At 65.5% G+C, this 56059-nt stretch carries 52 protein-coding genes and 3 pseudogenes (2 of these 55 running past the window's edge); 36 read left to right on the top strand and 19 right to left on the bottom strand.

What is annotated here, in order from left to right; all coding sequences use genetic code 11:
- From AB4061_RS09455 to AB4061_RS09440, 4 genes are all read right to left on the bottom strand, one after another.
- On the bottom strand, positions 1-457 hold the 5' portion of the coding sequence (locus AB4061_RS09455) for a fumarylacetoacetate hydrolase family protein (RefSeq protein ID WP_441633055.1). It extends 422 nt beyond the left edge of the window; the window shows 457 of its 879 coding nt (coding positions 1-457); its start codon is at positions 455-457; its stop codon lies beyond the left edge, outside the window.
- A complete protein-coding gene (locus AB4061_RS09450) occupies positions 454-1341 on the bottom strand; it encodes an amidohydrolase family protein (RefSeq protein WP_441633053.1) in 888 nt (295 codons plus the stop codon). The genes AB4061_RS09455 and AB4061_RS09450 overlap by 4 nt, the downstream gene beginning before the upstream one ends.
- A gap of 83 nt (positions 1342-1424) precedes the next feature.
- On the bottom strand, positions 1425-1880 hold the full coding sequence (locus AB4061_RS09445; protein WP_441633051.1) for a RidA family protein: 456 nt from the start codon (positions 1878-1880) through the stop codon (positions 1425-1427).
- Complete coding sequence (locus AB4061_RS09440; protein ID WP_441633049.1) at positions 1838-2821, bottom strand: Bug family tripartite tricarboxylate transporter substrate binding protein; 984 nt, start codon at positions 2819-2821, stop codon at positions 1838-1840. Before AB4061_RS09440 ends, AB4061_RS09445 begins: the two co-directional genes overlap by 43 nt.
- Before the next feature lie 206 nt (positions 2822-3027).
- Here AB4061_RS09440 and AB4061_RS09435 point away from each other — a divergent pair, with 206 nt between their 5' ends.
- The 6 genes from AB4061_RS09435 (at position 3028) to AB4061_RS09410 (ending at position 10430) form a co-directional block, all read left to right on the top strand.
- On the top strand, positions 3028-3657 hold the full coding sequence (locus AB4061_RS09435) for a flavin reductase family protein (RefSeq protein WP_441633047.1): 630 nt from the start codon (positions 3028-3030) through the stop codon (positions 3655-3657).
- A gap of 41 nt (positions 3658-3698) precedes the next feature.
- Positions 3699-4514: an IclR family transcriptional regulator gene (locus tag AB4061_RS09430; RefSeq protein ID WP_441633188.1), complete on the top strand. Its 816-nt coding sequence runs from the start codon at positions 3699-3701 to the stop codon at positions 4512-4514.
- 495 nt (positions 4515-5009) lie between these two features.
- Positions 5010-5360, top strand: a complete 351-nt coding sequence (locus tag AB4061_RS09425; protein WP_441633045.1) for a helix-turn-helix domain-containing protein — start codon at positions 5010-5012, stop codon at positions 5358-5360.
- A 16-nt stretch (positions 5361-5376) separates the two neighbouring features.
- Entirely contained in the window at positions 5377-8628 is a 3252-nt protein-coding gene (locus AB4061_RS09420; protein WP_441633043.1) for an ATP-binding protein, read from the top strand.
- 121 nt (positions 8629-8749) lie between these two features.
- Positions 8750-10135: an FAD-binding oxidoreductase gene (locus tag AB4061_RS09415; protein ID WP_441633041.1), complete on the top strand. Its 1386-nt coding sequence runs from the start codon at positions 8750-8752 to the stop codon at positions 10133-10135.
- A gap of 103 nt (positions 10136-10238) precedes the next feature.
- Entirely contained in the window at positions 10239-10430 is a 192-nt protein-coding gene (locus AB4061_RS09410) for a hypothetical protein (protein ID WP_441633039.1), read from the top strand.
- A gap of 82 nt (positions 10431-10512) precedes the next feature.
- On the opposite strand, the pseudogene AB4061_RS09405 reads toward AB4061_RS09410, so the two are convergent.
- Positions 10513-10680 (bottom strand): annotated as a pseudogene (locus tag AB4061_RS09405) (DNA-binding response regulator); the annotation flags it as partial.
- A 165-nt stretch (positions 10681-10845) separates the two neighbouring features.
- Positions 10846-12150, bottom strand: coding sequence for an FAD-binding oxidoreductase (locus AB4061_RS09400; RefSeq protein WP_441633037.1), 1305 nt, complete (start codon positions 12148-12150; stop codon positions 10846-10848).
- A 213-nt stretch (positions 12151-12363) separates the two neighbouring features.
- Between AB4061_RS09400 and AB4061_RS09395 the strand changes: the two genes are divergently transcribed.
- A complete protein-coding gene (locus tag AB4061_RS09395) occupies positions 12364-13272 on the top strand; it encodes a LysR substrate-binding domain-containing protein (RefSeq protein ID WP_441633035.1) in 909 nt (302 codons plus the stop codon).
- Positions 13273-13480: 208 nt separating this feature from the next.
- Here AB4061_RS09395 and AB4061_RS09390 read toward each other — a convergent pair.
- Positions 13481-13675, bottom strand: a pseudogene (locus AB4061_RS09390) (transposase); the annotation flags it as partial.
- A 976-nt stretch (positions 13676-14651) separates the two neighbouring features.
- On the opposite strand from AB4061_RS09390, the gene AB4061_RS09385 reads away from it, so the two are divergent.
- The gene (locus tag AB4061_RS09385; protein WP_441633033.1) at positions 14652-14990 is read left to right on the top strand and encodes a helix-turn-helix domain-containing protein; all 339 of its coding nucleotides are present in this window, start codon (positions 14652-14654) and stop codon (positions 14988-14990) included.
- 407 nt (positions 14991-15397) lie between these two features.
- A complete protein-coding gene (locus AB4061_RS09380; RefSeq protein WP_441633031.1) occupies positions 15398-17374 on the top strand; it encodes a phosphatase PAP2 family protein in 1977 nt (658 codons plus the stop codon).
- 356 nt (positions 17375-17730) lie between these two features.
- Here the strand turns inward: AB4061_RS09380 and AB4061_RS09375 are convergent, their stop codons facing one another.
- The gene (locus AB4061_RS09375) at positions 17731-17925 is read right to left on the bottom strand and encodes a heavy-metal-associated domain-containing protein (protein ID WP_441633029.1); all 195 of its coding nucleotides are present in this window, start codon (positions 17923-17925) and stop codon (positions 17731-17733) included.
- A 416-nt stretch (positions 17926-18341) separates the two neighbouring features.
- Between AB4061_RS09375 and AB4061_RS09370 the strand changes: the two genes are divergently transcribed.
- Both AB4061_RS09370 and AB4061_RS09365 read left to right on the top strand, forming a co-directional pair.
- Positions 18342-18440 carry an aculeacin A acylase gene (locus tag AB4061_RS09370; RefSeq protein WP_441633027.1) on the top strand — a complete coding sequence of 33 codons (99 nt, stop codon included), beginning with the start codon at positions 18342-18344 and terminating at the stop codon, positions 18438-18440.
- A 376-nt stretch (positions 18441-18816) separates the two neighbouring features.
- Positions 18817-18996, top strand: coding sequence for a hypothetical protein (locus AB4061_RS09365; protein WP_441633025.1), 180 nt, complete (start codon positions 18817-18819; stop codon positions 18994-18996).
- Here the strand turns inward: AB4061_RS09365 and AB4061_RS09360 are convergent.
- Complete coding sequence (locus AB4061_RS09360) at positions 18993-19943, bottom strand: LysR family transcriptional regulator (protein ID WP_441633023.1); 951 nt, start codon at positions 19941-19943, stop codon at positions 18993-18995. The two genes, AB4061_RS09365 and AB4061_RS09360, sit on opposite strands and share 4 nt — an antisense overlap.
- 147 nt (positions 19944-20090) lie before the next feature.
- On the opposite strand from AB4061_RS09360, the gene AB4061_RS09355 reads away from it, so the two are divergent.
- From AB4061_RS09355 to AB4061_RS09300, 12 genes and pseudogenes are all read left to right on the top strand, one after another.
- Entirely contained in the window at positions 20091-21557 is a 1467-nt protein-coding gene (locus AB4061_RS09355) for a form I ribulose bisphosphate carboxylase large subunit (protein ID WP_441633021.1), read from the top strand.
- Positions 21558-21616: 59 nt separating this feature from the next.
- Entirely contained in the window at positions 21617-22036 is a 420-nt protein-coding gene (locus AB4061_RS09350; RefSeq protein ID WP_416048518.1) for a ribulose bisphosphate carboxylase small subunit, read from the top strand.
- 37 nt (positions 22037-22073) lie between these two features.
- Positions 22074-22985, top strand: a complete 912-nt coding sequence (cbbX, locus tag AB4061_RS09345) for a CbbX protein (protein ID WP_441633019.1) — start codon at positions 22074-22076, stop codon at positions 22983-22985.
- A gap of 3 nt (positions 22986-22988) precedes the next feature.
- Positions 22989-23753, top strand: coding sequence for an HAD-IA family hydrolase (locus AB4061_RS09340; RefSeq protein ID WP_441633017.1), 765 nt, complete (start codon positions 22989-22991; stop codon positions 23751-23753).
- Between the two features lies 1 nt (position 23754).
- Positions 23755-24480 (top strand): ribulose-phosphate 3-epimerase, encoded by a 726-nt coding sequence (rpe, locus tag AB4061_RS09335; protein WP_441633015.1) that lies wholly within the window; start codon positions 23755-23757, stop codon positions 24478-24480.
- Between the two features lie 49 nt (positions 24481-24529).
- Positions 24530-25615: a class 1 fructose-bisphosphatase gene (locus AB4061_RS09330; RefSeq protein WP_441633013.1), complete on the top strand. Its 1086-nt coding sequence runs from the start codon at positions 24530-24532 to the stop codon at positions 25613-25615.
- 11 nt (positions 25616-25626) lie between these two features.
- Entirely contained in the window at positions 25627-26505 is an 879-nt protein-coding gene (locus tag AB4061_RS09325) for a phosphoribulokinase (protein WP_441633011.1), read from the top strand.
- An 11-nt stretch (positions 26506-26516) separates the two neighbouring features.
- Positions 26517-28529, top strand: a complete 2013-nt coding sequence (tkt, locus tag AB4061_RS09320; protein WP_441633009.1) for a transketolase — start codon at positions 26517-26519, stop codon at positions 28527-28529.
- Entirely contained in the window at positions 28529-29224 is a 696-nt protein-coding gene (gene gph / locus AB4061_RS09315; protein ID WP_441633007.1) for a phosphoglycolate phosphatase, read from the top strand. Before tkt ends, gph begins: the two co-directional genes overlap by 1 nt.
- A 131-nt stretch (positions 29225-29355) precedes the next feature.
- Positions 29356-29487: pseudogene (gene pgk / locus AB4061_RS09310) on the top strand (phosphoglycerate kinase); the annotation flags it as partial.
- A 65-nt stretch (positions 29488-29552) separates the two neighbouring features.
- On the top strand, positions 29553-30590 hold the full coding sequence (gene fba / locus AB4061_RS09305) for a class II fructose-bisphosphate aldolase (protein WP_441633005.1): 1038 nt from the start codon (positions 29553-29555) through the stop codon (positions 30588-30590).
- 244 nt (positions 30591-30834) lie between these two features.
- A complete protein-coding gene (locus tag AB4061_RS09300; RefSeq protein WP_441633003.1) occupies positions 30835-31425 on the top strand; it encodes an amino acid kinase family protein in 591 nt (196 codons plus the stop codon).
- 84 nt (positions 31426-31509) lie between these two features.
- Here AB4061_RS09300 and fae read toward each other — a convergent pair whose 3' ends face one another.
- The 4 genes from fae to AB4061_RS09280 all read right to left on the bottom strand — a co-directional run bounded on the left by fae (position 31510) and on the right by AB4061_RS09280 (position 36611).
- The gene (gene fae / locus AB4061_RS09295) at positions 31510-32022 is read right to left on the bottom strand and encodes a formaldehyde-activating enzyme (RefSeq protein ID WP_253932662.1); all 513 of its coding nucleotides are present in this window, start codon (positions 32020-32022) and stop codon (positions 31510-31512) included.
- A 365-nt stretch (positions 32023-32387) separates the two neighbouring features.
- Positions 32388-33608, bottom strand: coding sequence for an ATP-grasp domain-containing protein (locus AB4061_RS09290; protein ID WP_441633001.1), 1221 nt, complete (start codon positions 33606-33608; stop codon positions 32388-32390).
- A 325-nt stretch (positions 33609-33933) separates the two neighbouring features.
- Positions 33934-35985, bottom strand: a complete 2052-nt coding sequence (locus AB4061_RS09285; protein WP_441632999.1) for a sigma-54-dependent Fis family transcriptional regulator — start codon at positions 35983-35985, stop codon at positions 33934-33936.
- 227 nt (positions 35986-36212) lie between these two features.
- Positions 36213-36611 (bottom strand): hypothetical protein, encoded by a 399-nt coding sequence (locus AB4061_RS09280; RefSeq protein ID WP_441632997.1) that lies wholly within the window; start codon positions 36609-36611, stop codon positions 36213-36215.
- Positions 36612-37038: 427 nt separating this feature from the next.
- Between AB4061_RS09280 and AB4061_RS09275 the strand changes: the two genes are divergently transcribed.
- The 9 genes from AB4061_RS09275 to AB4061_RS09235 all read left to right on the top strand — a co-directional run bounded on the left by AB4061_RS09275 (position 37039) and on the right by AB4061_RS09235 (position 45848).
- Positions 37039-38847 (top strand): methanol/ethanol family PQQ-dependent dehydrogenase, encoded by a 1809-nt coding sequence (locus AB4061_RS09275; RefSeq protein WP_441632995.1) that lies wholly within the window; start codon positions 37039-37041, stop codon positions 38845-38847.
- Between the two features lie 98 nt (positions 38848-38945).
- Positions 38946-39353 carry a c-type cytochrome gene (locus tag AB4061_RS09270; RefSeq protein WP_441632993.1) on the top strand — a complete coding sequence of 136 codons (408 nt, stop codon included), beginning with the start codon at positions 38946-38948 and terminating at the stop codon, positions 39351-39353.
- Between the two features lie 44 nt (positions 39354-39397).
- Positions 39398-40279 (top strand): substrate-binding domain-containing protein, encoded by an 882-nt coding sequence (locus AB4061_RS09265; RefSeq protein WP_441632991.1) that lies wholly within the window; start codon positions 39398-39400, stop codon positions 40277-40279.
- 16 nt (positions 40280-40295) lie between these two features.
- The gene (locus AB4061_RS09260; protein ID WP_441632989.1) at positions 40296-40988 is read left to right on the top strand and encodes a hypothetical protein; all 693 of its coding nucleotides are present in this window, start codon (positions 40296-40298) and stop codon (positions 40986-40988) included.
- Positions 40989-41005: 17 nt separating this feature from the next.
- Complete coding sequence (locus tag AB4061_RS09255) at positions 41006-42034, top strand: tripartite tricarboxylate transporter substrate binding protein (protein ID WP_441632987.1); 1029 nt, start codon at positions 41006-41008, stop codon at positions 42032-42034.
- The gene (locus tag AB4061_RS09250) at positions 42031-42804 is read left to right on the top strand and encodes an ABC transporter ATP-binding protein (protein WP_441632985.1); all 774 of its coding nucleotides are present in this window, start codon (positions 42031-42033) and stop codon (positions 42802-42804) included. Before AB4061_RS09255 ends, AB4061_RS09250 begins: the two co-directional genes overlap by 4 nt.
- A 35-nt stretch (positions 42805-42839) precedes the next feature.
- Positions 42840-43796 (top strand): PQQ-dependent catabolism-associated beta-propeller protein, encoded by a 957-nt coding sequence (locus tag AB4061_RS09245; protein ID WP_441633186.1) that lies wholly within the window; start codon positions 42840-42842, stop codon positions 43794-43796.
- Between the two features lie 14 nt (positions 43797-43810).
- Positions 43811-45004 (top strand): ABC transporter substrate-binding protein, encoded by a 1194-nt coding sequence (locus AB4061_RS09240; RefSeq protein WP_441632983.1) that lies wholly within the window; start codon positions 43811-43813, stop codon positions 45002-45004.
- Positions 45005-45023: 19 nt separating this feature from the next.
- On the top strand, positions 45024-45848 hold the full coding sequence (locus tag AB4061_RS09235; protein WP_441632981.1) for an ABC transporter permease: 825 nt from the start codon (positions 45024-45026) through the stop codon (positions 45846-45848).
- Here the strand turns inward: AB4061_RS09235 and pqqE are convergent.
- The 6 genes from pqqE to AB4061_RS09205 form a co-directional block, all read right to left on the bottom strand.
- Complete coding sequence (pqqE, locus tag AB4061_RS09230) at positions 45829-47010, bottom strand: pyrroloquinoline quinone biosynthesis protein PqqE (RefSeq protein ID WP_441632979.1); 1182 nt, start codon at positions 47008-47010, stop codon at positions 45829-45831. The two genes, AB4061_RS09235 and pqqE, sit on opposite strands and share 20 nt — an antisense overlap.
- Entirely contained in the window at positions 46982-47263 is a 282-nt protein-coding gene (gene pqqD, locus AB4061_RS09225) for a pyrroloquinoline quinone biosynthesis peptide chaperone PqqD (RefSeq protein ID WP_441632977.1), read from the bottom strand. Before pqqD ends, pqqE begins: the two co-directional genes overlap by 29 nt.
- Positions 47260-47982 carry a pyrroloquinoline-quinone synthase PqqC gene (gene pqqC, locus AB4061_RS09220; protein WP_441632975.1) on the bottom strand — a complete coding sequence of 241 codons (723 nt, stop codon included), beginning with the start codon at positions 47980-47982 and terminating at the stop codon, positions 47260-47262. The genes pqqD and pqqC overlap by 4 nt, the downstream gene beginning before the upstream one ends.
- Positions 47982-48896, bottom strand: a complete 915-nt coding sequence (pqqB, locus tag AB4061_RS09215) for a pyrroloquinoline quinone biosynthesis protein PqqB (protein WP_441632973.1) — start codon at positions 48894-48896, stop codon at positions 47982-47984. Before pqqB ends, pqqC begins: the two co-directional genes overlap by 1 nt.
- 80 nt (positions 48897-48976) lie before the next feature.
- Positions 48977-49051, bottom strand: coding sequence for a pyrroloquinoline quinone precursor peptide PqqA (pqqA, locus tag AB4061_RS09210; protein ID WP_441633184.1), 75 nt, complete (start codon positions 49049-49051; stop codon positions 48977-48979).
- 305 nt (positions 49052-49356) lie between these two features.
- Positions 49357-51786: a TonB-dependent receptor gene (locus AB4061_RS09205; RefSeq protein ID WP_441632971.1), complete on the bottom strand. Its 2430-nt coding sequence runs from the start codon at positions 51784-51786 to the stop codon at positions 49357-49359.
- 301 nt (positions 51787-52087) lie between these two features.
- Here AB4061_RS09205 and AB4061_RS09200 point away from each other — a divergent pair, with 301 nt between their 5' ends.
- From AB4061_RS09200 to AB4061_RS09185, 4 genes are all read left to right on the top strand, one after another.
- Positions 52088-53509, top strand: coding sequence for a HAMP domain-containing sensor histidine kinase (locus tag AB4061_RS09200; protein ID WP_441632969.1), 1422 nt, complete (start codon positions 52088-52090; stop codon positions 53507-53509).
- A 12-nt stretch (positions 53510-53521) separates the two neighbouring features.
- Complete coding sequence (locus AB4061_RS09195) at positions 53522-54160, top strand: response regulator (RefSeq protein ID WP_441632967.1); 639 nt, start codon at positions 53522-53524, stop codon at positions 54158-54160.
- 245 nt (positions 54161-54405) lie between these two features.
- Entirely contained in the window at positions 54406-55425 is a 1020-nt protein-coding gene (locus AB4061_RS09190) for an AAA family ATPase (protein ID WP_441632965.1), read from the top strand.
- A 22-nt stretch (positions 55426-55447) separates the two neighbouring features.
- On the top strand, positions 55448-56059 hold the 5' portion of the coding sequence (locus AB4061_RS09185) for a DUF58 domain-containing protein (protein ID WP_441632963.1). The gene runs 258 nt beyond the window's last position; 612 of the gene's 870 nt are visible here — the first part of the coding sequence; the start codon lies at positions 55448-55450; the stop codon falls past the right edge of the window.

The raw sequence follows: 56059 nt of genomic DNA, 5'->3' as shown, positions 1-56059 counted from the left end.
CCTGCTCCCTCGCAATGCGGCGACCCTGGCGGCCGATAACTATGCCAATCTCGCCTTCATAGTCGAGCTGTAGCGACTCGGGCGGACGCAACAATGCCTGACCATGGCCGACAAGGGAGGCGGGCGTACGCATGAACACGCTCGGGTATTTTGGCAGTTGACTGTTGTCCTTGTATTCCGCATTGCGATGCGCATAGTTCACGCCGATACAGAAGATCTTCTCTGGCGCGGCAATCGGAGGGAGAAGCTGCGCGGTGGACAGCGAATGGTCCGCCTCTGCACCAGTCAGGGCCGCGCGGGCACGGGCCAGCGCGGATTCGCCGCCCTCCAGCAAGGCTTTTACAGAGGCGATGTCAGGCAGGCGCCGACCGAGATCGACGATGCCCGAGGGGACGTCGTTGCCGATGGCCACGCCCCAAGAGACGGTTTTGCCGGAGCGATAGGTTACGAGTTTCATGCGTTGAATCCGAAGAAGTTCGCCGGGTTGTCGACCAGGATTTTTTTCAATACGGACGGGTCGGGCGCAAATCGGTAAAGAAGCTCGAGCAATGCACCCTCGTTCGGTGGTTGCTTGACCGAGACCGGATGGGGCCAGTCGCTGCCCCAGACGCAACGGTCCGGCGCAGCGTCAATCAGGCGCTGCGCAAGCGGCACCACATCGTCCCACGGCGCACCGGCCAAAGAGATCTTTTCGCTCAGGGACAGCATGACCCAATAGTTTCCGCGCTTGAGCAGCTCAAGCATCTTTGCGAGGCTGGGATCGGCATCGCCTTTGCTTGGATCAGCGCGGCCCATGTGGTCCAGCAGGATCGGCGCGTCAAGCTTCTCGAACGCACTGAGCTGCGCGGCGATGCCACTGGGCTCAGGCTGCAACTTGACATACCAGCCCAACTCTTTGATCCGCGCAAACGCCCGGTCCTGCTCGGCCTGAGTGAGACTGATGCCAAGGCCGGCGCGCGTGAATCGCGCGCCGCGCACACCTGCCTCGTGCAGCTTGGCGAGGTAGGCATCATCGCACTCGGTAAGCACAGCGGCATTGGCACAGGCGAGATAGTTGCGCGGTCCGTCGCCAGCGTTGAGATGCGCGAGCGCATCCAGGACTACGGCGTGATCGGCGCCATAGGTGGTGGCCTGCACGATCACGCCGCGGGTGATCCCAAGTGTGCGATGCAGGCGTTGCGCCACTTCCCAGGTAGCGGTTGGCATCTCATAGGCTGCGCCGGGCCGCACCGGAAACCGGTCGCGCGGTCCAAACACGTGGAACTGACTGTCACAACTGAACGTTGGCGGCAGCGGTACCGGGGCGCGCGGATTACGGTCGAACGGCAAGTATTCTGGCATGGTGGCTGACCCGGAACGACCGGGATTCCTTGGCTAGTGGAAGTAGGAAGGCGAAAGGCCTGGCGCCGCGAACGGCTGGCGGCTCACGCGATATAGGCGGTGAAGTCGCACTCCACCAGCTTGCCCATGTCGAGGTCTGCTTGCATGGTATGGCGCGCTGGTCGCGATCCGGGATTAGGGAACATGTCGAGCCACGGCGTGTTGAGGGCGGGCCGCTGGCTACGATCCCTCATCCAGACCGTGATCTTGACGATGTCGTCCGTCGTTCCACCGGCGGCCTCAACAATGCGTTTCACATTGGCCAGCATGTAGATGCACTGTGCTTCAATCGTGGACGCTGGCTTCCCGGTTGCAGGATCGTTGCCCTGGATGCTGCCGCTCATTAGCAGAGGGCCGATGCGACAGCCCGCCGGAATGGGGTTCTTGTGGCTGAAACCTTCGACGTAGACGCTAGTGCGACAGGGCGGAGCACTCCGCTCGAGCGCTGCAGCCACGCTCACTCGGCCGTGATGTTGGCCTGCTTGATCAGCGGTGTCCATCGGTTGTCCTCCTTGGTCAGGAATTGAGTGAATTGCTCAGGCGTACTGCCCCGCGCTTCAGCGCCAAGGGTCTGAAACTTGGCCTGTACAGACTTGTCGGCAAGAACTCTCTGCAGTGCCTCGGAAAGACGCCGCACAATCTCCTTCGGCGTGCCCGCAGGCGCGAGAACGCCGGTGAAGGTTTCGGCGGTGAGGTCCGGGAAGCCGGACTCCTGCAATGTGGGCACATTGGGCAATTGCGGCAGGCGTTTGGCCGAACCGACTGCCAGGGCACGCGTGCGGCCTTGCTGAATGAAGGGCAACGCCACGGACAGTTGATCGAAGTTGAACTGAACCTGACCGCCGAGCAAGTCGGTGGTGGCAGGGGCGTTACCTTTGTAGTGAACAGTGACCCAGTGCGCGCCTGTCTTGTTCTGCAGATACTCGCTCACCAAGTGGTTCTGCGTACCGGGGCCGGGCGAAGCCATGGTGAGCGTGTTGCCAGGCTTCTTCGCCGCCTCGATGAGATCGGTCACCGTCTTGTATTGCGTGGAGGCATTGACCTGCAGCACGATCGGCGTGAATGACACCGAACTGACGGGCTCGAAGTCCTTTCTCCAGTTGTAGCTGTCCTTCTTGAAGATGATCGGCGAGAACAGGATGGGCCCATTGGCGCCCATGAATAGCGTGTACCCGTCGGACTTCGCCCTTACCACCGCTTCTGCACCGATCATCCCGCCGGCACCCGGCTTGTTATCGACCAGAAAGGGCTGTTTGAATATCGTCTGCAATTGCTCCCCGATGATGCGCGCGGCGGAGTCGACGTTGCCGCCCGGTGGGTAGGGCACCACCAGGCGCACCGGCTTGTCGGGCCACGTCTGCGCCAATGCCGGGGATGTCATAGACATTAGGGCCGCTGCAAGTACAGCGCTGCTGGCACCCAAAGCACAGTTCCATTTCATAGCGAAAGTCTCCTTGCGTCGTCTCATGCGCTGGCAGCGAAAGCATCCGGCGGGCGACACAGTCACTCTACAAACCGACGTCCATATGTTGCAACGCAATATGCGCGTTATGTTCCATAATGTGGACTCATCGGCAAAAGGCAGGCGGCCGGTAGTCTCGGACCCGTGCACAATTTTCTTCATCGCAACTCATTCCTTCGCATGCCATGCAGATCTTCGCTGACAGCCTTTCGCCTGAAGCCACATATCGCCTCCTTAGCGGAGTAGTGGTGCCTCGCCCAATCGCTTGGATCACGACGCTCTCGCCCGAAGGGGTGGTGAATCTCGCGCCGTTTTCCTGCTTTACCTTCGTGTCGAACAAGCCTGCGCTGATTGGCGTGAACATCGGGCGCAAGGCCGGCGTGCGGAAGGACACGGGCAGCAACATCCATGAACTCGGCGAGTTCGTGATCAATATTGGCGATGCCTCGCATCTGGAAGCTATCCACCTCAGCAGCATCGAGCACCCGCCGCAAGTGAGCGAAGTGGAGGAACTCGGCCTGGCGACGCTGCCATCAACCAAGATTCGCACGCCGCGGCTGGCAGATGTCCCGGTCAGCATGGAATGCAAGCTGGAACGCGTGATCGCGTTCGGAGACACCGGCGCGGAATTCATCGTTGGGGAGGTGCTGACCTACCATCTTCGCGACGGCTTGTATCGCGACGGCAAGGTGGACACACGGGAACTCAATCCCGTCTGCCGCATTGGCGGGCCCAATTACGCCAGTCTGGGCGAGATCTTCACGCTGCGCGGGGTGGCGCAGACGGCAAAATCCGTGCTGAAGCCAGGCGCGTGAAAAAGGCCGCGAACTATACCAGCGGGGAGACGCCGGCCCCGATGTCCGAGGACACTGCCGCCCTGGCGGACCAAGGCCACAAGGGTGCGGACGGCGCCCAGAGCATCCGCCGCGCGCTGGCCGTCCTGCGGATCGTCGCGACGGGGCAAGAGCGCGGGGTAAGACTGGTCGACGTGGTGAGGAGCACGGGGTTGAGCCGCCCGACCGTACATCGCATCCTCCGCGTTCTGGTCGAGGAAGGTGCGGTCGAGCAAGATGCTGGCACCCGCCGGTACCTGATCGGCAACGAAGTGACACTGCTGGGTCTCGCACGGGCGGCGCGCTTTCCGCTTCGCGCCGTTGCCGAACCTTACATGCAATACTTGAGCGAGACATTGGGCGATACGACATTCCTGACCGTTGCCAACGGAGACGACTCGGTTTGCATCGGACGCTGGCCAGGCAGCTACCCCGTCAAGGTGCTGTCTATTGACGTCGGTGCGCGCCGGCCGCTAGGCGTCGGCGTGAGTGGATTGGTGCTGCTCGCTGCTTTGCCGGACGATGAGCTCGAGCGGATAGTCCGGCGCAATGCACAGCGTCTCGCATCGCTACGGATCGATACAAGAGAACTGGTGTCGCGTGCGCACGAGGTCCGCCGGCGAGGCTATGCCTACGCACCGGTTGGCGTAGTCCCAGGGTCGCGTGCGGTGGCTGTACCCGTCTACGATGCAGCAGGCATGGTTGTAGCAGGGATGGCGCTTGCCACCATCACGGACCGTCTGCCAGATTCCCGCCTGACTTCGATAATCAAGGAGATGGAGAGGCAGGCAGATCTGATACGGAAGCGAATTGTTGAGATGCAACGCTCGAGAGAGTGAGCGGCAACCCCGCCATGCGGTTTAGTCCACTGGCCGGGTACAGTCGCTGGCCACGTTTGAACTGGGGCGCTGTCGAGCCTTAGGAACCCATCTGACTGTTGATAAAGGCTCGGATTTGTCCGGCGGGGGAATGGTGCCGCAGTACATTCATCTAGCATTTTTTTGTCACGCAGGACAAGCTCCAAGACGATCTCAAAGTGGCTCGATGCGGCGTGTTCCAAGGTGGCCAATAGATTCGACTGATGAGGTCTCAGCGCTTTATCCATCTCTTGCTGAGACCGCATATCGCGCTGGCGTGGCATCTCGACGAAAACGTCGAGGCCGATCCCATGATGCCGCGCACATGCCGCGCGGAGATTGAGGCGCTTAACGCACTTTCAAGGCCGCGAACCCATCGGGCGGTTCCGCTTTCGTCCCGATGCGACAAGCCTCGGCGGCGAGCGTAGTTCGCACTAGACTGAAGAACGCAGAACTGGCATCCGGATGATCCGAACAATGCGCAAGCTCGAAGGCGTGGCCGGCTTCGTCGCCGTAGTGGAAGCTGGCGCGATCAGCGGGGCCGCGCGCCGCGTCCATCTGTCCAAATCCGTCGTCAGCGAGCGCTTGGCCGATCTGGAAAAAATTTCTTTGGGAGCGACCCTGCTGAGACGCACGACACGACGGCTGGCGCCTAGCCGGAATGGCGCACCGCCTCCAGATCCGGAGTCCATCGACATCGTCCACGCTGAAGTCCGATGCGTGCCTGCGCGATTAGGCACGTTTGTCGAGTGCGTCCGCACCGCCATCGGCAGCCCAGCGTACCAGGACGAGTGGGCCGGCCCTCACGACCCCGCCGAAGTCGCCTAGATCGCCGGTGACCCGCATGGCGCCTGACGCTCGCTACTCTGTCCGCCTGTTCGGCGAGTTCCATCTCGACGGCGCCGACGCGCCGATGCCTGACGCGAATTCTCCCCGCTTGCAGGCGCTGCTTGCCTATCTGATTTTGCATCGGGACGTGCCGCAGTCGCGCCAGCAACTCGCCTTCCTGTTCTGGCCCGATTCCACGCAAGCGCAGGCACGCAACGCATTGCGTCAGCTCCTGTTTCATCTACGCAAGTCATGGCCGCACGCAGCCAGTTTCGTCCACGCCGACGCGCAAATGGTGCGATGGTTGCCCGATTCCGCGTTCGATCTCGATATCGCGCAGTTTCAGTCGGCCCTGGCCACCGCGGCGCGGGCCGCAAGCAACAACGACGCGGCCACCGAGGAAGGGCTCCTGACGCATGCAGTGGAACTGTATCGGGGCGACCTGCTAGCCAGTTGTTACGATGAATGGATCGCCCCGCAGCGCGATCAGTTGCGCGAAGCGTGCATCGCGGCGCTCGTGCGGCTCAGCCAGTTGAGCGAGGACAGACGCGACTATGCAAAGGCGTTGAAACACTCGCAGCAGTTGCAGCGGCTCGACCCATTGCGCGAGCCCACCTATATGGCGTTGATGCGCCTGCATGCCCTGAATCACGATCATGCATCCGCGCTGCGCACCTATCGCAACTGCGTTGAAACGTTCACGCGCGAGCTGGGCATCGTGCCGAGTGACGCCTTGCGCGAGGCCTATGCGCGCCTTGCTGCCCAGGCTGCGCCAACACAGCGTCGACGCCCACGGGACCCAATGATCGGACGCCACGAGGAATGGCGGCGGCTTCTCGAAGTGTGGCAGCGTAGTCAGCTTGGCGACAAGCAGTTCGCCCTGATCTCGGGCGAGGCGGGCATCGGCAAGTCGCGCCTGGCGGAGGAATTGCTCGTGCACCTTTCCGGGCAAGGCTTCACCACGACGCACTCGCGGGCGTACGCGGCCGAGGGGAAGGTCGCGTTTGCGCCGGTCACCGGTTGGCTGCGCAGCCCGGCCTTGCACGAAGCGATGGGCGGACTCGACAGACTGTGGCTGACCGAAGTCGCGCGCCTGTTGCCAGAGCTGCTGACGCAACAACCTGGCCTGCCTCCACCTTCGCCACTCACCGAGTACTGGCAGCGCCAGCGGTTCTTCGAAGCGCTGGCGCGCGCCGTGCTGGCGAGAGACGGGCCGCTGCTGCTGCTGCTCGACGATTTGCAATGGTGCGATGCGGAGACGCTGGAATGGCTACGCTTCCTGATGCGCTTCGACGTGAGCGCGAAGCTCCTCGTGGTCGCCACGGCGCGGCATGAAGACATCACGCCCTTGCACGCCGTGAGCCGGCTGCTTGACGCCTTGCGGCGCGACGACCAGCTCACCGAGATGTTGCTGGGCGCGCTGGATGCCGCCGAAACTGCGAAGATCGCGGCGCAGATCATCAATCGGCCGCTGGCCGATGCGGAGGCAACCCGGCTATTCGAGGAAAGCGAAGGCAATCCCCTGTTCACGGTCGAGATGATGCGCGCCCGGTCCGACACCGCGACGGGCGGCGGCACGCCGCTCGGCACGGTCCCGAAGTTGCCCCGCAAGGTGTACACGGTGATCTCGAGCCGTCTTGCGCAACTGTCGCCTGCCGCGCGCAATATCGTCGGCGTCGCGGCGATCATCGGGCGAGCATTCACCGCCGATGTGCTGGCCCAGGCGAGCGACGTGCGCGAGGACGCCCTCACGAATGCGCTGGACGAACTCTGGCAACGAGGCATCGTGCGCCAGCCAGACGGCGGGGGCGTTGCCTTTGACTTCAGCCACGACAAGATCCGGGACGTGGCGTACGCCGAGGTCAGTCCGCTGCAACGCCGCCGCCTGCATGAACGCGTGGCACGCGCACTTGAACAGGCGCCAGACAATGATCTCGACGCTGCCAGCGCGCAGATTGCCGCGCACTACGAACAGGCGGGCCTGCCAACCGATTCAGCCGCGTTCTATCGGCGCGCGGCCGGCGTTGCGCAGAGCGTGTACGCCTATGACGATGCCATCGCCCTGTTGCGGCGCGGGCTGGCGCAAGCCGATCAGATCGTCGATCCGCAAGTGCGCGCCCGGCAGTCGCTGGCATTGCAACTCGACCTTGCGCCGCCGATTCGCATTTCCCGTGGGTGGGCGGCACCGGAGCTCGACACGCCACTGCGGCGCGCCGTGGAGCTCAGCAGACAGACGGGCGACTTCGGTCAGCAGGCGCGCGCCCAGGTCAGCCTTGCCTTCTTTCTCGTCGTCAGTGCGGAGTTTGCCCAGGCGCGGAGCCTGAGCGAGGAACTCATCGCGGGATTGGGCACGTCCGGGTCGGGTACCTACGCGTCGATGGCATGGACCAACATCATGGGAAGCCTGGTCCAGCAGGGTGACTGGGCGGCGGCGGAGCCAGCGTATCAACACGCGATCGGCGCTTATGACGAAACCCAGCACGCCGAGCATGTGTCGTTGATGGGCGGAAACTTCGGCGTGCTGGCCTCGGCGTGGTCGGCCCATGCATTCTGGTTCATGGGGCTCGCCGATCAGGCCCTCCGGCGTGGACGCGAAGCGCTGGAGATGGCAAACCGGCTGGCACACCCGTTCTCCCAGGCGCTGGCGCTGTCTTATCTTGCAACGCAGCATGCCCTGCGCCGGCAGCACGGCCTGACGCTTCACTACGCCCGACAGGCACGTTCGATCGCCGATCAGTACCACGTCGGCTACTACCTTGCCTGGGCTGACGTGCTGCTCGCCTGGGCCAATGCAAGGCAGTCGCCCGGGGCCGGCGCCGTGGCGGCAATGCGAGCGGCGATCGAGGGCTTTCATGGCACCGGCGCGCGCCTGCGGCTGCCGCTGTATCTCGGCATGCTGGCGGAATGCCTGGGTGACGTGGGCGAGACCGAAGCCGCGCTTGCGGCGCTGGATCAGGCGCTCCACCATGCGGAGCACACTGGCGAGCACTGGCTGGACGCGGAGCTCTATCGCCTGCGCGGCGAGCTTCTGCTGCAACGCAGCGCCAACCTGGCCGAAGCCGAATCGTCGCTGATCAAGGCGATCGAGATCGCTGCCGCCCAACGGGCTCGCCCTCTCGAGCTGCGCGCCGCGCTGTCGCTGGCGGCGTTGCGCGAGCCACGGGAGGGCATCGGCGCGCGCCGGGTGGTCGAGCCGCCGCTCGCCCGATTCGCCGAGGGCTTCGACCAGCCCGACATCGTCCGGGCGCGCGCATTACTGGCGCGTTAGTCATGGTTTGGCCGCGCCGGGCCAGCCGCGTCGGAGATTGGCGCATATAACGGCGCGCCTAACGCCTTTCAAACGCCGAGGTTGATAAAACTCCTGCATACCAACCGGACAGGAGGCAACCATGGAAGGTGCTCTGAGTGAAAGCGTCGCCACCGCGCTGAAGCCGCATTTTCGGGGGCAATTGATTCAGCCTGGCGATGCGGCCTATGACCAGGCACGCGCGGTGTACAACGGCATGATTGACAAGCGCCCGGCATTGATCGCGCGCTGCACGGATGTCGCCGACGTCATTGCGGGGGTGAACGCCGCGCGAGACAGCGGTATGCTGCTGGCCGTACGTGGCGGTGCGCACAATGGCGCGGGGCTCGGCACATGTGACGGCGGATTGGTGGTCGACCTGTCGCCGATGAAAGGCGTGTTTGTCGATCCGAAGCGCAGCACCATCCGGGCTGGTGGTGGCTGCACCTGGGGCGATGTGGACCACGCCGCCAGCGCCTATGGACTGGCGACGCCGAGCGGTTTCATCTCGACCACGGGCGTGGGTGGGCTGACGCTTGGCGGGGGCRTTGGCTACCTTAGCCGCGCCTACGGCCTGACGATCGATAACCTGCTCAGCGCCGAGGTCGTTCTGGCCGACGGGCGACTGGTCAATGCCAGCAGCGACGAGAACGCGGAGCTGTTCTGGGCGCTGCGCGGCGGTGGCGGCAACTTCGGCGTGGTCACCTCATTCGAGTTCAAGGCCCATCCTGTCGGCACGGTCTACGGCGGCCCGATGCTGTGGCCGGTGGACCAGGCGCGCGAGTTGATGACGTGGTGGCGCGATTTCATCCTGACTGCACCGCAAGACATCAATGGCTGGTTCGGCTTTGTGACGGTGCCGCCCGGGCCGCCGTTCCCCGAGTCTGTCCACCTGCAGAAGATGTGCGCCGTGGTGTGGTGCTACACCGGCCCACTCGATCAGGCCGAGGCGCGCTTCAAGCCGATTCGCGACGCCATGCCGCCAGCGGTGGACTTTGTCGGCTCCGTTCCTTGGCCGGCCTTGCAGAGCCTGTTCGACGCGCTGTATCCGCCTGGCCTGCAGTGGTACTGGAAAGCCGACTTCGTGAGCGACCTAAGCGACAAGGCCATCGACCTGCACATCAAGTATGGGCACCAGTTACCGTCCATGCACTCGACCATGCACCTGTATCCCATCAACGGCGCGGCGCATCGCGCGGGCCCCAATGACACCGCGTTCAGCTATCGCGATGCGAGCTTCGCCAGCGTGATTGTCGGCGTCGATCCCGACCCGGCCAACAACGACCGCATCGTGCAGTGGGCCAAGGACTACTGGCTGGCGCTGCATCCGCACTCGGCTGGCGGCGGCTACATCAACATGATGATGGACGAAGGCAACGACAACGTGAAAGCTGCCTATCGCGACAACTATGCGCGACTGGCGGAGATCAAGCGCAAGTACGACCCTGCAAACCTGTTCCGCGTGAATCAGAACATCAGGCCCGCCTGAGGGGAGCCGACGGTTGCGACTGCTGAAATCATCGTGGGAGTCGCCGCCCTGATTCCCGGCGACTCCCACGCCCCTTGCCTGCCGGAATCGCGAGGAGAAGTTCATGAGCAAGCTGGTTTGCGCCGGGCTCGCAGCCCTGGTGCTTTTCACTGCCTGCACTGACGCCGGGAGGAGCGTGGACTGTGCCGGCGGCATATCGATGGGTGGGTTGGGTGCAAGGGAAGCGCTGGATGAAATGGCTGGCGCAGCTTTTCCGATGAACGGCGGGCAGTTTTCGCTCTATCTGTTCCGATAGGCCTGGCCCTGCGGGAGACCTATAAAGAAGGCGTGCCGACCACCGGTTACGCCTCGATGAATCCCGATTGTCCCGCCATCCTCAACGCCTCCTTGTTGACGGCACGGCCGTCGCGAAGGATCAGCACTTCGAGCACGGCACGCTCGCGCGGGGCCAGCGCCAACGGTGATCCGTCGAGGATGAAAGTGCGGCTGAGGCCATCATAGCCGAGGGGGCCGCAGCGCAACTGCTGGTTTACGTGGCCGTGGCTACAATACCTGATCTCCCGTGGAATGGCCGAGGTTTTGGCCGAGTTGCGGCGCGACGGCCGCAATGCTCTGGAACTGAAAGGCCATGGCCGCGCGAGCGGCAAACAGGACGGCAAGCATGGTCCAGCGGCTGTGCACCTGATTCCCCACAATGCCAATACCATGTGCTAGGCGGAGGGTCTGATGTTCTGATTCAGGCGAAAGAAGTTGGCCGGGTCGTACGTGGCTTTGAGCGCGGCGAGGCGCGCGTAGTTTTCACCATAGGCGGCGCGCACGCGGTCCTCGCCCTCGTCACCGAGGTTGTTCGCATAGACGCCTCCAGTCGAAAAGGGCTTGACGGCGCTCCACACGTCGCGCGCCCAGCGGGTGGCCTCAGCCTCCTCGGCCGGATCATCCCAGATCGAGATTGGGAAGCAGTCGTAACGCGCATCGCGATTCGCATAAGCCGTTGCCGACGCGGGAACGCGGGCAATGGCGCCGCCGACGTGCTGGAACACCAGCAGCGAAGAAACCGAGGGCGCAAGCGCATAGGTCTCGAGAAGGGTGTCGATGGCGGCGTCGGTGAGCGTGTGCAGATACTGCGCCTTCCAGTAATAGCGGCGTCCGCGCGGAAAGAGGCTGTCGCCRCCGGACTGGATCTGAAGGTAGGGAATCGGGGCCAGCTTGCTCTCGACCGGGTCGCCGTGCTCCAGGAGTGGACGGATGATACGCTCGCCGACCTCGTTCGCGCCGCAGTAGCAGGCCGAAATGTTGAAGAAGCGCTCGCCCGAGGGGGCCGTCACGAGGGCGGCGTCCACACTGAGCTCGTCCGGGGCCCGGGCGCAGAAATCATCGTAGAACCGCATCGCATCGCGCGCGCCGTCGTAGGGGTGGCGTACCGAACCCACCAGCAGTGCCGGCCCGACCGGGTGGAGTTGGTATTCGAAGGCGGTGACGATGCCGAAGTTGCCGCCGCCTCCGCGCAATCCCCAGAACAGGTCCCTATTCGCGACGGCGCTGGCTTTCACAAGCCTGCCATCCGCCAGCACGACATCGGCGGCCAGAAGGTTGTCACAGGCCAGGCCGTGTTTGCGCCCGAGCTTGCCAAACCCGCCGCCCAAGGTCAGTCCGGCAATGCCCGTGTCGCTATTGATGCCCATCGTGGTGGCCAGTCCATGGGCGTGTGTGGCAGCATCGAACTCGCCCAGGCTCAGGCCGGCTTCGGCACGAACCACGCGCCGCGCCGGGTCGACGGCGATGTGCTTCATGCGAGACAGATCGATCACAATCCCATCGTCGCAAACCGACAAGCCAGCCACATTGTGTCCGCCGCTGCGGACCGCGACGAGGTGGTTGCCCGATCGGGCGAACGTCACTGCTTCGATGACATCGGCCGTGCTGGCGCAGTACACGACCATGGCCGGCCGCTTGTCCACCGCGCCGTTCCAGACCTTGCGCGCATCCTCGTAGCCTGGATCGTCGGGGAGGACCACATCTCCGTCAAGTTTGCGCCGCAGTGCGTTGAGAGCTGATGCCGGCCGACTGGCCCCGAGGCTGTTGATTGATGGTCCAGTGCCCATGCTTATCCCCATTTATTCGGTTTGATCGGGGTCAATTCCATCCGACCGGGACCATGCTGTCACGCGCTCTTTCGCATGGCAAAATCAAAGAACTCAGCTCCAGGTGAGGAAAACTCATCTACGCCCATGAGAAAGCTGCCCCCTCTGCGATCGCTGCAGGCCTTTGAGGCTGCCGCTAGGCTTGGCAGTTTCAAGGCGGCGGCCGCGGAACTCCATGTGACGCCCACGGCCATCAGCCATCAGATCCGGCTGCTGGAAGAGACGTGTGGGCAACGCCTGTTCCAGCGCCACCCGCGGCCTCTGGTGCTGACGGGCGCGGGTGCGAGGCTGTATCCGGCGTTGCGCGATGGCTTCGATGCCCTCGTGGGCGCGGTGGCGGGGATGGCCGAATCCAGCGCGCCGATTCCGCTGCGCGTCACGAGCCCCAATGCGTTCGCGAGCCGATGGCTGGTCCCGCGTCTGCCGCAGTGGCGGGAGCGATACCCCGACATCGCGCTTGAGATCATCGGAACTGACGCGATCTTGGACCTTCGATCGGGTGACGCCGATGTGGCGATCCGCTATGCCCGGACCATGCCAACAGGATTCGTTGTGCGGGAGATCTGTCGGGACACGTTTTTCCCGATCTGCAGCCCGGCGCTATTGGTTAAGGATGGACATGCCATCGAGCGCGCGTCGGATTTGCTGCGCTTCCCCCTTATCCACTTCGACTGGATGACCCGGGATCCGCACGCCCCCACATGGCTGCAATGGCTTGCGACTGCGGGCCTGATCGATCCGAGCTTGAAGGTGGCCGACAAAATGTGGGCGCTCAGTTTCCGGGAGGAACTGCACGCCATCGACGCCGTGGTCGCGGGGCAGGGGGTCGCGATCTGCAGCGACGTTGTGGTGGGCCATGAGCTGAGATCCGGGGCACTGGTCAAGGCGCATCCCCTGTCGCTGCCAGGCTATGGCTTTTACCTGGTCGCCATGGCCCAGAACTTGCGGCAAGCGGACATTGAGGCTTTTGCAGCTTGGATGGGGGCAATGGACTGAGCGGAGCCTGCACTGCTACGAGCATTTCTGCAGCGCGTCGACGCGATGCTCGAGGAACTGGATGTGCGGGGATCCCGTGGGGGATAGTCACGAACAAGAACGGCCGGTTCGCCCAGCCCCTCGTAGTTGCTGACGGGCTGAGATGAACGAGCATGAGCATCGCGAAGACGACAAAATGCAGGCCGGACAATATGCCGGGCAAACGCGCATAGTCGCGAGCTAGTCTACGGACCCGATTGAGCCAGCCGAAGCTGCGTTCAACGACCCATCGCCGAGGCAGGAGAGCGAAGCCCTTCTTGGTTGCGGGCGGCTTGATCATCTGCAGATCCATCCCTGCGTCGCGAGCAGCTTGTGCTGGTTCGTCACAAGTGTAACCCTGGTCTGCAAAGGCGATCTTGACGGTATGGACCGCATTCGCCACGGCGCGCCTGCCCTGGCCAACCCCAGCGAAGCCCATTAAAACAATTCGCGCAAGTCATGCGAGCGCTGCGGTGCGTGCTCGCTCATCAGCGTCAAATACGGGGCCGCGAAGCTTCAACCCTCGTCAGAAACATCGCTGCGATACCGTTAACGTTTTGCCATCCACCTCCGACTGTATTCTCGGCAAAAGGTGCATAACACGCTCTAGGCGCCCCTTGCGAACCAATTTCTGCGGGGAGAAGGTGAGGCAGGTAGCCTGCGAACTTGGCTGGGGCTTGGCTCCGAGGGTTCGCGGGCATACATGTCGGCAAGGCGAGGATGGGGTTGACCGAGCAGATGGGGCGGTCTAGGCCACATAAACGGTTATGTACAGACGACGGTGCCGAAGGCGTATGAAGTGATTTCGGCAATTGCGAAAGGAGCTTCTATCGCAACAGTAGGTCCGGTTACCACGGCGCATTCTCTCAGCAGCGGTATAGGATCGGTACCGGGAACGGAGGGAGGCGAAAAGTTCGGACGCCACGCACGCGACGGATGGCCTCCTTGGCTGGCTCGGTTTGCAGAGCTTCACGCGTGGTCGTTCGCGGCTCTTCGGCCTGTCGCTAGTTTCGAGGAAGAACGCCGTGATGGCGCGGCTGTGCCGCAGTGTTTGGTTGCCCCCTCCCCGTGCCCAGCAGGCGGGCGTGGCGCCCTCAGGCTGGTAGAAGGGTTCTTGCGCTTCCTCTGGCCAATGCACCTAGCGCACCCATTTCGCGGCCGGATTGTCCTCGAATGACGGAGCAGCTTTCAGGCGCTTTCGATCAGGTTCGCGCCTTAGATGCCAGCGGTAATGCCGCTACCCGCTGATGCAGTGGTCCTTGAACTTGGTAAGAAGCAAGCCGGTCTCCGATATACTTTCATTTTCGTGAAATAACGATGTGGCCACTACTCTTAGCGGCTCTCATGACTTTGTATTGCCCATGCCACGACCTTTGCCAGATCCAACGTTGCCATCCCGCGCCACGATCAAGATTTGCTCCCATCTTGGGGATAGGGTGCGCGCGACTCGCGCTGCCCAAGGCCTGCCAATCGATCAGGCCGCGCGGACGTGCGGGGTGTCTGTGGGAATGCTGTCGAAGCTGGAGAACGGAAAGGGTGTTCATCTTGACTATGTCCTCCGCGCTCTAGCTGGTTTGGGTTTGACAATGCTGGTCGTCCCGAAGGATCACGTGCCCCTTCTTGAGCAAGCCGCATCTCATGCAGCGCGCGAGTCTAAGGCGTACGAAGTAGGGCGGCCGAGGGATTTGGAATGGGACTAATTGCCGTCCCGGCACGGCAGCTAGCAAGCGGCAATCGCGAAATGGGACTTTCGCTGCAATGTTAGGTGTGTGGAGAATGTAGGCTTAGCCATTCCCTGCCAGCAGAAGACAATTATCGCAATTAACCGCCAAAATCAGAACCCGTCAGTCAATCCTTCAAGAGGGGCCGTCCCGCTTGGAGGAACTTTTGGCGGCCAACCAGGCATGGCTGACAGTCAATGTCATCAAAGATCCAACAGAATTTGGCTCGCAGGGGCCAATGGAGATGACCTCGGTCGACGGAGCTGAGATGAAGTCGTCCCAATTGCGCGGCGCACCAAAAAAGTGCATTAAGAGTCATAAAGAATTCACAATGACTGCGTAGCATCCGCGGATCGCAACGCCCTGGGCCCTGGCGCCCGCATCTCATGTTTCCTCCAAGTTCCCTCCGTGTCCTGACCGCCGCGTTGATCGGCGCCATGTTGCTGACCGCCTGCGGTGGTGGCGACGATGCCACCACCACATCCGCGCTCGCGCAGCCGCTGTCGATCCCCGCCGCACCCAAGGACCTGGGCTTCGCCGACTCCGCACCGGTGGCCGACCAGGCCGCCGTACTGCCCTTCGTGGACTACGCCTATACGAACCAACGCGGCGACGCGCGCTACGCCACCAAGGAAACCAACGCCGGGGTGCGCGTGTTAAGCGGCTTTCTTGACCTGTGGAAGCCCACTACGCTGATCGTTGATGCCGGCGTCACCGCGGYCGCGAACGGCAGCTTCCCCGCCGTGGTGGCATCCAGCTGGACCGGCATTCCTGGAGACAGTACCGATGGCACCATCCTGAACGCAAGCGTGCTCGGCGCCAACATCCAGTACGTGGCCAATGTGACCGCGCAGCGCACTGCCGCGCAGGAACTGGCCGCGTACCTGGACGATCGGCGCAACAAGGGTTACAGCGTCAGTGACGGCCTGGGCCCGCTGACTGCCACCTGGCAGGCCGCCGCGCAACAGACCACCACCATCACCAGCATCGCTAGCGACGCCACCACCGTGTTGTACAACGACGGCGGCAACAACGTCGGCGTGGGAGGTAGCACCAACACCAGTTTTGGCACCGTGGTGGACTTTGTGAGCAACATCGGCGAGAACGGCTCCACTGAGCCGGCCAAGCGCTTCTACAAATACGCGCGGCCGTGGCGCTGGAGCAGCAGTGTCAACCTCATCCCCGCGCTGGTGCCGGCCAAAAGCGGCACGCCCGCCACCGATGGCGGTTTCACCAGCGGCCACACCGCCGAAGCCGTGCGCGACGCCATCGCCATGGCCTATGCCGTACCGGAGCGCTTCCAGGAAATGGTCACACGCGGACTGGAGCTGGGCGAGAACCGCATTGTCGCTGGCATGCATTCGCCGCTGGACGTGGTCAGTGGCCGCATGCTCGGCCAGGCCACCGCCGCCGCCAGCATCGCCACTGGCGCCAACGCCGCGCGCAAGGCCGCCGCTTATGACCAGGCCCACAGCACGCTGATGGCGGCGGCCAAGGCTGATACCAAGCTGGCCTTCAACGATATCGCGCATTCCGGCACCACGGCCACCGACCGCTTTGCGGACTACGCCACCAACAAGGCCAACTACAACCGCCGCATGACTTTTGGCTTCGCGCAGATCGCCGATACCACCAAGCCAGCGGTGGTCCCCAAGAGCGCCGAGGTGCTGCTGGAAACGCGCCTGCCTTACCTGGATGCCAACCAGCGCCGCGTGGTATTGAAGACCACTGCGATGCCGTCGGGCTATCCGGTGATGGACGACGCCGAGGGCTGGGGACGCATCAACTTGTTCGCCGCGGCAGACGGCTACGGCGCCTTCAACGGCGACGTGGTGGTCAACATGGATGCCTCTCTGGGCGGCTTCAATGCGCTCGACACCTGGCGCAACGACATCGGCGGTGCCGGCAAGCTGAACAAGCAGGGCAGCGGCACGCTGCGCCTGGGCGGCCAGAACAGCTACACCGGCGGCACGCAGGTCGCGGCCGGCACGCTGCAGGCCCTCTCGGCCACGGCCTTCGGCAAGGGCGACGTCTATCTCGGTGGCGGCACCCTGGCTTCCAGCGCCGACGCACAGTTGGTGATCGCCGGCGCCTACACGCAGCTGGCCAACACCACGTTGCAACTGGACGTGGGCAGCGGGGGCGCCGGCCGTCTCGCGGTCAGTGGCATCGCCACCGTGGCGGGCGGCGCGTTGACGGTGAACTTCCGCAGCGGCTTCCGTCCGGCGGCGGGGGACACCATCAGCCTGCTTTCCAGTGCCAGCCTGAAGGGCCAATACACCACCATCTCGGTGCCGGGCTACAAGACCACGGCCATCTACACGCCTACGGGCTTGTCGCTGCGGATCGACGGGACGGCTTGATGTTGTGACAACGAAGAAAGCCACCTTCGTGAACTGCACCCCAAAGGTTGAACGGGTGTCCAGCTCTTGGGGTGCAGTTCATTCGGGCGGCTTTCCTGATTTCCGGTGATGTCCATTGTCGGTGGGTGTCGCCCGTCTCCCAATCGACGAATGGGAGACGGGGCGATGACGAGTCAATCGCCAACCTCAGCCTGGATGACATATTGCCGTGGATACGAATGGCCGGTTGCTGATGGCGAACTTGACGCCGGCGGACATCGCCGACAGTACCGGGGCGTTGGCAGTTCTGGAGGCCCTAAAGAAGCGCGTTTCGTACACCGGCCAAGGCTGTCAACGTCAATCGTCATCGCTTCGGGTCACTGCTTGTCCGGGTACCCGGCCTCGCTAAGCACCGCGAGGAAAGCGCTCTCGTCCAAGGCGCTATCGACCCGAACTTCACGCGCGGGCGGGTCGGTTTCGACGCGGGCTTGCGGATCGACGCTCAGCAGCGCCTTGGTGACGGATTTGGCGCAGCCGCCGCAGGTCATGTTTGGAATGTAGAAACGAAGCATCTTGATCTCCTGGTTGGTTACTCTGTCCGACCAATATGGGGTTTGACAGCGTGGTAAGGTCAAACGCTTTTCAGCGAAATTTTTTTACGTCGATTTCGATGGCGGAATTCTTGCCCCGCGTTTGAGCGAACCCGAGAAGGGATGACCATTGAAGAACGCTGACCTCGGTTGGGTAAGAATGAGGCAAGAAATCTGGTGCGCGCTCATCTCAGCGCGCGAACGAGTCGCCGTGGCGGCGCGATCGCGTGACGAGGCGGGCGCGTTGACCCCAAACCGAGGCGTCCTATGTGGAGCCTGTGAACGCTGTTTGGCCGCGGCAGTCGGCACAGCCAAATCCGTAAGGATCGGGCAATCTGGGCGGTCAGATCCCCAAGGCCTACGCCATAGGTCAGCAGTCGCCGCACGCCTTTGACCAGATGGCGGAGTACTCCGCCAAGCGCTGGGTGCGGCTGCCGTTCAGCGAGCAGGCCATCGCGGCGGACCCGCAGTTGAAGGTAACGCGGCTGAGCCAGTAATCCGGCGGCGTTGGGAGCGGGCCCGCCGGCCCCGCGCTGCCATCGATAGGCGATGGCCGTCCCTCGTCTGTTGACGTAAGACGGCGATACCTGTCCTGTCCGATGGCAGGACAGGCCGCCCAGGAAATCTACATCACCGAGACTGGTTTCGCACTGAACGACCCGCGATTCGGCGCAGGGATGCTTGACGATACGCAACGTGTCGAGCATCTTGGAAGCTACCTTCGCGCCGCGCATGACGCGATAGGCGGGGTGTGCGGCTAAAGGGCCAGTTCTACGGATCTGCCAAGCCGGTGGTGACCCATTTCACACGGATTGTGGCGCAGCAGTACGCGCCGCGCAGGTTCCATGGGCCGCGCACGCACGTGGCCCACGTGTGCACCGCTCTCGCGTCGGAAGCGGCGCCTATCTCACCGGCACCGAACTGCTGGTGGACGGTGGCATCATCGGTGAGTTGGTGTTGCGCGCCAACGCCGGCACGGCTGATGTGCGCTTGCCGCGCATCGGCCAACCCTGGACGACGCGCTACGCACCCAGGCACCCCTCCAACCGCTAGGCCGTGCGCCGCCCAGGCAACAGCCCGGCGTATTCCCGCCCCAGGTACGCCGCCGTATGTTCTAGCAGGAACGCACGGCAACCTTCGCTCGCAGGCATCAGCCGCTTGCTCGCCATGTGCACGATATGCCAGACGCGTTCGATCGGCGTGCCGGACACATCCAGCAGAGCAATCTCCTTGGTGCGCAATTCCAGTGACAGAGTGTGCAGTGACAACAGACTGATGCCCATGCCGGCCATCACGGCCTGCTTGATTGTTTCATTGCTGCCCAGAGTGACCACTTTGGCCGGCGCGAACAAGTGGTGCCTGAACATTTCCTCGGCCACCGTGCGGGTGCCGGAGCCGGGCTCGCGCAGCAGGAAGGTTTCGTGGCGCAGTTCTTGCAGATCGAAGCCCTCTGCCTCGAGCAGTGGATGCCGTGGCGAGGCCACTATCACGTGCGGGTGCGTGGCGATGGGTTCCGAGACGGCAACCAGCTCGCGCGGTGGCCGGCCCATCAGCGCGAGGTCGATTTCGTTGTCCTGCAGCAGGCGCAGCAGCGTCTCGCGGTTGCCTTCGGCGAAGCGAACGTCCACGTTCGGGTAGCGCGCCGAGTAGGCAGCGAGCAGCTTTGGCGCGAAATACTTGGCGGTGCTGATCAGCCCGATCGAGATCGAGCCCTGGTCAATGCCCTTGACGGCCTGCAGCCCGTCCTCGGCGTCTTTCACCTCACCTAGGATGCGCGAGGCGTGATGCAGGAGGCGGTCGCCGGCCTCGGTCAGGGTGAGCTGGCGGCTGACGCGCTCGAACAGCGGCAGCCCGACCACGGACTCGAGCTGCTTGACCTGCATTGAGACCGCCGGCTGGGTCAGGTGCAGTTCCTCGGCCGCCCGCACGAAGCTGGCGTGCCGGGCAACGGTGACGAAGATCTGCAACTGGCGAAGGGTGAGGGAACGGAGGAAGGACATGGCTGGCGTGCAACACCTTAAGGGATCCCTTATATGCTGGCTAAGAATATCTGAATTTACCTTATGGGGATAGCTGGGTATCTTTTCCCTCACGACGCCGCAATGCAGTCAGGCAGCCAAGTCGCCAACCCACGGGAAGGAAACACCATGAACGCACCTGAGACGATCCAAGCCACCGCCAAGCCGCGCAAGCGCTACGACGCCGGCGTGATGAAGTACAAGGAGATGGGCTATTGGGATGAAGGCTACGAGCCCAAGGACACCGATCTGCTCGCACTGTTCCGCATCACGCCGCAGGCGGGCGTGGATCCGGTCGAGGCTGCCGCCGCGGTAGCTGGCGAATCGTCCACCGCTACCTGGACGGTGGTGTGGACCGACCGCCTGACCGCCTGCGATATGTACCGGGCCAAGGCCTATCGCGTGGATCCGGTGCCGAACAATCCCGAGCAGTTTTTCTGCTACGTGGCGTACGACCTGTCGCTGTTCGAGGAAGGCTCGATCGCCAACCTGACCGCCTCCATCATCGGCAACGTGTTCAGCTTCAAGCCGATCAAGGCGGCCCGCCTGGAAGACATGCGTTTCCCAGTGGCCTATGTGAAGACCTTCGCCGGCCCGCCCACCGGCATCATTGTCGAGCGCGAGCGCCTTGACAAGTTCGGCCGCCCGCTGCTGGGCGCCACCACCAAGCCCAAGCTGGGGCTGTCGGGGCGCAACTACGGCCGCGTGGTCTATGAAGGCCTGAAGGGCGGGCTGGATTTCATGAAGGACGACGAGAACATCAATTCGCAACCCTTCATGCACTGGCGTGACCGCTTCCTGTTCGTGATGGATGCGGTCAACAAGGCATCCGCAGCGACCGGCGAGGTCAAGGGCAGCTACCTCAACGTGACCGCCGGCACCATGGAGGAGATGTACCGGCGCGCCGAGTTCGCCAAATCGCTCGGCTCGGTGATCGTCATGATCGACCTGATCGTGGGCTGGACCTGCATCCAGTCGATGAGCAACTGGTGCCGCCAGAACGACATGGTGCTGCACTTGCACCGCGCTGGCCATGGCACCTACACACGCCAGAAAAATCACGGCGTGTCGTTCCGGGTGATCGCCAAATGGCTGCGCCTGGCCGGGGTCGATCATATGCATACGGGCACGGCGGTGGGCAAGCTCGAAGGCGATCCACTCACCGTGCAGGGCTATTACAACGTCTGCCGCGACGCTTATACGAAGACCGACCTGACGCGCGGGCTGTTCTTCGACCAGGACTGGGCCTCGTTGCGCAAGGTGATGCCGGTGGCCTCGGGCGGCATCCACGCAGGCCAGATGCACCAATTGCTCGACCTGTTCGGCGATGACGTCGTGCTGCAGTTCGGTGGCGGCACCATCGGCCACCCGCAAGGCATCCAGGCCGGCGCTACGGCCAATCGCGTGGCGCTGGAAGCGATGGTGCTGGCACGCAACGAAGGGCGCGATATTGCCAACGAGGGACCGGACATCCTGCGCGATGCCGCCAGGTGGTGCTCGCCGCTGCGGGCCGCGCTCGATACCTGGGGCGATATCAGCTTCAACTACACGCCGACCGACACCTCGGATTTCGTGCCCACCGCATCGGTGGCCTGAGCGCGCCGCGCGCCCTGATCGAGACCATCCGATACCAACGAACCAGAGACGAGGACATCATGCGCATTACGCAAGGCACTTTCTCCTTCCTGCCTGAGCTCACCGACGCACAGATCACCAGCCAGGTCGAGTACTGCCTGGGCAAAGGCTGGGCCGTCGGCATCGAATACACCGACGACCCGCATCCGCGCAACACGTACTGGGAGATGTTCGGCCTGCCGATGTTCGACCTGCGCGATGCCGCCGGCATCCTGCTGGAGGTCAACAACGCGCGCAAGACGTTCCCCAACCACTATATCCGCGTGATGGCCTTCGACGCGACCCATACGGTGGAGTCGGTGGTGATGTCGTTCATCGTCAACCGTCCCGCGGACGAGCCGGGCTTCCGCCTGGTGCGTCAGGAAGAGCCGGGCCGCACGGTGCGCTATTCGATCGAAAGCTACGCCGTGCAGGCTCGCCCCGAAGGCAGCCGTTATTAAGCCAGCCGACCTTTCGCCGACATTCAGGGAGGACGCCATGTCCGCGCCAGAATCCCCCTCGCACCTGCAGCCGCCCGGCACGCTGGCGGACCTGCTTGCCAGCTCGGGCATCGCCGGCTTGCTGGACCAGCTTGACCGCCAGCTGATCGGGCTGGCGCCGGTGAAATCGCGTATCCGCGATATCGCGGCGCTGCTGCTGGTTGACAAGCTGCGGGCGGCGCGCGGGTTCAGCGCCGGCGCGCCCAGCCTGCACATGTGCTTCACCGGCAATCCCGGCACCGGCAAGACCACCGTGGCCATGCGCATGGCGCAGATACTCCATCAGCTCGGCTATGTGCGCCGGGGACACCTGGTGGCAGTCACGCGCGATGACCTGGTCGGCCAGTACATTGGCCACACCGCGCCCAAGACCAAGGAAATCCTGAAGAAGGCGATGGGCGGCGTGCTGTTTATCGACGAGGCCTACTACCTCTACCGGCCCGAGAACGAGCGCGACTACGGCCAGGAAGCCATCGAGATCCTGCTGCAGGTGATGGAGAACAACCGGGACGACCTGGTGGTGATCCTGGCCGGCTACAAGGACCGCATGGACCGGTTTTTCGAATCCAATCCGGGCATGTCCTCGCGCATTGCCCATCACATCGATTTTCCCGACTACCAGGTCGACGAACTGGGCCAGATCGCGGACCTGATGCTGGATGCGATGCAGTACCGCTTCGACGCGCAGAGCCGTGCCGTCTTTGCCGACTACCTGGTGCGCCGCATGGCGCAGCCGCACTTTGCCAATGCCCGCAGCGTGCGCAACGCGCTCGACCGCGCGCGGCTGCGCCACGCTTCGCGCCTGCTGCGCGACCCCGGCGCGGTCGCCGACGACCTGGCGCTGACCACCATTACCGCCCCCGATCTGCTCGCCAGCCGCGTGTTCGCGCCGGCACCCGACAAGGAGTGAGCCATGCAAGCCCTGATCTTCGATGTCGACGGCAGCCTGGCCGATACGGAGTCCGCCCATCTCCATGCCTTCAATGCCGCGTTTGCCGAGGTCGGCCTCGACTGGTGCTGGGATGCGGCGCTCTACACGCGCCTGCTCAAGGTGGCCGGCGGCAAGGAGCGGCTGCTGCATTACTGGCGCATGGTGGATCCGGAGGAAGCCCGCGGCAGCAAGGTGGCTGAAACCATCGCGGCGGTGCACGCCATCAAGACCCGCCACTATGCCGAGCGCGTCGGCGGCGGCGCGCTGCCGCTGCGCCCCGGCATTGCGCGGTTGATCGAGGAGGCCGGCCAGTCCGGCACGCCCATCGCGATCGCCACCACCACCACGCCGGCCAACCTCGACGCGCTGCTGCGCGCGCCGCTGGGCGCGGGCTGGCGCCAGCACTTTGCCGCCATCTGCGACGCCGGCACCACCGCGGTAAAAAAGCCCGCGCCGGATGTCTACCTGGCGGTGCTGGCGCGGCTCGCCCTGGAAGCGGCCGACTGCCTGGCGCTGGAGGATTCCGAGAACGGCTTGCGCGCCGCGCAGGCGGCCGGCATTCCCACTGTGATCACGCCAACCGCCTATACCGCGCAGGAGCGCTTCGATGGCGCGCTGCTGGTGCTGCCGCATCTTGGTGATCCCGGCGAGCCGATGCCACAGCCCCTGCCGGGCGCTGACCACCGCTGGGCCGATCTGGCTGCGCTGCGCCGCTGGCATCGCGGCACCTTGTTCGAGGCTGCCTGATATGCGTACCCATGACCATGAAGGCGATGAAGGCGGAAAGAGCCGGACGATTCGCCTTGCGCCCTCCATCCTGTCCGCCGATTTCGCGCGACTGGGCGAGGAAGTGCGCGCGATCGAGGCAGCGGGTGCCGACCTGGTGCACTTCGACGTGATGGACAACCACTATGTGCCCAACCTGACCATCGGCCCCCTGGTGTGCGAGGCGATCCGCCCGCATGTCTCCATCCCCATCGACGTGCACCTGATGGTGGAGCCGGTCGATGCGCTGATCCCGATGTTCGCCAAGGCTGGCGCCTCGATCATCACCTTTCATCCGGAAGCGAGCCGTCATGTCGACCGCACGATCGGGCTGATTCGCGAGCACGGCTGCAAGGCCGGCCTGGTGTTCAATCCGGCCACGCCGCTGGACTACCTGGCCCACACGCTGGACCAGCTCGACATGGTGTTGCTGATGAGCGTGAATCCGGGCTTCGGCGGACAGCAGTTCATTCCAGGCACGCTCGCCAAGCTGCGCGAGGCGCGCGCCCGCATCGACCGGCACGTCAAGGCCGGCGGCCGGCCCGTCTGGCTGGAGGTCGACGGCGGCGTGAAGCGCGACAACATTGCCGACATCGCCCGTGCGGGCGCGGATACCTTCGTCGCCGGCAGCGCGGTATTCGGCGCGCCGGATCCGGACGGCGGCTATCGCGCCATTCTTCGGCATTTGCGCGAAGCCGCGCTGGCTTAGCGCGGCCCCGGCACGCAATGCAAAGACCGATAAAAAGAGGAGACCTGCCATGCCACAGCAAAACCAGCCACACCGAATGACCTTGACGCAGTTCCTGATTGAGGAGCGCCGCCGCTACCCGCAGGCCAGCGGCGGCTTCAATGGCCTGATACTCAACGTCGCCATGGCCTGCAAGGAGATCGCGCGCGCCGTCGCGCTTGGCGCGCTGGGCGGCCTGCATGGCAGCGCCGATGGCGCCGTCAACGTACAGGGCGAGACGCAGCAAAAGCTCGATGTGCTGAGCAATGCTGCCTTCCTGCGCGTCAACGAGTGGGGGGGCTACCTGGCCGGCATGGCGTCGGAGGAAATGGAGACGCCTTACCAGATCCCGTCGCAGTATCCGCGCGGCAAGTACCTGCTGGTGTTCGATCCGCTCGACGGCTCATCCAATATCGATGTCAACGTCTCGGTGGGCAGCATCTTCTCCGTGCTGCGCGCGCCGGAGGGCGTGGATGCGGTGGCCGAGCAGCATTTCCTGCAACCCGGCACGGCCCAGGTCGCGGCCGGCTACGCCATCTATGGTCCCACCACCATGCTGGTGCTCACCGTGGGCAATGGCGTCAACGGCTTCACGCTGGATCCCAACCTGGGCGAGTTCTTCCTCACCCACGCCAACCTGATGGTGCCGCCGGACACGCACGAGTTCGCCATCAATACCTCCAACAGCCGCTTCTGGGAGGCGCCGGTGCGGCAGTACATCGCCGAGTGCGTGGCGGGCAGGACCGGGCCGCGCGGCAAGGATTTCAACATGCGCTGGATTGCCTCGATGGTGGCCGAGGCGCACCGCATCCTGATGCGCGGCGGCGTCTTCATGTATCCACGCGACAGCAAGGACCCGGCCAAGGCCGGTCGCCTGCGCCTGCTGTACGAGGCCAACCCCATCGCGTTCCTGATGGAGCAGGCGGGCGGGCGCGCCAGCACCGGTCGGCAGCCGTTGATGTCGGTCCAGCCGGGCGCGCTGCACCAGCGCATCGGCGTGGTTTTCGGCTCGCGCAACGAGGTGGAGCGGATCGAGCGCTATCACAGCGATCCGCCCGGCGCCGAGCTTCCTAATCCCCTGTTCAACGAACGCAGCCTGTTCCGCGTCCCCGCCTGAGGTGCATGCTCATGTCCGAACGCTATCCCATCATCGCCATTACCGGTTCCTCCGGCGCCGGCACCACCTCCGTCACCCGCACCTTCGAGAACATCTTTCGCCGCGAAGGCGTGAAATCCGTGGTGATCGAGGGCGACAGCTTCCACCGCTACAACCGCGCCGAGATGAAGGTCCGGATGACCGAGGCGGAGCAGAGCGGCAATATGAACTTCAGCCACTTCGGCCCCGGCACCAACCTCTTTGGTGAGCTGGAAAACCTGTTCCGCACCTATGCGGAGTCCGGCACCGGCATGCGGCGCCGCTACCTGCACAACGCCGAGGAGGCTGCCGCCTGCCAGCAGGAACCGGGCACCTTTACCGCCTGGGAGCCGCTGCCGGATGACGCCGAGCTGCTGTTCTACGAGGGCCTGCACGGCGGCGTGGTGACCGACGAGGTCAATGTGGCCCGCTATCCCGACCTGCTGATCGGCGTGGTGCCGGTGATCAACCTGGAATGGATCCAGAAGCTGTGGCGCGACCAGAAGCAGCGTGGCTACTCGAGCGAGGCGGTGACCGACACCATCCTGCGGCGCATGCCGGACTACGTGAATTACATCTGCCCGCAATTCTCGCGTACCCACGTGAATTTCCAGCGCGTGCCGTGCGTGGATACCTCCAACCCGTTTATCGCCCGCGAGATTCCGGCGCCGGACGAAAGCATGGTGGTGATCCGCTTCGCCAACCCCAAGGGCATCGACTTCCAGTACCTGCTGAGCATGGTGCACGACTCCTTCATGTCGCGCGCCAATACCATCGTGGTTCCCGGCGGCAAGATGGAACTCGCCATGCAGCTGATCTTCACCCCCTTCGTGCTGCGCATGATGGAGCGCCGCCAGCGCGCCGACGAGTAAGGAGTCAAGCCATGAACGCACCAGAACGTATCGATCCGGCGGCGCGCTGCGCCCACGCGCTACGCTTTCTCGCGGCCGACGCGGTGGAGCAGGCCAGGTCTGGCCATCCGGGAGCGCCCATGGGCATGGCCGAGATGGCCGAAGTGCTGTGGCGGCATCACCTGCGCCATAACCCCGCCAACCCGGCATGGCCCGACCGTGACCGCTTCGTGCTCTCCAACGGCCATGCCTCCATGCTGCTGTACGGGTTGCTCCACCTGAGCGGCTACGCGCTGCCGATGGCGCAGCTGCGCCAGTTTCGCCAGTTGCATTCGGCCACGCCGGGGCATCCGGAAGTCGGCCACACGCCGGGCATCGAGACCACCACCGGCCCGCTCGGGCAGGGTCTGGCCAACGCGGTTGGCATGGCGCTGTCGGAGAGGCTGCTGGCCGCGCACTTCAATCGGCCGGGCCATGCCATCGTGGATCACCACACCTATGTGTTCCTCGGTGATGGCTGCCTGATGGAGGGCATCAGCCACGAAGCCTGTTCGTTGGCGGGGACGCTGCGGCTCGGCAAGCTGATCTGCCTGTACGACGACAACGGCATCTCCATCGACGGCGAGGTGTCGGGCTGGTTTGCCGACGACACGCCGCGGCGCTTCGAAGCCTACGGCTGGCATGTGATCCCGAACGTCGATGGCCATGATGCCCGCGCCATCGATGGGGCCATCCGCCAGGCCAAGGCGCAGGGCGAGCGTCCAACGCTGATCTGCTGCAAGACGGTGATCGGCAAGGGCGCGCCGGCCAAGGCCGGCGGGCACGACGTGCATGGCGCGCCGCTGGGCGCGCAGGAGATCGCCGCCATGCGCGAAACGCTCGCCTGGGAGGCCGAGCCCTTCACGGTGCCACCCGACGTGGCGGCCGCCTGGGACGCGCGTGCGCTGGGCGCCGAGCGCGAGGCGGACTGGAACGCACGTTTCGCCTGGTACAGCATGGCGTATCCGGAGCTGGCCACGGAGTTCCTGCGCCGCGACCGGGGCAGGTTGCCGGAAGGATTCGAGGCCGGGTTGATGGCCTTGCTGGAGACACCATCGGCCCTGCACGGCAAGATCGCCACGCGCAAGGCATCGCAACTCACGCTGGAAGCGCTGAGCGCCGCCTTGCCCGAGCTGCTGGGCGGCTCGGCCGACCTGACTGGCTCCAACCTGACCGACGTGAAGGCCTCGGTGTGGGTCAACCACGCCGGGCAGGGCAACTACGTCAGCTACGGCGTGCGCGAGTTCGGCATGGCAGCGGTCATGAACGGCATGGCCCTGCACGGCGGGTTGATTCCGTACGGTGGCACGTTCATGGTGTTCTCCGACTATTCCCGAAACGCCATCCGCATGGCCGCGCTGATGCGGCAACGCGTGATCCATGTGCTCACCCATGACTCGATCGGTCTGGGCGAGGACGGTCCCACCCACCAGCCGGTCGAGCACGCGGCCAGCTTGCGGCTGATCCCGAACAACCAGGTCTGGCGCCCTTGCGACGGCGTGGAAACCGCGCTGGCCTGGCTGGACGCGGTGCAGCGCGGCGACGGGCCGAGCTGCCTGCTGCTGTCGCGCCAGGCGCTGACGCCGTTCACGCGTGATGGCGGGCAACTTGCCGGCATCCGGCGCGGCGGCTATGTGCTGCAAGACGCGCAGGCGCCTCAGGCGGTGCTGATCGCTACCGGTTCGGAAGTGGAGATCGCGGTGCGTGCCGCTGCCCACCTGGCCGAGGAAGGGATCCACACGCGCGTGGTGTCGATGCCCTGCGTGGAGCGCTTTCAGGCGCAGGATGCGGCCTACCGGGAAGCGGTACTGCCGCCCGGTGTGCCGCGCATCAGCGTGGAGGCCGGCGTCACCTGGTTCTGGCGCGCGGTAGTGGGCGAGCAGGGCGCCACGGTGGGAATCGATACCTTCGGTGCCTCGGCACCAGCCGAAGCGCTGTACCAGCACTTCGGCCTGACGCCGGCGCGGGTCGCGGATACCGCGCGTTCTCTGCTGGGGAGGCCGTGATGCGCATCGCAGCGGACATGCCTTACACCGCGGTGCTGGTCGACCTCGACGGCACCCTGATTGATACGGCGCACGACATCGTGGAGGCTGCCAACCGCATGCTGGACGAACTGGGCCGCGCGCCATTGCCCTTTGACATCATCAGCGGCTTTATTGGCAAGGGTGTGCCCAACCTGGTGCGGCGCGTGCTGGAGACCGCGCCAAGCGGCGATCGGGATGGCGCTGATTCCGCCGAGGCGGTGTTCCACCGCCACTACGCAGAAGTCAACGGGCACCTTGGCCGCGTTTTCCCCGGCGTGCAGGCCGGGCTGGAGGCCTTGCAGCAACAGGGCTACCGGCTCGCGTGCGTGACCAACAAGCCCAGAGCGCTGGCAGCGCCACTGCTGGCCGTGACCGGGCTGGCCAGGTACCTGGAGGTTCTGGTCGGCGGCGACTCGATCGCGCGGATGAAGCCGGACCCCGAGCCGCTGCGCCATGCTTGCCGGCTGCTGCAGGCGGATGAGCGGCGCAGCGTGCTGGTCGGCGATTCGGCGGTTGACGTGGCCGCGGCGCGCGCCGCAGGCATGCCGGTCTTCCTGGTGCGGTACGGCTATGCCGGCCCCGGCGGCGTTGCCGCGTTGGGTGGCGATGCGGTGATCGATTCGCTGGAAGACCTGCCGGCACTGCTTGCGCCTGCGTGCCGGATGCTGGCCTGAGTCGGGCAGGCAGAGCGAAGCAGAGCAACGATAGATCAAGCCACGCAGAAGCCAGATAGCGACACGCCAACCCTCTCCGCCAGGACCCCGCGGTGACGATCCCCGCGGACGTGGTGTGTGCCAAGGCGTTCAGCGCCAGCGTCAAGTACGGTATCGCGGAGCAGGTCGGCTATATCTCGACAGGTGGCGGCGCCTTCCTCGAATTCCTGGAGGGCAAGACACTGCCGGCCTTCGAGGTGCTGGAGCAGCGGGCTGCCGCCTGACGGGCGCCCTTGTCATACCGAATTTGCGAATTCGCCAAATCAGCGTCAACCCACGGAGTTCCATCATGTCACTCGTATCCCTGCGCCAGTTGCTGGACCACGCGGGAGAGTTCGGCTACGGCGTGCCGGCTTTCAACGTCAATAACCTCGAACAGATCCACGCCATCATGGAAGCCGCCGAGGAGAGCGGCAGCCCGGTCATCCTGCAGGCCTCGGCCGGCGCGCGCAAATATGCCGGCGAGGCCTACCTGCGCCATATGGTGCTGGCTGCGGCGGAGACGCATCCGGATATTCCCATCGTGCTGCACCAGGATCACGGCGCCAGCCCGGCGGTGTGCCAGGCCTCGATCCGCTCGGGCTTTACCAGCGTGATGATGGACGGTTCGCTGCGCGAAGACATGAAGACGCCGTCGGACTACGCTTACAACGTCGACGTGACCCGCCGCGTCTGCGAGATGGCGCACGCGGTAGGAGTCTCGGTCGAGGGCGAACTGGGTTGCCTGGGCTCGCTCGAAACCGGGCAAGCCGGCGAGGAGGATGGCGTTGGTGCCGCTGGCATCCTGTCGCACGACATGATGCTGACCGACCCGGACCAGGCGCGCGACTTCGTCGCCCGCACCGGCGTGGATGCGCTGGCCATCGCCATTGGCACCAGCCACGGCGCCTACAAATTTTCGCGCAAGCCGACCGGCGACATCCTGGCGATGGACCGCATCCGCGAGATCCATCAGAAGATTCCCGACACCCACCTGGTCATGCATGGTTCCAGTTCGGTGCCGCAGGAGTGGCTGGAGATCATTCGCCAGTACGGTGGCGAGATCAAGGAGACCTATGGCGTGCCGGTCGAGGAAATCCTGCGCGGCATCAAGACCGGTGTGCGCAAGGTGAATATCGATACCGATATCCGCCTGGCAATGACCGGCGCCATCCGCAAGTCCCTCGCCGACGACCGCAGCGAGTTCGATCCGCGCAGGGCATTGCTGGCTGCCAAGAAGGGCGCCAAGAGCGTGGTGCGGTTGCGCTTCGAGGCGTTCGGCTGCGCCGGACAGGCATCGAAGATCAAACCGGTGCCGCTGGAAAAGCTGGTGCCGCGCTACCGCTAGGCGAGGCGAGCCGTCCCGCGTGCCCGGCAACGCGCCAGACCATCCCCGCACTATGGAGCGCGGGCGCGGGTCTGGCGCTCTGTCGTGTTGCACGGATCGATGTTCCGCGCGGGACAGCTTGTGCGCCATGCCTGTCGCAGACTGTCACCATGGCGGAGGTGCCGGCACCCCGCCTTGGGCCGCGCCGCGCTGGCACGGAACGTGAATGTGCCAAGGCGGATTCATCAGCCTTGGAGTGGCGGCTATGTGGGTAGTAAAACTCGGCGGCAGCCTTGGCCGCGACCCGTTGTTGCGCGAGTGGCTGCAGGAGCTGAGTGAGCTCGGCGGCGGCCGCATCGTGGTGGTGCCGGGAGGCGGCGGCTTCGCGGGGCAGGTGCGCGAGTACCGGGCGCAGTGGGCGTTCGACCATGTGGTGGCGCACAATATGGCGGTGCTGGCCATGGCCCAGTACGGGCTGATGATGCAGGGCATGTGCCCGGGCATGTCGCTGGCGGTGCACGAGAAAGACATCCAGGGCGTGCTGCGCAACGCCGGCGTGGCCGTGTGGGCACCGTTTTCGCTGTTGCGCGAGCAGGCCGACGAGATGACGCACCCAGGCGTCGGTTCGGACAGCATGGCCGCGTGGCTGTCGAACCGCCTCAACGCCGAGATGCTGCTGCTGGTCAAATCCACGCCGGCCGATGCCGGCCAGCCGGTGGAGCAATATGCCGCACAAGGGCTGGTGGACCGGCGCTTCGCGCATTTCACGCGTGGCGCGCCATATCCTATCGAATTTCTGCACAAGAGCGAGCTGGCGCGCATGCGCGAACTGCTGCTGCATCCGGCTGCCGGCTGACGGCTATTGGCGCCTGGCTACCGGCTACGGTGTGCGATGCTTGATGCGCAGGCCGGCCGCGGTCGGCCTGCGCATGTCCGCCGATCAGCTATGCGCAGCGAAAGGATGCGCTGAACTCTGCTTCTTGGCTACCACTTCGGCGGCGCTCGGCCAGCCCCCCACGGCGCGCTGGATCGCTTCGCGCGTGGCCTGGTAGTTGTAGTCCTGGATCTTGGTGTCGTCCTCGGCCTGCCAGTGGATGAACACGCCCACGCTGATAAACAGGTCGTCGGCTTCGGCGGCGGGAATGGTGCCGTCTTCCACGCTATCCGCCACCGCCATGGCAACGCCGCGCTGGGCCGGGCCGAACATCTGCACGGCCTGCTTGGCGCCCTTGATGGTGACCTTGTTGAACAGCACGGTATTGGGCTTGGCCTGCAGGTTCGGCGCCACCACGGCGAGCAACGAGGTGAAGCCGTCCTTGTTGTTGGTCAGCGCGTTGCAGAAGGCGGTCTCGGCAGCCGAGCCGCGCGGCCCAAGGATCAGGTCGATATGCGCGACCTCGTTGCCGTCGCCGACCAGCGATTCGCCAACACGAACACGATCGATTTTTGCCATTTGCGAGTCTCCCGGATAGAGGATGTTCAGGAAAAGAAAAGAAGGCGCAATGTGTCCCCCCGGGCTTTACCTAACACGTTCCATGCCAAGCCTGGGCACGGCGTGAAAGGCGGGTAGGAAGGACAGGGTCCGAGAGCGATAGGGGCTGCGATCATTGCGCCGGCGGCGGTGAGAGCGGCGCAGATGGATGACCGTCGCTCAGGCGTCTGTGCCAGACGCGTGCCTGAAGGGTGACACTCTGTGCGAACGGCGAGAGGCGCGCAAGCGGGTGGAGACCGAGCATGCTTGCGCACCTGGCAGGCGCGCGGGCTTGCGTGCGGCAGCACTCGGTGACCCGATCGGGTTGGGAGGCCGGCGAGGGCTGGCTAAGCGTGCTGGTGCAGGCTGTGAGGGCCGCCGTTGAGCGCTGCGGGGACGCCGCTGGTGCGATGGCGTTCATCGTGGCGCGCCTTCAGCAAGGACTGGATCTGCGCGCTGCGCCGGCGCAGTTCGATTTCGGTTGCGGCCTCCGTCAGGCCGGCGGCGGAGACCGAGCAGAAGGGGTGGCCGGCAGCCACATAGCTGCCGGGAACGGGAATGTCGTGGCACCAGCCAGTGCGCATCAGCGCGACAGTGAGCGCGGCGTTGATCTGCGCGGGGTCTTGCGCAAAGACATGCTGGAAGCCGCGCACGCCGGTCTGCCGCGCCGCCGGTGGCTCGGGCGTTTCGCCGCGGCAGGCCTGCAGGTGCGCGTGCATCAGGCCAAGCGGATAGGCGTTGGTATAGAGCGCCATGCTGGCCGGCGGCCGCGGGTTCACTTCAAGCACCATGATGTCCGGCGCGTCGAACAGGAAGTCGATGCTGTTCAGGCCCACCAGGCTGGTTTCGCGCGCGATGCATTGGATGATCTCGACGAGACGCGCGGTGGTGCTTGCCGGCAGCATCGCTGGGCCTGCAGCGCCGTGGAACAGATAGGGGCAGTCGTGGTGCGAGCCGATGCGCTGCAGGCTGATGCCGACCAGGTGGACGCCGCGGCGGTGAGCAACAAATAGCGCGGACATCGGCAGGCCGGGTCCTTGCCGCTGGAAGTACCGAGTGCCGTCGGCGGCGTCGGCAGCGTTGGCATCTGCGCTGGCCAGCTGGCGGATATGCGAGCCGCCGGTGCCGCCGACAGCTTTGCACAGCCAGCCTGCCGGCTCGCGCGGCATCTCCATGGTGGTTTCCGGATGCGGAATGCCGAGCGCGGCCAGCAACCGGAAGAAGGCGCCGGGCTGCTTGACGCCGCGCACGGTGGCGGCACTGTTGCCGAGCAGCGGCACCAGCGCGTGGCCGGCGTCGAGCAGATCGGGTCGTTGTTCGAAGCCGCTACCGGCAACCCAGCCAAACGGATGCACGGTGTCGCGCAAGCGGCGCAGCGCGGCGAGCACGTGCTCGCCGTCGAGCGCCATCGACCCGGTGGCGCCGATCGGCTCCCAGCGCTGCGCGACATGCCGCGTGTCGGCATCGCCGAACAGGTCCAGTGCGGCCACGCGCAAGCCGGCTTGCGCTGCGGACTCGGCCATCATCCGCGATGACAGGGCGGCGACGATGAGGGTCTGGGAGGGCATGGTGGGTCAGGGTGGTTCGGTGGGCATTTCGCGCGCGGGGTCCGGCATATCGGCTGCGATGCCGGCGTCGGTGCCAGCGTCGATGTGGCGCTCGCATTCGCTACAAAAAGCAATCGGCATACCAAGCGAGCCACGCGCGTGGGATCGGGGGAGAATCGGGCCTGTTGCAAGCGTCGGGGCCTTGCACTGTCACGGCCATTGTTCCGCTTTTCGCACAGGCTGTCCCGCGTCCGGCGACGCCATTGGACAAGGGCGTGATCAGCAGGATAGGTAAGGGGCGCGAGGGGCTGCCAGCCCCCTCGGTGTGGCACGCAGGGCGGCGCCGCTACGATTGCTCGGACGTCTCGGCCTGCGCCAGGTTGATATGCAGCCGATGTATCTTGCGGTACAGCGTGTTCCGGCTGATGGAGAGCGAGCGGGCTACGGTGCTGACATTCCAGCGGTGCTTGTGGAGCAGGCCAAGGATGGTGTCGCGTTCGTTCAGTTGGATGGCATTGAACTGCGCCAGCGCCTTGGCTTCATCGTCTGGCATATTGGGCTGCGCCGCCATGGCCGGCTCGCGGGGCGCGCCGGCTTCCCCCGCGCCTTGCACGATTTCCGCCGGCAGGTGCTGGCAAGCGATGGTGTCGCCGTCGCACAGTGCCAGGGCGGTGCGCAGCACATGGCGCAACTGCCGGAGATTGCCGGGCCAGGGGTAGCGCAGCAGCGCCTGCACGGCGTCCGGCGCCAGCGTCGGTGCCTGGTCCGGCTCCGCCTCCTCGGCGAGGATGTGCTGCATCAGCGTGAGCCGGTCGGTGCGCTCGCGCAGCGGCGGCAGGCGCAACTCGATGCCGTTGAGCCGGTAGAACAAGTCTTCGCGGAACTGGCCGCTCTGCACCAGTTCGGCCAGGTTGCGGTGGCTGGCGCTGACCAGCTGGAAGTCGACCTTGACCACCGCCTCCGAGCCGAGCGGCGAGACCTGACGTTCTTCCAGGACGCGCAGCAGGCGGGACTGCAACGTCATGGGCATGTCGCCGATCTCGTCCAGGAACAGCGTGCCGCCGTTGGCCTGGATGATCTTGCCGCGCCGGCCTTCGCGCTGGGCGCCGGTAAACGCGCCGGCGCGGTAGCCGAATAATTCGCTTTCGATCAGGTTCTCCGGCAGCGAGGCACAGTTGATGGCGACAAAGGCGCGCTCACGCGCCGGGCTCATCTGGTGCAGGGCATTGGCGAAGACCTCCTTGCCGCTGCCGGTCTCCCCGTGCAGCAGGATGGGGATGCGCCGGGTGATCACGCGCTGCGCCAGCCGGACCTGCGCTTCCATCTGCGGGTCGCCAAAGGCCAGTCTGGTGGACGGTGCCACCGTGGCCGGGGCACGCGGGACAGCCGTCGGGGGTTCCACGCTGGCCGCTCGCGGCGCGGCTTGGGTGTTGGCCGCTCTCGCGCCGCCAATGGTGCCGCCGCTGGTGCCGAGGTTCGGCTGCTGGGCCACCATGAAGAAGCGGTTCGACGCGCTCGCGCGATAGACCGGCACCGGATGGAAGGAGTTGCGCGCGCACCGCGCCAGGATTTCGTCGAGCGAGGTCTTGAACAATTCGTCGATCTGTTTGCCGAGCAGGGCAGACAGCGAGCGAAAATCCAGCTGGAACAGCGCGCTGCGATTGGCTGCCAGCACCCTGCCGCTGTCGTCGATCGCGAGCTTGCCTTCGTGCAGCGTGTTGACGAGTTCGGGGCGGCTGTGGAAATGGATCTGGTGCGCGTGCTTGAACCGCTCGTCCATCAAGCGGTTTTCAATCATCTGGCGGGACATGCCGACCAGCACCAGCGAATGCTGCTGCAGCAGCGGCGAGCGGCTGGTGACGTCGAGCACGGCGGTCAGTTCGCCGCGATCGTTGAAGATCGGCGAGGCCGAGCACGTCAGCGAGGTGTACTGCGCGAAATAGTGTTCATTCTGACGCACCGCAACAGGCTCGGCTTCGATCAGGCAGGTGCCCATGCCGTTAGTGCCGGCCTCGCGCTCGCTCCAGACCGCGCCGGTGCGCAAACCCAGGGGTTCCACGTCCTGCGAGAAACCGACCGACGACACCATATGCACGATGACGCCATCCATATCGGTCAGCACCACGGCCAGCTCGGGATCGGCGAGCTGCTGGTAGAGCGTGGTCATCTCCAGCTTGGCGCAGGCGATCAGGTCGCTCATGCGGTCGCGCCGCTCGTTGAACTCCGGCTGGGTCAGGATCGGAGGCATGCGCTGCTGCGCAGGGTCCAGCTGGAAGTCCCGCAGGCAGCGCGCCCAGGAGCGTGTCACCACCGAGCTGTTCTGCGTGCCGCATAACTGTCCGTTGACGACATTGAGAATCTGCGCGACGTGGTGACTGGCGGACTGAAGTGTTGTCACCGAGCTCCTCCTTTTAGCCTGCGGGCTCTTTTGTGCGGTGCAATCTGGCGTGGCGCGAACTGTTGCTATGCAATAGCCGCAGTGCAATCGCTGCGATGCAATAAAGAAACCGGCGCCTGTAGTTATGCGGATGGAAGCCGATCTTGTGTAACGAGGTGACACTATAGGCCGGACTTCCGATCGCATCAACGGGGCGGAAACCCTCAGGTTTCCCGGCGGCGCCGAATTCAGCGCGCGGCCCGCGTCGCCAGCGAAACACCGCAGGCGCGCAGCGCATCGTCCTGGATGCCGCGATAGCGCTTGGCGGCGTGCTTGCCGTATTCCGGATCGCGGAATATCGCGCCGCCTTCGCCGCCAAGCGTGGCGTACTTGGCGAAGGTAGACGATTCGACATACTCGTCATATGGCAGTTGCGCCGCGATCCGGTCGATCGCGCACGAACACTTGTGCAGGTACACGTAGGCACCGCCGTTTCTTGCCATGCACTCGCCCACATATTCGACGCGGGCGGTAGTGGGGTAGTTGTTGGCAGGCAGGTCTTGAGCGGTTTGCGCGTCGGCGGGAGCCATGGACAATGCCGCCAGCACGCAGGCAAGCTGCCGGAGGCCGAAGATGGAGGGCTGCATGCGGGGGTCTCCTCGTAGTGTGCGCTTTCTGTGGAACGTCTTGTGCAATCTTGTCCCAATAACGATGCAAGTCGCGCGCCATCCCGCCACGGTGCCGCGCGAACCCGCTACGCCGTCTTTCTGGTCCAGTTCTGACACATATTGTCCCGGCCTCGCACCCCCGCCTGGAACGAATGCGAGCGCTTCGTGCCGGCCGGGCGACGCAGCGTGATTGCCTGCCGGGCACGAAGCGCTCAAGACCCACCGCACACTCGCCATGCAAGCGGCGACTGCGCGGCTCGGGCATGGATCGTGCAGAAGCCTGCGCGGCACCTTTCCGACGGCTGCCAGGTTCGCAACCCGCGCAATCAGTTTTAGTTGAGGAGCCGGAGGCGGCGCGCAGGAAGCGGGATCCAGACTTTGTCACGTAAAGAAAGACGGAGGAGACATGAAATTCCGGACCATGATGGTGGGGATGGCGATGCTTGCCACAGCCACCGCGTCATTTACCGCACGCGCGGATGCCGAGCTGGACAAGCTGGTGGCCAATCCGGCCAATTGGGCAGCACAGGCTGGCGACTATGCCAACCATCGTTACAGCGAGCTCAAGCAGGTCAACGCCGGCAACGTGAAAAACCTGCAGGTTGCGTGGACGGTGTCCACCGGCGTGCTGCGAGGCCACGAAGGCTCGCCGCTGGTGATCGGCGACACGATGTTCATCCACTCGCCGTTTCCGAACAAGGTGATCGCGATCAACCTGAAGGACCAGTCTTTCAAGTGGAAGTACGAGCCCAAGCAGGAAAACAACGTGGTGCCGGTGATGTGCTGCGACACCGTCAACCGCGGCCTGGCCTACGGCGATGGCAAGATCCTGCTGCAGCAGGCCGACACCACCCTGGTGGCGCTCGATGCGAAGACCGGCAAGGTCATGTGGACCGTCAAGAACGGCGATCCCAAGGTCGGTGAGACCAATACCAACGCCCCGCACGTCTTCAAGGACAAAGTCATCACCGGCATCTCCGGCGGCGAATTCGGCGTGCGCGGCCGCCTGCTCGCCTATGACCTGAAGACGGGCAAGAAGATCTGGACCGCTTTTAGCACCGGCCCCGACAACGAGCTGCTGTTCGATCCTGCAACCACCATGACCTGGACCGACGGCAAGATGGCGCCGGTCGGCAAGGACTCCTCGGTCAAGACCTGGAAGGGCGACCAGTGGAAGCTGGGCGGCGGCACCACCTGGGGCTGGTATGCCTACGATCCGAAGCTGAACCTGGTCTACTACGGCAGCGGCAACCCGGGCACGTGGAATCCGGCGCAGCGCCCGGGCGACAACAAGTGGTCGATGACGCTGTTCGCGCGGGACCTGGATACCGGCAAGGCCAAGTGGGTCTACCAGATGACGCCGCACGACGAGTGGGACTACGACGGCGTCAACGAGAACGTGCTGGCCGACCTGGACATCAAGGGCAAGAAGGTACCCACGCTGGTGCACCTGGACCGCAACGGTTTCGGCTACACGCTCAACCGCGAGACCGGCGAATTGCTGGTGGCGGAGAAATACGACCCGACCATCAACTGGGCATCCAAGATCGACATGAAGAGCGGGCGCCCCATCGTCAACGCCAAGTACTCGCCCGCCACCACGGGCCCGGATGTCGACGTCAAAGGCATCTGCCCGTCGGCGCTCGGCACCAAGGACCAGCAGCCGATGAGCTACGATCGCAAGTCGGGCATTTTCCTGGTGCCGACCAACCACGTCTGCATGGACTATGAACCCTTCCAGGTCGAGTACACCGCGGGCCAGCCCTATGTAGGAGCGACCCTGTCGATGTACGCGACGCCGAAGAGCCATGGCGGCATGGGCAATTTCATTGCCTGGGATGCCGCCGCCGGCAAGATCCTGTGGTCCAAGCCGGAGCGCTTCTCGGTCTGGTCGGGCGCGCTGGCGACGGCGGGTGATATTGCCTTCTACGGCACGCTTGAGGGCTATGTGAAGGCCGTCAATATCAAGGACGGGAAGGAGCTGTGGAAGTTCAAGACCCCCTCCGGCATCATCGGCAACGTCTTCACGTATCAGTTCAAGGGCAAGCAATATGTCGGCGTCTATTCGGGCATCGGCGGATGGGCCGGCATTGGCATGGCGGCAGGGCTGGAGAAGGCGAACGAAGGTCTGGGCGCGGTAGGCGGCTACAAGGATCTGGCGAAGTACACCGATCTCGGCGGCACGCTGTTCGTCTTCGCGCTGCCTACCACCTGATGCCGGTCTTGCTCACCCCCACGATACGCAGTCTGCAATAAGCGAAGCGGCGGCCCGGCGCGGCCGCCTGCCAAGCGTCCCTACAAGGAGTTGAAGAGATGTTCCGTTCCTCAATGGTGATTTTTGCCCTGCTGGCCTGTACCGTTTGCGACGCGCAAAGCAAGAGCGACGCGACGCAATCCGCGGCGCCCTATAAGGTAAGTGAAGGCAACAAGGTCGACACCAATACCCTGCAAGGCTGGAAGACCTGGCGCGCCATGGCGTGCGAGCGCTGCCACGGCGCGCAGCAGGAGGGCATGGTCGGTCCCTCGCTGGTGGAGTCGCTGAAGAAGTTGTCGATGGACGATTTCCACAAGCTGATGATGGACGGCCGGATCGACAAGGGCATGCCGAATTTCGGGGGCTCCGAGATGATGCAGAAGAACTGGCAGAACCTATATGCCTATCTCAAGGGCCGCTCCGATGGCAAGATCAAGCCGGGCCATGTCTATCCGGCTGACAAATGATGACCGGGCCGGCGCGCCGGATAACGGCAAACAGGAGTCGACGGATGCGCAATCGGGGACTGACGCTGATGGCAACGGTGCTGGCTGGAGCGTTGGCGGCGCCACCAGGCGCGGCGCAGGCACCGCCGGCGGACAAGCTGTTGCGGGTCTGTGCCGACCCGAACAGCCTGCCGTCGTCGAACCAGCGCGGCGAAGGCTACGAGAACAAGATCGCACAGGCCATGGCCCACGATCTCGGCCGGGAGGTGGCCTACACCTTCTTCCCGCAGCGCATGGGCTTCGTGCGCAATACGCTGCGGGCGAAGGATCCCGATACCGGCAACTGGAAATGTGACTTGATCGTTGGCGTGCCCAAGGACTATGAGCTGACGGCCACCACGCGGCCGTATATGCATTCGACCTATGCGCTGGTGTTCCGCCAGCGCGATGCGCTGCGCGAGGTAGCCACGCCGGAGGACCTGTTGAAGCTGCCGCCTGAAACGCTGGGCAAGCTGCGCTTCGGCATCTTCTCGCGCGCGCCGTCGGTGGACTGGCTGCTGCGCAACAAGCTGTTCGAGCAGGCCGTGGTCTACCAGCAGCAGAGTGGTGATCCCGACGAGGTGCCGGGTGGCGTGGTCGAGCGCGATCTGCTGGCCGACAAGGTCGACATCGCTATCCTGTGGGGACCCATCGCCGGCTACCTGGCCCGCCAGCATGCCGGCGCCGGCGAATGGGTGATGGTGCCGTTCCGGCCCGATCCGCAACTCAAGTTCGATTACGAGATCGCCATGGGCGTGCGCTTTGGCGAGAAGGCGTGGAAAGATGAAGTGGATCGCTGGATTGCCGGCAACCAGGAAAAGATCAATGCGATTCTCGCCAGCTACCGGATTCCCCTGGTGGACGACAAAGGCAATCCGGTCGCGGGCCCGTCCCCCAACCGGCGTTAGGCAGCGTGTCGTCGCTGTGCTGCTGTGCGCCATCACGGGTGCCGTGGCGGCGCCCGCCGGCGCCGCCGACGATCCCATCAAGCCGGCGGAGCGGTTGCTGTTCATGGCCGACCACCTGAAGACGGTGCGGGTGCCGGCCGATCTCGTCTACCGCTTCGACAAGGGCGGCAGCCTGGCGCCGGCAGGCAGCGAGGAGGTGCACGTCAGGTTGTCGCGCGGCGGCAAGGGCGTGAGCGCGGTCGTCAGCGATGCGGCCGGCACCATGCCGTTCGCGCTCGAAGCGCCGCTGCGGGGCAATCCGGTCATCCTCTATTTCCTGGAGAAGGACATCGCCGAAATGCGCCAGTTGACCGGCGGCCAGCCGCGTTATTTCCAGAAGCGGATCCGGCTCGCGCTGGCGCAGGGCCCGGCCATCACCCCGGTGACGGCCGAGCTGGATGGCAAGCCGGTGCCGGCGCGGCAGATCGTGATCCAGCCCTACCTGGACGATCCCAACCACGCCCGCTTCGAAAACCTGGTCGGCAAGCGCTACACCTTCGTGCTGTCCGACCGCGTGCCCGGCCAGGTCCTGCTGCTCAAGAGCGAGGTGCCGGGCAAGGTGCCGGGAGTGACGCCGGACCAGGCGCAGAACCAGACGCAGAACCAGGCGCAGGACTTCGCGCGTCCGGTGCAAACCGAGACTTTGCGCTTTCGCGGCGCCAAGCCATGATGAATCGGGTGAATCGAATGCATGGGAAGCACGCAAGCGAGCGTCGCAGGTTCCTGCGCGCCGGACTGGGCGCGCTTGCCGCGCCGCTGCTTGCCGGCATGGCGGGCCGGGTCCCGGCCAGCACGGGCAGCATGGCCGACAGGTATCCGTCACGGCCGATCACGCTGATCGTCCCCTGGCCGGCAGGCGGCGCGACCGACATCACGATGCGGATCCTCGCCGAACTGGCCAGCCCGGCGCTTGGCCAGCCGATCGTGGTCGAGAACAAGCCCGGCGTGGGTGGCACCCTGGTGGGCCCCGCGCTGTCTGCGGCTAAGCCGAACGGCTACGTTATCGGCCAGTTGCCGTTGACGGTTTACCGCCTGCCGCACCAGCAGAAGACCAGTTGGCAGCCGTTGCGCGATATCCAGCCGGTGCTGATGATCTCGGGCGTCACCTTCGGCATCCTGGTCCCGGCCGACAGCCCACTGCGCAGCCTGGGCGACCTGCTTGAGTGGGGCCGCGCACATCCGGGCGAACTGACGGTGGGTTCCACGGGGATAGGTACCACGGCGCACCTCGGCATGGAAGACGTCCTCTCGCGTAACGGCATCTCCTATGTGCATGTGCCGTATCGCGGCACCGCCGACCAGATGCTGGCAGTGGCCAACCATTCGCTGATGGCCGGCGTCAATTCCACCGGCTTCGCGCCCTTCGTGGCGTCTGGGCAACTGCGCTTGCTGGCGGTGTTCAGCGAGGCGCGTTCGGCGCACTGGCCCGACGTCCCGACCGTGAAGGAGCTCGGCTATCCGGATGCCGTTTACAACTCGCCGTATGGCATCGGCGTGCCACATGGGACCGACCCGCGCATCGTCACACGCCTGCACGACGCGTTTCATCACGCGATGTTCCAGCCCCGTCATATCGCCGAGCTTGCCAAATACGACCAGGAGCTTACCTACCTGAACACGGCGCGGTACCAGGCCTACCTGGAGCGGGCCTGGGTCAAGGAGCGTGAATTTGCCGAACGCCTTGGCCTCGGGATCAAGCAGGAGGCCTCGTCATGACGCGTGCCCCGGAAGCGGCATTATTTGCCGACGCGCTGGCCTGCGAAGGCGTGCGCAAGCGGTTTGGCGCTCGGGCAGCCCTCGACGGCGTGTCGCTGCGGGTGCGGCGCGGCGAGTTTGTCGCCTTGCTGGGTCCCAACGGCGCGGGCAAGACCACGCTGTTCCAGATCCTCGCGGGGCTTTTCGTCCAGGACGCGGGCCAAGTGGAAGTGATGGGCGCCGATATGCGTGAGGCGCCGGTCCATGCACTGGCCCACATCGGCATCGTGTTCCAGCAACCGGCCATCGATCTCGATCTGTCGGTCGAGGCCAACCTGCGGTTCCATGCCGATCTGCATGGCCTGCCGCGCCGGGAATCGGCCGCCCGGATGGCGCCGCTGCTCGACCACCTGGGCCTGGCGGCGCGGCGCGGTACCCTGGTGCGTGAACTGTCGGGCGGCAACCGGCGCAAGGTGGAGTTGGTGCGCGCGCTGCTCCACCAGCCCGGCCTGCTGTTGATGGACGAAGCCACGGTGGGCCTCGACCCGGCCTCGCGCATGCAGATCGTCACCGAGGCGCGGCGTCTGGCGACGCACAGCCGGGTGGGCGTGCTATGGGCGACGCATCTGGTGCAGGAAGTCGAGGCGAGCGACCGCGTCGTGGTGCTGCATCGTGGACTAGTGCGCTTCGACGGCACACCGGCGGACCTGCTGCGCGCGGCAGGCGGCGGCAGCCTGGAAGCGGCATTCCTGTCCCTCACCGGGACACCTGAACAGGAGGCGCGGAAATGACGAACCGCCATGCGGTGCCGGCCCGCTTGCGGGCGATGTTGCTGGCCGGGCTTTGCCTGGCGCCAGGGCCGGGCTGGAGCGCGGGCACCGGCCAGCTCTTCGTCTCGAACGAGAAGGACGGCAGCCTTACCGTGATCCGGGCGGACACTCGCCAGGTGACTGGCACCCTGGCACAGTGCAAGCGGCCGCGCCACCTGCAGTTCTCGCCGGATCGTACCCGCCTGTACGTCGCCTGCAGCGACGACCACCGTATCGACGTGATCGACGTGGCCAGCCGCAAGACGGTCGGCGCGCTGCGCGTGGGCGAGGATCCGGAAATGTTCGACCTGAGCCCCGATGGCAAGTCCCTCTATGTGTCGAACGAGGAAGACGCCTTGCTGTCGGCCTTCGACGTGGCGTCCGGCAAGAAGCTGTTCGAGGTCAAGGTCGGCGAAGAGCCGGAAGGCGTCAAGGCCAGTGCGGACGGCAAGCGCGTCTATGTCGCCTCCGAAGTGGCGAACATGGTCCATGTCATCGATGTCGCGGCGCGCAAGGTGGTCAAGAACATCCAGGTCGGAAACCGGCCCCGCCGCTTCATCCTGACACCGGATGGCAAGGAATTGTGGGTAAGCAACGAACTCGGCGCCAGCGTCAGCGTGATCCGCACCGACGACCTGGCGGTGGCGCATACCATCCAGTTCGAGCCCAAGGGCTTTCGCGCCGACGACATCACCCCGGTCGGCATGACCCTGTCCAGCGACGGCAAGCGCGCCTATGTAGGGCTTGGCCGCGCCAACCACGTGGCGGTGGTGGATGCCGCCGGCAAGCGCGTGACGGACTACATCCTGGTCGGCAAGCGTGCCTGGGGACTGGGGTTGAACCGCGACAACAGCCTGCTCTATGTCACCAACGGCTTGTCTGACGATGTCAGCGTGGTCGACACGGCTCGCAACAAGGCGGTCACCGCCATCCAGGTCGGGCGGGTGCCGCATTCCGTGGTGATCGACGATTGAAGGCGGCAGACGTCATGTGGGTAAACGCACCCCTATCCTGGTGCCGGCGGGCGTTGCCGCTGGCATTCCTGTTGTTGTCGTGGGCCGCGGCCGCGCAGGAAGTGCGCATCGCCGTGGTGTCGCTTGCCGACGATCCGCGCTACGACAGCCGGCAACTGGAAAAGCGCTATCCCGGGCATCCCGAAGGGCGTCCGCTGGATGGTGCCAAGGTGGCCGTCGCCGAATCGCGCTTCGCGCTCGATGCGGTTGGCGCGACACTGGTGCTGGAACCGGTTGAAGTCCGCGGCGAAGCCGAAGTCGCCGCTGCCGTGAGCGGGCTGGTCCGCCGGAATGTGAGGTATGTCGTGCTGGACCTGCCGGCGCCTGCCGTCGTCGTGGCCGCAAAGGCGGTCAAGCGGGGGGACGCGCTGCTGTTCAACATATCCGCCGCCGACGACAGCCTGCGCGGCGCCGGCTGCGCGCCCAACCTGCTGCATACCTTGCCAAGCCTGCGCATGCGCACGGACGCACTGATGCAATACCTGGCCGCGCGCAAATGGCGCAAGGCCCTGCTGTTGTACGGGCCGCTGCCGGCCGACCGGGAGCAGCAGACCGCTTTCCTGCAATCGGCCAAGCGCTTCGGGATTGGCTGGGCTGCGCAACGTCCCTTCAAGCTGTCGAACGATCCGCGCGAGCGCGATCTGTCCAACGTGAACCTGTTGACCACCGGGGTTGACTACGACGCCGTCGTGGTTGCGGACAGCGATGGCGAGTTTGCGCGCTCGCTGCCTTATGCCACCCAGCTGCCGCGCCCGGTGGCCGGCGCCAATGGCCTGACCGCACAAGCCTGGCACTGGGCCTGGGAGCGCAACGGCGGGCCGCAGCTCAACCGGCGTTTCAGCAAGGCAGCCGGCCGGCCCATGACCAGCTTCGACTGGGCCGCATGGGCTGCCGTGAAGGCGGTGGCGGCATCGGTGGCGCGCTTGCCGAAAGCCGGCTTCGCCAGGCAGCGTGAGGCGCTGGTCTCCGGCGAGGTGGTGGTCGACGGCTTCAAGGGGCCGCGCCTGGGCTTCCGCCCTTGGGATGGCCAGTTACGCCAGCCGCTGTTTCTGTCCCACCCCGACGGCGTGATTGCCACGGCGCCGGTGGAGGGCTTCCTGCATCCTAAGAACAATCTCGACACGCTCGGCGCGGATGCCCCCGACTCAGCGTGCCGCATGACACGCTGAGCGTGCGCAGGGAGACACGATGACCCATCCCGTCATGCATGGAATGCGCGCGCTGCGGGCGGTGGCCGGCCGGGAAATTTGCAAGTTCTTCCGCCAGCCGGGCCGGCTGTTCTCGTCGCTGGTGCGGCCCTTGCTGTGGTTCCTGGTGTTTGCCGCCGGCTTCCAGAACGTCTTCGGGGTAGCCATCATCCCGCCTTACGAGACCTATATCGAATACAAGGTCTACATGGCGCCCGGGTTGATCGCCATGATCGCGCTGTTCAACGGCATGCAGTCCTCGCTGGCGATGGTGTACGACCGCGAGATGGGCGTGATGCGGCTGTTGCTTACGGCGCCGTTGCCGCGCGGCTGGCTGCTGGCCTGCAAGCTGTTGGGCGGCACGCTGCTGTCCTTGCTGCAGATGGCGGCTTTCCTGCTGGTGGCGATATGCTTCGGCGTGACGTTCGCGTGGCAGGATCTGCCGGGGGCGTTCGCGGTGATGGCGCTGGCAGCGCTGATGCTGGGCGCGATCGGCCTGCTGCTGTCGGTGCATGTGCGCCAGCTGGAGAACTTTGCCGGCACCATGAATTTCGTGATCTTCCCGATGTTCTTTATCAGCTCGGCACTATACCCGCTCTGGAAGCTGGAGGAATCCGGCGCCACTATCGTGTACCAGCTGGCGCGCTTCAATCCGTTCACGCACGCGGTCGAGGCCATCCGCTTCGCGCTGTACGGCCAGGCGCAGTGGACCAGCCTGGCGGTGGTGGCGGGCGGCGCGGCAGTGTTCTTCACGCTCGCGCTGCTGGGCTACGATCCGCAGCGCGGCGTGGCGCGGGCCGCGCGCGCTAGCGGTCCGGCCCGCTGAAGCGGCGCGATGCCGCGTCGGCGCGAAACACCAGCGGCACTTCGTGCGGCGCTGCTGGCGGCCCGCTTTGGGCGGCAAGGCGCCCATGCATGACTACGTTGCGCACGGTGGCATGATCCGGCGACTTGTCGCAAACGGGATCTGTTCGGTTGGCATCGCCGGTCAGCAGCCAGGCCTGGCAACGGCAGCCGCCGAGATCGATCTCCTTTTCATCGCATGAGCGGCACGGCTCGGGCATCCATGCCGTGCCGCGAAAGCGCTGGAAGGCATCGCTGTGGTACCAGATATCGCGCAGCGATTGCGTGCGCACGTTCGGCAGGACGAGGCCGGGCAGCATGCGCGCGGCGTGGCAGGGCAGGGCGGCGCCGTCGGGCGCAATCCCGAGAAACACCGAGCCCCAGCCATTCATGCATTTCTTGGGCCGCTGCTCGAAATAGTCCGGCACCACGAACAGGATGCGGCAGCGCTTGCCGATCCTGGCGCGGTAGGACTCCACCACCGACTCGGCCTCGCGCAGCTGCTCCTCGGTCGGCATCAGCGCCAGCCTGTTCTCCCAGGCCCAGCCGTAGAACTGCGTATTGGCCAGCTCCAGGTATTCGGCGCCCATTTCCAGCGCCATCTCGATGATGGTGCCGACATGGGCGAGGTTGTGCCGGTGCAGCACGCAGTTGAGCACCATTGGGTAGCCGTGCGCCTTGATCAGCTTCGCCACCCGTTGCTTCAGGTCGAAGGTGCGGGTGCTCGACAGGAAGTCGTTCATTTCCCGCGTGGAGTCCTGGAACGAGAGCTGGACATGGTCGAGCCCGGCCACGCGCAGCGCGCGCAGGCGCGCGTCGGTCAGGCCCACGCCGGAGGTGATCAGGTTGGTGTAGAAGCCCAATTGCCGGGCATGGCCCACCAGGTCTTCGAGGTCGTCGCGCACCAGTGGCTCGCCGCCGGAAAAACCAAGCTGGGCGGCGCCGAGCGCGCGCGCTTCCTCCAGTACCCGGCGCCACTGCGCCGTGTCCAGTTCCTGGCCATGGCGCACGTAGTCGACCGGGTTGTAGCAAAAGGCGCAGTGCAGCGGGCAGCGGTAGGTCAGCTCCGCCAGCAACCACAGAGGCGGACCCACCGTGGCGGTGGGCAGGCCCGGCTCAGACGAGCCAGCCGCGTTCGCAGGCATGTTTGACAAAGGTGTGTACCTCGGTGGCAATGCCCTGCACGCCGAAGGACGTCTGGAGTTCGTCGATCAGCATGTCGAGCGTATGGGTGCCGTCGCAGCGCTGCAGGATGGCGGCCGCGCTGTCGTTCAGCTTGACCATGCCTTCAGGATAGAGCAGCACCCAGGCTTTCTGGGCCTCTTCCCACTGCAGGCGGTAGAGCGGGTCCAGCCGCGGCGTGGCGGCTACGGTGTCGGGCTTGGCAGGGGAGTTCATACGGGATACGCCTTTTCGATGGCGTCCAGCATCGACCATAGGATGTCGAGCTTGAACTGCAGGATTTCCGTGGCGCGCTGCTGTTCGGCCGGCGTGCGGAAATAGTCCAGCGTGACGCGCAGGCCATGGTCGACATCGCGCTGCGCCAGCGGGATGCGCGAACGGAAATAGCTGAGTCCCTCTGCGTCGATCCACGGGTAATGCTCCGGCCAGCCGGCCAGCCGTTCCTTGTGGATGGCGGGGGCGAACATCTCGGTGAGCGACGAGCACACCGCTTCCTGCCACGGCGCACGCCGCGCGAAGTTGACGTAAGCGTCCACCGCGAAGCGCACCCCGGGCAGCACCAGTTGCTGGGACCACAGCGCCTCGCGCGTCAGCCCCACGGCTTGGCCGAGGCGGCTCCAGGCTTCGATGCCGCCGGGCTCGGTGGCGGTGCCGTCGTGGTCGAGAATGCGGATCACCCACTCGCGCCGCGTTTCGCGTTCGGGGCAATTCGAGAGGATGGCGGCGTCCTTGAGCGGGATATTGATCTGGTAGTAGAAGCGGTTGGCTACCCAGCCCTGGATCTGTTCGCGTGAGCATTGCCCGCTCGCCATGCGCCGGTTGAAGGGGTGATGGATGTGGTAGCGCGATTCCAGAGCGCGTAGCCGCGCTTCGAAGGCCGCGCGCTCGCCGTCGGGAATCGCTGGCGGGACGGGTTGGGGGTGTGGTACGGGCATCACAGGGCGATCTCCATGCCGTCATAGGCCACCTCGATCCCGTGCGCGGCCAGTTCGCTGCGCGGCTGCGAGTCTTCCACCAGGATCGGGTTGGTGTTGTTGATATGAATCAGGATCTTGCGTGCCGCTGGCGCTTCGTCCAGCGCGGCAATCATGCCGTGCGGGCCGGACTGCGCCAGGTGGCCCATATCGCGGGCCAGTTTGGACGACAGGCCGAGCCGCCGCATTTCATCGTCGGTCCAGAAGGTGCCATCGACCAGGATCACGTCGGCCTGGGCCAGCTCCGCGCGCACATGCGGCTCGATGCTGCCCAGCCCGGGCGCATAGAACACGCGCTTGCCGCTGGCGCAGACGATGCGCAGGCCGATATTGTCGCCATGCTGCGGCGCGGCGCGGTTGGGGGAGTAGGGCGGCGGCTTGCTGTCCAGCGCGATGGCGTGCAAGGTGAGCCCCGCGAGCGGCGGCACGGTGAAGGGGCTTGCGTCCAGGGGCAGCGGATGGGTTTCCAGGTTGCAGTAGTGGGACAGGATGCGGGACAACGGAAAACCTTCGCTCAGGTCCTTCAGCACCGGGGCCGTGGCGTAGACCGGCAGCGCGCTACTGTGCTCGCGCAGCATCAGCAGGCCAGTGACATGGTCGATCTGCGCGTCCATCAGCAAGACGGCGGCGATCCCGGTGTCGCGCGCCGCGCGGGCCGGCTGTAGCGCCGGGGTGGCGCGGATCTGCGCCAGGATGTCGGGCGAGGCGTTGACCAGCAACCATTGCACGCCGTCCTCGGATAGCGCGATCGAGGATTGCGTACGTGCGGTGGCGGCAATGGTGCCGCGACGCAGCCCGTCGCAGTTGAAGCAGTTGCAGTTCCATTGGGGAAAGCCGCCGCCGGCAGCCGATCCCAGTACCCGAAGTGTTGTCATGGCCTGGTGTTTGTCCAGTCAGGGCCAAGGAAAAAGCCCGCCGGCCGGCGGGCTTTCCCGGATTCCAGCCGTCCGCCCAGTCAGCGGTTGGCAATGTACATGGTGATCTCGAATCCGAACCGCATATCGACGTATGCGGGAGTAGTCCAGGTCATTGGCGGCTCCTTTCAGGATGGGGTAGGCAAGTACAGCATAGTCCATGCAAAGGTAACGGCGAAGCTTGCTTGCCGTCGGCATCGGTGCTGCAACAAGCATGCCCGGCCGCCGCCGCCGACCGTTGGGCGAAGCCAATTGCCGTGCAGCCTCTTGCCTGGTTCCGTCTAGCAGGCCAGGCGGGCATCATGCTGCTCCGCAGCATTGCATAACGCCCCGCCTGAGGCTCTCGGTCAGTGCTCGCGGGAGCGGGCAAAGTGTCACGCCATTGCCACAGCGCGGGCCGGATGTGCAACAGGCTGCCTGCCTACATCCGGTACACAACCCCGACCCAGGCGCTGCGCGGCGCGCCGGGTGCGACGAACAGCGCGCTGGCGTTGTCTTCCGGCGTCACGTGCGGGCGCAGCAAGTTGCCGTTGGGAAACAGGTCGTTGGAGATCTGGCCGTAGGTCTCGTAACGGCGGTCGAACAGGTTGGCCACGCGCGCGTAGATCTCGAAATGCTTGTTGACGCGGTAGGACGCCCGCAGGTTCACCGTGGCGTACCCGGGCGTGCTCCAGTCCGCGTACTTGGGCGCCTTGCCGGGCTGCGGGTCGGCGCGCAGGCCGTCTTCGTTGCCGTTTGTGGGGCTGCTGGACACGCCGACCAGGTCGGCGCCCAGGGTCAGGCCGGCCAGCGCCTGCCAGTCCACGCCCAGCTTGATCGTGTGCCGCGGCACGCCGGCCCGGCGCATGCCCGGCTTGACGTCGATGGTGCGCTCTCCCACCGCGAGCCGCCCGTTGGCCTGGTAGGTGGCCTGCAGATAGCTGTAGCCCAGGCGCAGCGTGAAGTCGCCCAGGCGCTGCCGCGCGGAGAGGTCGAAGCCCTGGTTGCGGGTCCGGTCGAAGTTGGCGAAGTAGCCCTGCTGGGTGTTGGGGGCACGCAGGAACAGGATGTCGTCGTGGTTGTCGATGCGGTAGAACGTGCCGGACACCTCGGTGTCCTTCGACGGGCGCCAGCGCGCACCCGCCTCGTAGGAATGCGACACGACCTGCTTGAGGTAGGGGTCGGCCTGCAGGCCGGCGGGCAGGCGGCAGGGCTGGGCCGGATCGGCGCAGCCCAGCTCCAGCACCGTGGGCACCCGGTTGTTCTGGGCGTAGCCGCCGAACACCGAGACCCCGCCGCCCAGCTTTTGCGTCAGGCCCAGCGCGGGGTTGAGCCGGCGGTAGGTGAAGCTCTCCTGCGGCTGCTCGCTGCCGTCGCTGTTGCGCAGCGTATTGCTCACGGTGACGTGGTTCCACCTGGCCGAGGCGGTGAGGAAGGTGCTGGGCGTAAGGGACCAGGTATCGGAGAGATACAGGCCAATCGCGCGCGAGGTGCCACTGACGCCGGAGAACAGTGCATTGGGCGCGTTCGGGTCGGCGACCACGCCGCGGTCGTCGGTGAAGGTGGCGAGCTGCTCGTACTGCGAGTAGGTCAGGCGGCTGCGGTCGAAGGTCAGCCCGGCGTTGAGCAGGTGGTGCTCGGTTTCTTTGGCGGCACCGAGCGCCACGCCGATGGATTGCTGCCACATATGCGTGGTGTTGAGCACGGCCGGGTCCAGCGCGGCGCCTTCGGCCCGGGTGAAGCCGCAGCGGGACTTGCGCGGGCTGCCGTCGGCGTTGAAGCCGTCTTCGCAGTCTTCCGTGTAAGCGTCGTAATCGGGGTTGATGTCGCCGTTGGTGGTGTCACGGCGGCTGGTGCGCACGTAAGCGAGCATGGCGGCGCTGGTCTTGTCGTCGATCCAGTGGCGGCCGTTGAGGGCTACCTGGGTGACTTGGTTGCGGGTCTTGTCCGGGTAGGTGTATGCGGCGGCGCGGTTGTTTTCGTACAGGCCGGGCAGCAGGGCATTGCCGCTCGCGCGGTAGCTCGGCACCAGGCCGTTGCCGATCAGGGTGCTGCGCCCGTGCAGCAGGGACACGTCCCAGCTGGTAGTGTCGCTGGCATGCCCGGCCTTGACGAACAGGTTGCCGAGCCGGCCTTCGGAATGATCGCGCCAGCCGTGTTCCTGGAACAGGGTGCCGGCGGCGAAGGCGTGCCAGCCGCTGTCGCTGCGGATGCCGCCCGACAGGTCGGCGCGCTTGCGGTTGCCGCTGCCATAGGAGAGATCGGCGGTCAGGCCCGGTGAAGTCAGGCCCGAGCGGGTGGTCATGGCCAGCGCGCCGCCGAGCGTGTTCAGGCCGTAGGCGGGGTTGGCGCTGGAGACCAGCGAGACGCTATCGAGCGCGGCCTCGGGGATCATGTCCCAGCTGACCACGTCGCCAAAGGGCTCGTTGACGCGGATGCCGTCGAGGTAGATTGACAGGCCTTGGGATGCGCCGGGGATGGGCGAGGCGCGAAATCCGCGGTAGGTGAGGTCGGACTGGAAGGGGCTGCCCTGGATGTCGTTGACATTGACGCCGGTGAAGTAGCGTGCCAGATATTCGGCGAGGGTGCCGGTACGTTTGCCGTTCAGGTCGTCGCCGCTAGCCGTCTGCACGGTGTACGGCACCAGGTCGCGGTCCACGCCGATGCCGGGCAGCGGCGCGGCGGCCACGATCTGGACTTCGGGCAGCATGGCGCCATCCCCGATCGTGCCGGTATTGCCTGCATTGCTGGTGGGCACCGAGGTGACAGTTTGTACCGGAAACGGCATTGCATCGCGCGGCGCGGTGTTCGCCGCCACCGCCGCCACCGCCGCCACCGCCGCCACCGCCGCCACCGCCGGCGCTGCAGGCACGAAATTCGCTGAAGCGGCATGGTCCGCCTGGGCTGATGCCGCACCGGCCGCAAGCGGGAAGCATAGCCGGACGACCGCGCGTGCCAGCGTGGTGCGGCGCAAACCCGGAATCTTTCGCGGGGGCGGGTGGCGTGGGCGGCGTGGTGGTCTTGGGGCAAGGGGCATGGTGGGTCTCCTCATATTGTTATCTGGGCATCCGCTCCTGCTCAAGCAGGTCCCATACCTCCATAGCCGGGAAAAAATCCCGATTTGATTGAGAGCGAGGCATGGGCAAGACAGGGAATGCAAGGAGACGGGAGCCATGGAGATGTCAAGCCTGCTGATGCGCCGCGCCGCGTGGGTGACCCTACTCGGCTTGTGCTGTGCCCTGCTGGCGGCACTCTGGCAAGCGCAGCGCAATGTGCGGCACGAGGGCGTCGGCGCGCTGCGCACCGCCGAGCTGATGGCCCACCTGGCGGCGCTGCAGGGTGGCGGGCAGGGCGGCGCCGGCGCACGCCTGGACGCCCTGCGGCGCATCAACGCCTCGGGGGAGCTGCGTCACCTGCAACTGCTGCTCAAGGATGGCGAAGGCCGCGTGCTGGTGGCCCCGGCGCAGGACGAGGCCGTGCCGGCGCCGTTCCAGGCCTTGCGCTGGGTCCAGGCCCGGTGGCAAGGTGCGGCCGCCGCACCGGCCCAGACCTGGCGCATCGCGCGCGGCGATGGCGGCGACTGGCAGGCCAGCCTGGTATGGAACCCGCTCAGCGAGCAGCGCGAAGCCTTCGGCGACATCGTCGGTGTGCTGGCGCTGCTATGCGTGTTCAGCGCCATGATGCTGGGCGGCATCTGCTGGGTGGTGCGGCGCGCGCTGGCGCCGCTGCGCGACATCCTCCATGCGATCTCGCGTTATGAGCGCAGCGACTACGCGCACCGCCTGCCCGCCATGCCGACGCGCGAGCTGGATGCGATAGCACGGGCGCTGAACCACCTGGCCGGCGCGCTTGCGCACACGCAGGCGACGCGCCGTGCGCTCAGCCTGCGTGTGTTGACCCTGCAGGAGCAGGAACGCGCGCGGCTGGCCCGGGAATTGCACGACGAGTTCGGGCAGGTGCTGACCGCGATGCGTGCCGACACGGCCTACATGGCGCGCAAGACGCGCGCCGACCCGGCCTTGAACGCGGTGGCGCAGGATCTGGCCAAGCACTGCGAGCGCATCCACCTGGACGTGCGCGACCTGCTGCGCGGGCTGCGCCCGCACGGCTCGCAGCCGGGCGGCGGACCGGTGCCGCTGGCGCGCATGCTGGGCGAGCTGGTGGAGGGCTGGCGCGGGCAGGCGGGCAGGCACACTGCCTTTGCGTTGCGGCTGGACCTGGGTGGCGCCGGCTTGCCGGACGAACTCGCCCTGTCGCTCTATCGGATGACGCAGGAGGCGCTGACCAACGTCGTGCGCCACGCGTGGGCGAGCCAGGCAACGGTGTCGTTGCGGGCCGACGGCGCGGGCACGGTGGATTGGTCGGTGGAAGACGACGGCGTCGGCATGGCTGCCGCCTCGCCATCGGCGCGCCAGGGCCACGGACTTGACGGCCTGCGCGAGCGCGTATGGGCGCATGGCGCGGAGATCGAGATCAGCGAGTCGGCACCCGGCGCCGATCGGCCCGGCCTGCGGCTTGCGGCGCGCTTCTGCCTGGCTGGCGCAGGCGGGCCGGCGGAACTGGCGAATCATGACGACTGGGCGCAGGAGGCCTGAAGGCATGGCGACATGGTGATGGCATCCATCCGGGTGGCGCTCGCGGACGACCACGCCGTGGTGCGCACCGGCTATCGGCGTTTGCTGGAACTGGAAGCGGGCATCGAAGTCGTGGCAGAGTTCGGCGACACCGACGTCGCCTACGGCTGGCTGACGCAGCACGAAGCCGAGGTGCTGATCCTCGACCTGTCGATGCCGGGCCGTGGCGGGCTGGAAACCCTGCAAAGGCTGGGCAGCCGCCTGCCCGGCTTGCGCGTGCTGGTGTTCAGCATGCACGACAGCCCCGCGCTGGTGGCGCAGGCGCTGAAGGCCGGTGCGCGCGGCTACCTGACCAAGAGCAGCCCGCCCGAGGACCTGGTCGATGCCGTGCGGCTGGTCATGCGCGGGGAGCGGCCCCTGTCGGACGATGTCAGGCAGGCCCTGGGGCACATCGGCGGGCAACAGGAAGAGGTGCCTCACCTTGGCTTGTCGCCGCGGGAGTTCGATGTGTTCCGGTTGCTGGCAAAGGGAAAACAGGTGGATGAGATTGCCGGCCAGCTATTCCTTAGCATCAAGACCGTGGCCAATTATCAGACCATGCTGCGCAAGAAGATGGGGCTTGGCAATACGCTGGAGATGCATCGCTACGCGCGGCAGCACGGCTTGCTTTAGCGCCTGGTCACGCACCGATGTCCTCCCGTAATAGCCGACAACCCGCTCCGGCACAGATTGCTGCACGCTGCAACAAAGTGCTCCACCTGTTCCAACGCGTTTGACCCCCTGCGTACTGCATGTCTTCCGTCCGATCGCGCCGCGTCAACCGGCACCCAGGTTCCGCCACGCTCCTGGCATGGCTTGTGCTGAAGTCCGCTGACCAGCCGGCGTCGTTCCAGGCCGCATTGCATCCAGAGGACCCAATGACAGCAGACGAGAAGCTCCAGGACTGGCGCGACAGCGCCCGGCGCGTGGAGCGCGAGGTGGCCAAGGCGGTGCTCGGCCAGCCGCAGGTCATCCGCCTGATCAACGTTGCGCTGTTCGCGCGCGGCCACGTACTGCTGGAGGGCGACGTCGGCGTGGGCAAGACCACGGTGCTGCGCGCCTTTGCCCGCGCCATCGGCGGTGAATTCGAGCGCGTGGAAGGGACCATCGACCTGATGCCTGGCGACCTGGTGTATCACAGTTACGTGGACGCGCAGAGCAAGCCGCGCATCGACCCCGGCCCGCTGCTGCGCCACGGCGAAAGGCTTACCACGTTCTTCTTCAATGAGATCAACCGCGCCCGGCCGCAGGTCYAGTCGTTGTTGCTGCGGGCGATGGCGGAGCGCTCGGTGTCGGCCTTCAACCGCGAGTACTGCTTCCCCCATATGACGGTGTTCGCCGACCGCAACAAGGTCGAGAAGGAGGAGACCTTCGAGCTGGCCTCGGCCGCCCGCGACCGCTTCATGTTCGAGCTGAACATTGCCACGCCCGCCGATCCCGCCGTGCGCCGCGCGCTGGTCTTCGATGCGGTCTACCACGATACCGAGTCCTTGCTGGAGCAGGTCGCGCCGGATGTACTGCCTTGGGCGCAACTCAACGAGATTGCCGCGATCATCCAGCGCGGCATACAAGCCAGCGAGACCATCGAACGCTATGTGCTGCAACTGTGGGAGGCCACCGAGACGCCGCAGCGTTTCGGCATACGCCTGGACGGCGTCGACATGGAGCGCCTGATTCTTGCGGGCGCCAGCCCGCGCGGCATGAGCGCCCTGATGAGGGCAGCGCGCGTGGTGGCATGGATGGCGGGCCGCACGCACCTCGTGCCCGAAGACATCCATGCCGTGTTGCCTTCGGCGCTCGGCCACCGCGTGTTCTTCACGCCGGTGTACGAACTGCGCCGGGCGGAACTGTCCGACGCGCTGGTGCGGCAGATCATGGGCACCATTGCCGCGCCATGATGCGAACGACGCGAACGTGGCCATGACCAGCCTGCGCGAATTCCACTATCGGCTGCCCGCCCGCGCGGGTGGATTCCGGCCGGGGTCCCACCTGGGAACCAGCCTCGGCCACGGGCAGGAATTTGCCGCGCACATGCGCCTGCTCGACAATCCGGACCCGCGGCGGATCGACCTGCGCGCCAGTCTGCGCAACCTGCGGCAGGAATGGCTGGTGCGCGCCCACCGGCAGCGTGTCAGCGTGCCCGTGCATGCCGTGGTCGACGTGTCGGCCTCGATGCGATTCGGGGCACATGCCAGCAAGCTGCACGTCGTGGCGGATTTCCTAGAAGGGTTGGGGCATAGCGCCTTTCGCGCCGGTGACCCGGTGGGCATGCTGGCATTCGACGCGGTGGAGCGCACCGACCTGTTCGTGCCGGCGCGGCACAGCCGTGGCGCCGGCTATGCCATGTCGGCGATGCTGCGGGAGTTCGCGAGCGCAGGCGCTTCGGCCTGCGCGGGTGGTGCCGAAGGGCTCTCGCAAGCGGCGCAGCGCTTAGCGGATCGGCAGGGACTGATTTTCCTGGTCTCAGACTTTCACTGGGCGCTTGAAGCACTGGACGGCGTTCTCGACCTGCTGGCGCAGGCGTACGTGGTG

The organism is Cupriavidus sp. YAF13, from assembly GCF_052113425.1.
Classification (GTDB): Bacteria; Pseudomonadota; Gammaproteobacteria; order Burkholderiales; family Burkholderiaceae; genus Cupriavidus.
This window is presented reverse-complemented; position numbering and strand designations above follow the sequence as displayed.

What these genes read in the sequence shown, in the direction of transcription:
- AB4061_RS09450 (WP_441633053.1), bottom strand. Translation starts at nt 1,341, where the DNA reads ATGCCAGAATACTTGCCGTTCGACCGTAATCCGCGCGCCCCGGTACCG.
- AB4061_RS09445 (WP_441633051.1), bottom strand. Translation starts at nt 1,880, where the DNA reads ATGGACACCGCTGATCAAGCAGGCCAACATCACGGCCGAGTGAGCGTG.
- AB4061_RS09440 (WP_441633049.1), bottom strand. Translation starts at nt 2,821, where the DNA reads ATGAAATGGAACTGTGCTTTGGGTGCCAGCAGCGCTGTACTTGCAGCG.
- AB4061_RS09435 (WP_441633047.1), top strand. Translation starts at nt 3,028, where the DNA reads ATGCAGATCTTCGCTGACAGCCTTTCGCCTGAAGCCACATATCGCCTC.
- AB4061_RS09430 (WP_441633188.1), top strand. Translation starts at nt 3,699, where the DNA reads ATGTCCGAGGACACTGCCGCCCTGGCGGACCAAGGCCACAAGGGTGCG.
- AB4061_RS09425 (WP_441633045.1), top strand. Translation starts at nt 5,010, where the DNA reads ATGCGCAAGCTCGAAGGCGTGGCCGGCTTCGTCGCCGTAGTGGAAGCT.
- AB4061_RS09420 (WP_441633043.1), top strand. Translation starts at nt 5,377, where the DNA reads ATGGCGCCTGACGCTCGCTACTCTGTCCGCCTGTTCGGCGAGTTCCAT.
- AB4061_RS09410 (WP_441633039.1), top strand. Translation starts at nt 10,239, where the DNA reads ATGAGCAAGCTGGTTTGCGCCGGGCTCGCAGCCCTGGTGCTTTTCACT.
- AB4061_RS09395 (WP_441633035.1), top strand. Translation starts at nt 12,364, where the DNA reads ATGAGAAAGCTGCCCCCTCTGCGATCGCTGCAGGCCTTTGAGGCTGCC.
- AB4061_RS09385 (WP_441633033.1), top strand. Translation starts at nt 14,652, where the DNA reads ATGCCACGACCTTTGCCAGATCCAACGTTGCCATCCCGCGCCACGATC.
- AB4061_RS09375 (WP_441633029.1), bottom strand. Translation starts at nt 17,925, where the DNA reads ATGCTTCGTTTCTACATTCCAAACATGACCTGCGGCGGCTGCGCCAAA.
- AB4061_RS09370 (WP_441633027.1), top strand. Translation starts at nt 18,342, where the DNA reads ATGGCGGAGTACTCCGCCAAGCGCTGGGTGCGGCTGCCGTTCAGCGAG.
- AB4061_RS09360 (WP_441633023.1), bottom strand. Translation starts at nt 19,943, where the DNA reads ATGTCCTTCCTCCGTTCCCTCACCCTTCGCCAGTTGCAGATCTTCGTC.
- AB4061_RS09355 (WP_441633021.1), top strand. Translation starts at nt 20,091, where the DNA reads ATGAACGCACCTGAGACGATCCAAGCCACCGCCAAGCCGCGCAAGCGC.
- AB4061_RS09350 (WP_416048518.1), top strand. Translation starts at nt 21,617, where the DNA reads ATGCGCATTACGCAAGGCACTTTCTCCTTCCTGCCTGAGCTCACCGAC.
- cbbX (WP_441633019.1), top strand. Translation starts at nt 22,074, where the DNA reads ATGTCCGCGCCAGAATCCCCCTCGCACCTGCAGCCGCCCGGCACGCTG.
- AB4061_RS09340 (WP_441633017.1), top strand. Translation starts at nt 22,989, where the DNA reads ATGCAAGCCCTGATCTTCGATGTCGACGGCAGCCTGGCCGATACGGAG.
- rpe (WP_441633015.1), top strand. Translation starts at nt 23,755, where the DNA reads ATGCGTACCCATGACCATGAAGGCGATGAAGGCGGAAAGAGCCGGACG.
- AB4061_RS09330 (WP_441633013.1), top strand. Translation starts at nt 24,530, where the DNA reads ATGCCACAGCAAAACCAGCCACACCGAATGACCTTGACGCAGTTCCTG.
- AB4061_RS09325 (WP_441633011.1), top strand. Translation starts at nt 25,627, where the DNA reads ATGTCCGAACGCTATCCCATCATCGCCATTACCGGTTCCTCCGGCGCC.
- tkt (WP_441633009.1), top strand. Translation starts at nt 26,517, where the DNA reads ATGAACGCACCAGAACGTATCGATCCGGCGGCGCGCTGCGCCCACGCG.
- gph (WP_441633007.1), top strand. Translation starts at nt 28,529, where the DNA reads ATGCGCATCGCAGCGGACATGCCTTACACCGCGGTGCTGGTCGACCTC.
- fba (WP_441633005.1), top strand. Translation starts at nt 29,553, where the DNA reads ATGTCACTCGTATCCCTGCGCCAGTTGCTGGACCACGCGGGAGAGTTC.
- AB4061_RS09300 (WP_441633003.1), top strand. Translation starts at nt 30,835, where the DNA reads ATGTGGGTAGTAAAACTCGGCGGCAGCCTTGGCCGCGACCCGTTGTTG.
- fae (WP_253932662.1), bottom strand. Translation starts at nt 32,022, where the DNA reads ATGGCAAAAATCGATCGTGTTCGTGTTGGCGAATCGCTGGTCGGCGAC.
- AB4061_RS09290 (WP_441633001.1), bottom strand. Translation starts at nt 33,608, where the DNA reads ATGCCCTCCCAGACCCTCATCGTCGCCGCCCTGTCATCGCGGATGATG.
- AB4061_RS09280 (WP_441632997.1), bottom strand. Translation starts at nt 36,611, where the DNA reads ATGCAGCCCTCCATCTTCGGCCTCCGGCAGCTTGCCTGCGTGCTGGCG.
- AB4061_RS09275 (WP_441632995.1), top strand. Translation starts at nt 37,039, where the DNA reads ATGAAATTCCGGACCATGATGGTGGGGATGGCGATGCTTGCCACAGCC.
- AB4061_RS09270 (WP_441632993.1), top strand. Translation starts at nt 38,946, where the DNA reads ATGTTCCGTTCCTCAATGGTGATTTTTGCCCTGCTGGCCTGTACCGTT.
- AB4061_RS09265 (WP_441632991.1), top strand. Translation starts at nt 39,398, where the DNA reads ATGCGCAATCGGGGACTGACGCTGATGGCAACGGTGCTGGCTGGAGCG.
- AB4061_RS09255 (WP_441632987.1), top strand. Translation starts at nt 41,006, where the DNA reads ATGCATGGGAAGCACGCAAGCGAGCGTCGCAGGTTCCTGCGCGCCGGA.
- AB4061_RS09250 (WP_441632985.1), top strand. Translation starts at nt 42,031, where the DNA reads ATGACGCGTGCCCCGGAAGCGGCATTATTTGCCGACGCGCTGGCCTGC.
- AB4061_RS09245 (WP_441633186.1), top strand. Translation starts at nt 42,840, where the DNA reads ATGTTGCTGGCCGGGCTTTGCCTGGCGCCAGGGCCGGGCTGGAGCGCG.
- AB4061_RS09240 (WP_441632983.1), top strand. Translation starts at nt 43,811, where the DNA reads ATGTGGGTAAACGCACCCCTATCCTGGTGCCGGCGGGCGTTGCCGCTG.
- AB4061_RS09235 (WP_441632981.1), top strand. Translation starts at nt 45,024, where the DNA reads ATGACCCATCCCGTCATGCATGGAATGCGCGCGCTGCGGGCGGTGGCC.
- pqqE (WP_441632979.1), bottom strand. Translation starts at nt 47,010, where the DNA reads ATGCCTGCGAACGCGGCTGGCTCGTCTGAGCCGGGCCTGCCCACCGCC.
- pqqD (WP_441632977.1), bottom strand. Translation starts at nt 47,263, where the DNA reads ATGAACTCCCCTGCCAAGCCCGACACCGTAGCCGCCACGCCGCGGCTG.
- pqqC (WP_441632975.1), bottom strand. Translation starts at nt 47,982, where the DNA reads ATGCCCGTACCACACCCCCAACCCGTCCCGCCAGCGATTCCCGACGGC.
- pqqB (WP_441632973.1), bottom strand. Translation starts at nt 48,896, where the DNA reads ATGACAACACTTCGGGTACTGGGATCGGCTGCCGGCGGCGGCTTTCCC.
- AB4061_RS09200 (WP_441632969.1), top strand. Translation starts at nt 52,088, where the DNA reads ATGGAGATGTCAAGCCTGCTGATGCGCCGCGCCGCGTGGGTGACCCTA.
- AB4061_RS09195 (WP_441632967.1), top strand. Translation starts at nt 53,522, where the DNA reads ATGGTGATGGCATCCATCCGGGTGGCGCTCGCGGACGACCACGCCGTG.